At 73.5% G+C, this 54,674-nt stretch carries 59 protein-coding genes and 1 tRNA gene (1 of these 60 running past the window's edge); 35 read left to right on the top strand and 25 right to left on the bottom strand.

The features are described from left to right. Window positions 1–1,400, top strand: the 3' portion of a protein-coding gene (locus tag F9B16_RS16705) for a glycosyltransferase family 87 protein (RefSeq protein WP_225991681.1). The gene continues 43 nt to the left of window position 1, outside the view; 1,400 of the gene's 1,443 nt are visible here — the last part of the coding sequence; its start codon lies beyond the left edge, outside the window; the stop codon is at window positions 1,398–1,400. A 37-nt stretch (window positions 1,401–1,437) separates the two neighbouring features. Here the strand turns inward: F9B16_RS16705 and F9B16_RS16700 are convergent, their stop codons facing one another. Continuing rightward, window positions 1,438–2,364, bottom strand: coding sequence for a MerR family transcriptional regulator (locus F9B16_RS16700; protein WP_151540991.1), 927 nt, complete (start codon window positions 2,362–2,364; stop codon window positions 1,438–1,440). Between the two features lie 156 nt (window positions 2,365–2,520). After that, window positions 2,521–3,027: a hypothetical protein gene (locus F9B16_RS16695; protein WP_151540990.1), complete on the bottom strand. Its 507-nt coding sequence runs from the start codon at window positions 3,025–3,027 to the stop codon at window positions 2,521–2,523. Window positions 3,028–3,320: 293 nt separating this feature from the next. On the opposite strand from F9B16_RS16695, the gene F9B16_RS16690 reads away from it, so the two are divergent. Further along, entirely contained in the window at window positions 3,321–3,791 is a 471-nt protein-coding gene (locus tag F9B16_RS16690) for a barstar family protein (RefSeq protein ID WP_225991680.1), read from the top strand. 13 nt (window positions 3,792–3,804) lie between these two features. Here F9B16_RS16690 and F9B16_RS16685 read toward each other — a convergent pair whose 3' ends face one another. The 3 genes from F9B16_RS16685 to F9B16_RS16675 form a co-directional block, all read right to left on the bottom strand. Further along, the gene (locus tag F9B16_RS16685) at window positions 3,805–4,194 is read right to left on the bottom strand and encodes a DUF4190 domain-containing protein (protein ID WP_151540989.1); all 390 of its coding nucleotides are present in this window, start codon (window positions 4,192–4,194) and stop codon (window positions 3,805–3,807) included. 186 nt (window positions 4,195–4,380) lie between these two features. Continuing rightward, window positions 4,381–5,148 carry a deoxyribonuclease IV gene (locus F9B16_RS16680; RefSeq protein ID WP_151540988.1) on the bottom strand — a complete coding sequence of 256 codons (768 nt, stop codon included), beginning with the start codon at window positions 5,146–5,148 and terminating at the stop codon, window positions 4,381–4,383. Window positions 5,149–5,239: 91 nt separating this feature from the next. After that, window positions 5,240–5,548: a hypothetical protein gene (locus F9B16_RS16675; RefSeq protein ID WP_192808827.1), complete on the bottom strand. Its 309-nt coding sequence runs from the start codon at window positions 5,546–5,548 to the stop codon at window positions 5,240–5,242. 258 nt (window positions 5,549–5,806) lie between these two features. Between F9B16_RS16675 and F9B16_RS50905 the strand changes: the two genes are divergently transcribed. From F9B16_RS50905 to F9B16_RS16650, 6 genes are all read left to right on the top strand, one after another. Beyond that, complete coding sequence (locus F9B16_RS50905; protein WP_192808826.1) at window positions 5,807–5,971, top strand: hypothetical protein; 165 nt, start codon at window positions 5,807–5,809, stop codon at window positions 5,969–5,971. Window positions 5,972–6,263: 292 nt separating this feature from the next. Next, on the top strand, window positions 6,264–6,554 hold the full coding sequence (gene rpsF, locus F9B16_RS16670) for a 30S ribosomal protein S6 (protein WP_151540987.1): 291 nt from the start codon (window positions 6,264–6,266) through the stop codon (window positions 6,552–6,554). 37 nt (window positions 6,555–6,591) lie between these two features. Continuing rightward, window positions 6,592–7,167: a single-stranded DNA-binding protein gene (locus F9B16_RS16665; protein ID WP_151540986.1), complete on the top strand. Its 576-nt coding sequence runs from the start codon at window positions 6,592–6,594 to the stop codon at window positions 7,165–7,167. A gap of 72 nt (window positions 7,168–7,239) precedes the next feature. Next, on the top strand, window positions 7,240–7,476 hold the full coding sequence (gene rpsR / locus F9B16_RS16660) for a 30S ribosomal protein S18 (RefSeq protein WP_019631633.1): 237 nt from the start codon (window positions 7,240–7,242) through the stop codon (window positions 7,474–7,476). 17 nt (window positions 7,477–7,493) lie between these two features. Continuing rightward, window positions 7,494–7,940: a 50S ribosomal protein L9 gene (gene rplI / locus F9B16_RS16655; RefSeq protein ID WP_151540985.1), complete on the top strand. Its 447-nt coding sequence runs from the start codon at window positions 7,494–7,496 to the stop codon at window positions 7,938–7,940. 330 nt (window positions 7,941–8,270) lie between these two features. Continuing rightward, window positions 8,271–9,230, top strand: a complete 960-nt coding sequence (locus F9B16_RS16650; RefSeq protein ID WP_404800500.1) for a peptidoglycan recognition protein family protein — start codon at window positions 8,271–8,273, stop codon at window positions 9,228–9,230. Window positions 9,231–9,352: 122 nt separating this feature from the next. Here F9B16_RS16650 and F9B16_RS16645 read toward each other — a convergent pair whose 3' ends face one another. After that, on the bottom strand, window positions 9,353–9,541 hold the full coding sequence (locus F9B16_RS16645) for a hypothetical protein (protein ID WP_052357975.1): 189 nt from the start codon (window positions 9,539–9,541) through the stop codon (window positions 9,353–9,355). A 103-nt stretch (window positions 9,542–9,644) separates the two neighbouring features. Then, on the bottom strand, window positions 9,645–11,153 hold the full coding sequence (locus F9B16_RS16640; protein WP_151540984.1) for an FAD-dependent monooxygenase: 1,509 nt from the start codon (window positions 11,151–11,153) through the stop codon (window positions 9,645–9,647). Between the two features lie 88 nt (window positions 11,154–11,241). Between F9B16_RS16640 and F9B16_RS16635 the strand changes: the two genes are divergently transcribed. Then, the gene (locus tag F9B16_RS16635; protein ID WP_192808825.1) at window positions 11,242–11,916 is read left to right on the top strand and encodes a TetR/AcrR family transcriptional regulator C-terminal domain-containing protein; all 675 of its coding nucleotides are present in this window, start codon (window positions 11,242–11,244) and stop codon (window positions 11,914–11,916) included. Here the strand turns inward: F9B16_RS16635 and F9B16_RS16630 are convergent. Beyond that, the gene (locus F9B16_RS16630; RefSeq protein WP_151540982.1) at window positions 11,858–13,177 is read right to left on the bottom strand and encodes an MATE family efflux transporter; all 1,320 of its coding nucleotides are present in this window, start codon (window positions 13,175–13,177) and stop codon (window positions 11,858–11,860) included. The two genes, F9B16_RS16635 and F9B16_RS16630, sit on opposite strands and share 59 nt — an antisense overlap. A gap of 335 nt (window positions 13,178–13,512) precedes the next feature. Between F9B16_RS16630 and F9B16_RS16625 the strand changes: the two genes are divergently transcribed. Together F9B16_RS16625 and F9B16_RS16620 are read left to right on the top strand one after the other, a co-directional pair. Next, entirely contained in the window at window positions 13,513–17,562 is a 4,050-nt protein-coding gene (locus tag F9B16_RS16625) for a replicative DNA helicase (protein ID WP_151540981.1), read from the top strand. A 297-nt stretch (window positions 17,563–17,859) separates the two neighbouring features. Beyond that, window positions 17,860–18,402 carry a YunG family protein gene (locus F9B16_RS16620; protein ID WP_225991679.1) on the top strand — a complete coding sequence of 181 codons (543 nt, stop codon included), beginning with the start codon at window positions 17,860–17,862 and terminating at the stop codon, window positions 18,400–18,402. A gap of 39 nt (window positions 18,403–18,441) precedes the next feature. On the opposite strand, the gene F9B16_RS16615 is transcribed toward F9B16_RS16620, so the two are convergent. After that, window positions 18,442–18,711 carry a hypothetical protein gene (locus F9B16_RS16615; RefSeq protein ID WP_151540980.1) on the bottom strand — a complete coding sequence of 90 codons (270 nt, stop codon included), beginning with the start codon at window positions 18,709–18,711 and terminating at the stop codon, window positions 18,442–18,444. A gap of 63 nt (window positions 18,712–18,774) precedes the next feature. Between F9B16_RS16615 and F9B16_RS16610 the strand changes: the two genes are divergently transcribed. Beyond that, window positions 18,775–20,274: an alpha/beta hydrolase gene (locus F9B16_RS16610; protein ID WP_192808824.1), complete on the top strand. Its 1,500-nt coding sequence runs from the start codon at window positions 18,775–18,777 to the stop codon at window positions 20,272–20,274. Window positions 20,275–20,281: 7 nt separating this feature from the next. Here F9B16_RS16610 and F9B16_RS16605 read toward each other — a convergent pair whose 3' ends face one another. Beyond that, the gene (locus F9B16_RS16605; RefSeq protein ID WP_151540978.1) at window positions 20,282–20,740 is read right to left on the bottom strand and encodes a MarR family winged helix-turn-helix transcriptional regulator; all 459 of its coding nucleotides are present in this window, start codon (window positions 20,738–20,740) and stop codon (window positions 20,282–20,284) included. A gap of 88 nt (window positions 20,741–20,828) precedes the next feature. Between F9B16_RS16605 and F9B16_RS16600 the strand changes: the two genes are divergently transcribed. Further along, window positions 20,829–21,218 (top strand): nuclear transport factor 2 family protein, encoded by a 390-nt coding sequence (locus tag F9B16_RS16600; RefSeq protein WP_151540977.1) that lies wholly within the window; start codon window positions 20,829–20,831, stop codon window positions 21,216–21,218. Here the strand turns inward: F9B16_RS16600 and F9B16_RS16595 are convergent, their stop codons facing one another. Together F9B16_RS16595 and F9B16_RS16590 are read right to left on the bottom strand one after the other, a co-directional pair. Further along, complete coding sequence (locus F9B16_RS16595) at window positions 21,219–22,007, bottom strand: SDR family NAD(P)-dependent oxidoreductase (protein ID WP_151540976.1); 789 nt, start codon at window positions 22,005–22,007, stop codon at window positions 21,219–21,221. A 91-nt stretch (window positions 22,008–22,098) separates the two neighbouring features. Continuing rightward, the gene (locus F9B16_RS16590) at window positions 22,099–22,875 is read right to left on the bottom strand and encodes an alpha/beta fold hydrolase (RefSeq protein ID WP_151540975.1); all 777 of its coding nucleotides are present in this window, start codon (window positions 22,873–22,875) and stop codon (window positions 22,099–22,101) included. Between the two features lie 164 nt (window positions 22,876–23,039). Here F9B16_RS16590 and F9B16_RS16585 point away from each other — a divergent pair, with 164 nt between their 5' ends. Next, complete coding sequence (locus F9B16_RS16585) at window positions 23,040–23,894, top strand: helix-turn-helix transcriptional regulator (RefSeq protein WP_151540974.1); 855 nt, start codon at window positions 23,040–23,042, stop codon at window positions 23,892–23,894. Window positions 23,895–23,897: 3 nt separating this feature from the next. On the opposite strand, the gene F9B16_RS16580 is transcribed toward F9B16_RS16585, so the two are convergent. Further along, on the bottom strand, window positions 23,898–25,040 hold the full coding sequence (locus F9B16_RS16580; protein ID WP_151540973.1) for a methyltransferase: 1,143 nt from the start codon (window positions 25,038–25,040) through the stop codon (window positions 23,898–23,900). Between the two features lie 47 nt (window positions 25,041–25,087). On the opposite strand from F9B16_RS16580, the gene F9B16_RS16575 reads away from it, so the two are divergent. Further along, window positions 25,088–25,462 (top strand): YrdB family protein, encoded by a 375-nt coding sequence (locus F9B16_RS16575; protein ID WP_151540972.1) that lies wholly within the window; start codon window positions 25,088–25,090, stop codon window positions 25,460–25,462. A gap of 93 nt (window positions 25,463–25,555) precedes the next feature. Here the strand turns inward: F9B16_RS16575 and F9B16_RS53610 are convergent, their stop codons facing one another. Next, a complete protein-coding gene (locus F9B16_RS53610) occupies window positions 25,556–26,446 on the bottom strand; it encodes a helix-turn-helix domain-containing protein (RefSeq protein ID WP_151540971.1) in 891 nt (296 codons plus the stop codon). 92 nt (window positions 26,447–26,538) lie between these two features. Between F9B16_RS53610 and F9B16_RS16565 the strand changes: the two genes are divergently transcribed. Together F9B16_RS16565 and F9B16_RS16560 are read left to right on the top strand one after the other, a co-directional pair. Next, complete coding sequence (locus tag F9B16_RS16565; RefSeq protein ID WP_151540970.1) at window positions 26,539–27,927, top strand: MFS transporter; 1,389 nt, start codon at window positions 26,539–26,541, stop codon at window positions 27,925–27,927. Between the two features lie 22 nt (window positions 27,928–27,949). Further along, on the top strand, window positions 27,950–28,711 hold the full coding sequence (locus F9B16_RS16560; protein ID WP_151540969.1) for an SDR family NAD(P)-dependent oxidoreductase: 762 nt from the start codon (window positions 27,950–27,952) through the stop codon (window positions 28,709–28,711). Between the two features lie 68 nt (window positions 28,712–28,779). On the opposite strand, the gene F9B16_RS16555 is transcribed toward F9B16_RS16560, so the two are convergent. Next, window positions 28,780–29,142, bottom strand: coding sequence for a nuclear transport factor 2 family protein (locus F9B16_RS16555; RefSeq protein WP_151540968.1), 363 nt, complete (start codon window positions 29,140–29,142; stop codon window positions 28,780–28,782). A 217-nt stretch (window positions 29,143–29,359) separates the two neighbouring features. Here F9B16_RS16555 and F9B16_RS16550 point away from each other — a divergent pair, with 217 nt between their 5' ends. The 4 genes from F9B16_RS16550 to dnaN all read left to right on the top strand — a co-directional run bounded on the left by F9B16_RS16550 (window position 29,360) and on the right by dnaN (window position 33,642). Beyond that, window positions 29,360–30,331, top strand: a complete 972-nt coding sequence (locus tag F9B16_RS16550) for a DMT family transporter (RefSeq protein ID WP_225991678.1) — start codon at window positions 29,360–29,362, stop codon at window positions 30,329–30,331. Window positions 30,332–30,381: 50 nt separating this feature from the next. Further along, entirely contained in the window at window positions 30,382–31,854 is a 1,473-nt protein-coding gene (locus F9B16_RS16545) for a DNA-3-methyladenine glycosylase 2 family protein (protein ID WP_151540967.1), read from the top strand. A 15-nt stretch (window positions 31,855–31,869) separates the two neighbouring features. Then, window positions 31,870–32,379 carry a methylated-DNA--[protein]-cysteine S-methyltransferase gene (locus tag F9B16_RS16540; RefSeq protein WP_151540966.1) on the top strand — a complete coding sequence of 170 codons (510 nt, stop codon included), beginning with the start codon at window positions 31,870–31,872 and terminating at the stop codon, window positions 32,377–32,379. Window positions 32,380–32,490: 111 nt separating this feature from the next. Continuing rightward, complete coding sequence (gene dnaN, locus F9B16_RS16535) at window positions 32,491–33,642, top strand: DNA polymerase III subunit beta (RefSeq protein WP_151540997.1); 1,152 nt, start codon at window positions 32,491–32,493, stop codon at window positions 33,640–33,642. Window positions 33,643–33,735: 93 nt separating this feature from the next. Here the strand turns inward: dnaN and F9B16_RS16530 are convergent, their stop codons facing one another. Then, complete coding sequence (locus tag F9B16_RS16530) at window positions 33,736–34,320, bottom strand: helix-turn-helix domain-containing protein (RefSeq protein ID WP_151540965.1); 585 nt, start codon at window positions 34,318–34,320, stop codon at window positions 33,736–33,738. A gap of 125 nt (window positions 34,321–34,445) precedes the next feature. After that, complete coding sequence (locus F9B16_RS16525) at window positions 34,446–34,928, bottom strand: pyridoxamine 5'-phosphate oxidase family protein (RefSeq protein WP_151540964.1); 483 nt, start codon at window positions 34,926–34,928, stop codon at window positions 34,446–34,448. A gap of 127 nt (window positions 34,929–35,055) precedes the next feature. On the opposite strand from F9B16_RS16525, the gene F9B16_RS16520 reads away from it, so the two are divergent. Then, entirely contained in the window at window positions 35,056–37,848 is a 2,793-nt protein-coding gene (locus F9B16_RS16520) for an ATP-binding protein (protein ID WP_151540963.1), read from the top strand. A 92-nt stretch (window positions 37,849–37,940) separates the two neighbouring features. Here the strand turns inward: F9B16_RS16520 and F9B16_RS16515 are convergent, their stop codons facing one another. Continuing rightward, window positions 37,941–38,393 carry an iron chaperone gene (locus tag F9B16_RS16515; protein ID WP_151540962.1) on the bottom strand — a complete coding sequence of 151 codons (453 nt, stop codon included), beginning with the start codon at window positions 38,391–38,393 and terminating at the stop codon, window positions 37,941–37,943. Window positions 38,394–38,404: 11 nt separating this feature from the next. Continuing rightward, the gene (locus F9B16_RS16510; protein WP_151540961.1) at window positions 38,405–39,721 is read right to left on the bottom strand and encodes an alpha/beta hydrolase; all 1,317 of its coding nucleotides are present in this window, start codon (window positions 39,719–39,721) and stop codon (window positions 38,405–38,407) included. 87 nt (window positions 39,722–39,808) lie between these two features. Between F9B16_RS16510 and F9B16_RS16505 the strand changes: the two genes are divergently transcribed. The 4 genes from F9B16_RS16505 to F9B16_RS16490 all read left to right on the top strand — a co-directional run bounded on the left by F9B16_RS16505 (window position 39,809) and on the right by F9B16_RS16490 (window position 43,645). After that, window positions 39,809–40,246, top strand: a complete 438-nt coding sequence (locus F9B16_RS16505) for a MarR family winged helix-turn-helix transcriptional regulator (protein ID WP_151540960.1) — start codon at window positions 39,809–39,811, stop codon at window positions 40,244–40,246. A gap of 98 nt (window positions 40,247–40,344) precedes the next feature. Then, a complete protein-coding gene (locus F9B16_RS16500) occupies window positions 40,345–41,037 on the top strand; it encodes a B3/B4 domain-containing protein (protein ID WP_225991677.1) in 693 nt (230 codons plus the stop codon). After that, window positions 41,037–41,918: a DMT family transporter gene (locus F9B16_RS16495; RefSeq protein WP_151540995.1), complete on the top strand. Its 882-nt coding sequence runs from the start codon at window positions 41,037–41,039 to the stop codon at window positions 41,916–41,918. Before F9B16_RS16500 ends, F9B16_RS16495 begins: the two co-directional genes overlap by 1 nt. A 146-nt stretch (window positions 41,919–42,064) precedes the next feature. Continuing rightward, the gene (locus F9B16_RS16490) at window positions 42,065–43,645 is read left to right on the top strand and encodes a serine/threonine-protein kinase (protein ID WP_151540959.1); all 1,581 of its coding nucleotides are present in this window, start codon (window positions 42,065–42,067) and stop codon (window positions 43,643–43,645) included. A 78-nt stretch (window positions 43,646–43,723) separates the two neighbouring features. Here F9B16_RS16490 and F9B16_RS16485 read toward each other — a convergent pair. The 4 genes from F9B16_RS16485 to F9B16_RS16470 all read right to left on the bottom strand — a co-directional run bounded on the left by F9B16_RS16485 (window position 43,724) and on the right by F9B16_RS16470 (window position 46,025). Beyond that, window positions 43,724–43,811: transfer RNA gene (locus tag F9B16_RS16485), tRNA-Ser, on the bottom strand. Window positions 43,812–43,821: 10 nt separating this feature from the next. Continuing rightward, window positions 43,822–44,259 (bottom strand): tRNA adenosine(34) deaminase TadA, encoded by a 438-nt coding sequence (tadA, locus tag F9B16_RS16480; RefSeq protein ID WP_151540994.1) that lies wholly within the window; start codon window positions 44,257–44,259, stop codon window positions 43,822–43,824. Between the two features lie 37 nt (window positions 44,260–44,296). Next, window positions 44,297–44,734 (bottom strand): tRNA adenosine deaminase-associated protein, encoded by a 438-nt coding sequence (locus tag F9B16_RS16475; RefSeq protein WP_151540958.1) that lies wholly within the window; start codon window positions 44,732–44,734, stop codon window positions 44,297–44,299. Window positions 44,735–44,738: 4 nt separating this feature from the next. Further along, a complete protein-coding gene (locus F9B16_RS16470; protein ID WP_225991676.1) occupies window positions 44,739–46,025 on the bottom strand; it encodes an RNA-guided endonuclease InsQ/TnpB family protein in 1,287 nt (428 codons plus the stop codon). A gap of 17 nt (window positions 46,026–46,042) precedes the next feature. On the opposite strand from F9B16_RS16470, the gene F9B16_RS54135 reads away from it, so the two are divergent. Both F9B16_RS54135 and F9B16_RS16460 read left to right on the top strand, forming a co-directional pair. Beyond that, entirely contained in the window at window positions 46,043–46,249 is a 207-nt protein-coding gene (locus F9B16_RS54135) for an Arc family DNA-binding protein (protein WP_151540957.1), read from the top strand. Between the two features lie 178 nt (window positions 46,250–46,427). Then, a complete protein-coding gene (locus tag F9B16_RS16460; RefSeq protein ID WP_151540956.1) occupies window positions 46,428–47,726 on the top strand; it encodes an alkaline phosphatase family protein in 1,299 nt (432 codons plus the stop codon). Window positions 47,727–47,730: 4 nt separating this feature from the next. On the opposite strand, the gene F9B16_RS16455 is transcribed toward F9B16_RS16460, so the two are convergent. Then, entirely contained in the window at window positions 47,731–48,216 is a 486-nt protein-coding gene (locus F9B16_RS16455; RefSeq protein WP_151540955.1) for a tRNA adenosine deaminase-associated protein, read from the bottom strand. A 199-nt stretch (window positions 48,217–48,415) separates the two neighbouring features. Then, complete coding sequence (locus tag F9B16_RS52690; RefSeq protein ID WP_225991675.1) at window positions 48,416–48,787, bottom strand: hypothetical protein; 372 nt, start codon at window positions 48,785–48,787, stop codon at window positions 48,416–48,418. 84 nt (window positions 48,788–48,871) lie between these two features. Here F9B16_RS52690 and upp point away from each other — a divergent pair, with 84 nt between their 5' ends. The 7 genes from upp to F9B16_RS16415 form a co-directional block, all read left to right on the top strand. Continuing rightward, the gene (gene upp / locus F9B16_RS16445) at window positions 48,872–49,510 is read left to right on the top strand and encodes a uracil phosphoribosyltransferase (protein WP_151540954.1); all 639 of its coding nucleotides are present in this window, start codon (window positions 48,872–48,874) and stop codon (window positions 49,508–49,510) included. 330 nt (window positions 49,511–49,840) lie between these two features. Next, entirely contained in the window at window positions 49,841–50,101 is a 261-nt protein-coding gene (locus F9B16_RS16440) for a hypothetical protein (RefSeq protein WP_151540953.1), read from the top strand. 148 nt (window positions 50,102–50,249) lie between these two features. After that, complete coding sequence (locus F9B16_RS16435) at window positions 50,250–50,780, top strand: PH domain-containing protein (RefSeq protein WP_151540952.1); 531 nt, start codon at window positions 50,250–50,252, stop codon at window positions 50,778–50,780. Window positions 50,781–50,883: 103 nt separating this feature from the next. Next, a complete protein-coding gene (locus F9B16_RS16430) occupies window positions 50,884–51,408 on the top strand; it encodes an HAD domain-containing protein (protein WP_151540951.1) in 525 nt (174 codons plus the stop codon). 186 nt (window positions 51,409–51,594) lie between these two features. Continuing rightward, window positions 51,595–53,067, top strand: coding sequence for a helix-turn-helix transcriptional regulator (locus F9B16_RS16425; RefSeq protein ID WP_151540950.1), 1,473 nt, complete (start codon window positions 51,595–51,597; stop codon window positions 53,065–53,067). A 128-nt stretch (window positions 53,068–53,195) separates the two neighbouring features. Then, entirely contained in the window at window positions 53,196–53,933 is a 738-nt protein-coding gene (locus F9B16_RS16420; protein ID WP_151540949.1) for a FadR/GntR family transcriptional regulator, read from the top strand. A 130-nt stretch (window positions 53,934–54,063) separates the two neighbouring features. Continuing rightward, a partial coding sequence (locus F9B16_RS16415) for an MFS transporter (protein ID WP_151540948.1) occupies window positions 54,064–54,674 on the top strand: 611 nt, incomplete at its 3' end.

The raw sequence follows: 54,674 nt of genomic DNA, 5'->3' as shown, positions 1-54,674 counted from the left end.
CCGGGACGGGTCCCGCGCGGGAGCGCGGCCGGATGGCGCGGCTCGCGCCGGTCATGGCGGGCGTCGCGGCCGTGGTGTGCGCGCTGGGCTGGCTGCAGAAGCAGCCGTGCGCGTCGGCGAAGTTCGACTTCATCAAGACGACGAAGCACGCCTGCTACACCGACGTGTACCCGCTGTACTACGTGCGCGGGCTGAACGACGGGAAGATCCCGTACTTCGACTCGTTCACCGGCTCCGACATCCACCACGTCGAGTACCCGGTGCTGAGCGGCGGCTTCATGCAGCTGGTCGCGTGGCTGGTGAAGCCGTTCGGGGTGGACGAGCGCGGGATGGCGTTCTACAACGTCACGGCGCTGCTGCTGGCGGTGCTGGCGATCGTCGCGGTGCTCGCGACGGCGTACGTGGCGGGCCGCCGGTCGCTGCGGGCCGGGCTGATGGTGGCGCTGTCGCCGGCGCTGCTGCTCACCGCGTACATCAACTGGGACCTGCTGGCGGTGGCGCTGGCGGCGCTGGCGCTGGCGGCGTGGTCGGCGCGGCGGCCGGCGCTGGCGGGCGCGATGCTCGGGCTGGCGATCGCGGCGAAGTTCTATCCGCTGCTGTTCCTCGGCCCGCTGGTGCTGCTGTGCGTCCGCGCGGGGCAGTGGCGGGCGATGGGGCGGATGCTCGCGGGCACCGCGGGCGCGTGGCTGGCCGTGAACGTGCCGGTGATGGTGTTCGCGTGGGACGGGTGGGTGGAGTTCTACAGCTTCAGCCAGAAGCGCGGCATCGACTGGGGTTCGATCTTCTTCGTGCTGCAGGACCACGGGCTGTCCGGGCTCGCGTCCGACACCGACGAGCTGAACCTGGCGGGGACGGGAACGTTCCTGGTGCTCGCCGCGGGGATCGCGGTGCTCGCGCTGGCGGCGCCGCGCCGCCCGCGGCTGCCGCAGCTGATGTTCCTGGTGCTGGTCGCGTTCATGCTGCCGAACAAGGTCTGGTCGCCGCAGTACGTGCTGTGGCTGCTGCCGCTCGCGGTGCTGGCGCGCCCGAAGCTGCCGGCGTTCGTGCTCTGGCAGGCCGGGGAGGTCGTCTACTTCTTCGGCATCTGGTGGTACCTGATGTCGGTGTCGCTGCAGGTGCCGGGCGCGGACCTGTCCTCGACGCTGTCGGCGGCGGCGCACCTGGGCGCGCCGGACGGCGGGATCAGCCAGGACGTGTACACCCTCGCGCTGCTCGCCCGGTTCGTCACGGTGCTGGCGCTGGCGGTGCTGGTGGTGTGGGACGTCCTGCGCCCGTCCGGCGACATCGTGCGGACGGGCGGCGAGGACGATCCGGCGGGCGGGGTGCTCGACGGCGCGGACGACGTCGTGTCGCTCCGCCGGTGGCGCGGCGCCCGGCACCTCGCGGCCGACCCGGCCTGACGCCGACCCGGCCTGAGTGCCGGGACGCCGCGCGAGGTCAGCGGCGCAGGGCGGCGATGAACCACTCGAACACCGGGACCAGCGAGGGCGGCACGGGCCAGCCGTTGATCACGGCGAGGAGCTGCCAGTACCGCTCGGCGCGCCGGTCGCTGCCGACCTCGAGGCGGTGCAGCAGCCGGGCGCGGAACTCCGGGCCGTCCTGCTCGCCGAACGCGTCCGCGTACGCGGCGGCGAGGTCGTCGACGACGGGACGGGCGGCGTCCGACACCGGGTCGATGCCCGCGGCGATCGCCGCGCTCGCCTTCTCGACCGTGATCTCCGTGAGGCCGGGCCAGCCCTCCTGCGCGGCGCCGCGCGCGGACTCCTCGGCCTGGAACTCCGCCATCCGCCGGACCGAGGCCCGGAAACCGGGGTCGCCGACCAGCTCGGCGAGCTCCACCCACGCGTCGACCTGCTCGGGCGACGGGTCGTCGGGCAGCTCCGGCAGCGTCGCCCGCATCTTCGCGGCGAACGCGGGGTTCACCTCCAGCCCGGCGAACGTCTCGTCGATGAAGCCGGTGATGATCCGGTTGCGTTCCTCGTCGGACAGCTTGGCGAGCTTGTGCATCAGCTGGACCTCCTCTGGGGCGGAACCGCGCTTCGCCACCGCGCGCAGCACGGCCCGGCGCAGCCGGAGCGTGCGGATCTGCACGTCGAGCGCCTCGGCGTGCGCCGCCGCGACGTCCCCGACGGTGACCTCGCGGGTCAGCACCCGCCGCACGGTGTCGAGGTCGATGCCGAGGTCGCGCAGCGTGCGGACGAGGTCGAGGCGGGTGGCGGCCGCGATGTCGTAGAGCCGGTAGCCGGCCGGCGACCGGTCGGTCGGCGGCACCACGCCGGAGTCGGAGTAGAACCGGATGGTCCGGACCGGGAGGCCGGTCCGCCGGGCCAGTTCCCCGATCGTGTACAGGGTGTCGCCGTCCATGTCCTCCACCTTGCGGGCTCCAGTCGGTGGAGACTCAAGCCCGTCCGCGCCGCGTCCGCGAACCCGCCACGCCGGGACCCGGGAGAGCGTGAGGGGAGAGCATGCGCAGAGAGCGCGCGCGGGGGAGGCCGCGCGCGCTCTCTGCCGGTGGATCGGTCAGCCGGTGTGGGACGGGTCGGCGATGACCGGGGTGGTGCCCTCGCGGCGGGCGCGCCGGGCGTCCTGGACGAACTCCTTGGTGAAGAGCGCGGACAGGGTCGCGACGCCGCCGCGGTGCACGCGGATCTCGCCGTGCTTGATCTCGCCGGTGATGCGGATCCGGCGGCCGCCGCCGTTCTCGCCGGTCCAGTCCTTGACCCGGCCGCGGCCGGTGTAGCGCAGGTCCCAGTGGTCGATCTCGGCGTCCTGCGGGACGAGCAGCTTGACCATCGAGTGGTCGATGCCGACCTCGATCTCGATGTCGCCGTCGGGGATGTGCGGCGAGCGCAGGTCGAGGACGGCCGAGGCGCGGCGGGCGCGCACCTCGAAGCGGCGCGCGTCCGTCCAGTGGCCGAGCTTCTTGACGGCGCCGTAGTAGGCGTGGACGCGCTCGGCGTCGGTCCGGTCGGTGGCGGTCCGGTCGGCGGCGGTGTCGTCGGTCGTGGTGGTCGGCGTGGTGTTCATCTCAGGCTTCCTTCGCGGAATCGGGCAACTACCTCGCTCTGAGAGTTGCTCCCTAAAAGAGTCTCTCTACTTACGAGAGAATAGGGCAGAGGCCGGCGCGCGTCAACCATCGCGATGGCCGCATCCGCGCGGCCGGGCATCGCGCCAGGTCAGCCGGAGATGCGAGGGATCGCCGCGACGATTGCGGCGACTTGAGGATTTCGTAGGGGAATGCCGGGGATGATCGCGGCCGGTGGGGGCGAGCGGCCCCGGGACGTCCCGCGCGCGCGGGAGGATGGCTACCGGGAGACGACGTGAACGCGAATCGAGCACTGGACGAGCTGCTCGCCGGACGGCTGCGGCCGGGCGTCTACCAGTGGCGGACGCCCGCCGTCCCCGGCGCCGTCGGCGACACGTCCTGGATGGAACGGGCCGAGGAGGCGGGCTGGCACGCCGTCCACCTGGACGGCCGCCGCGCTCCCGGCAAGGACGCGTTCCTGCGGCTCTGCGCGGAGGCCTTTGAGTTCCCCGACTGGTTCGGCGGCAACTGGGACGCCTTGGAGGACTGCCTCTCCGACCTGTCCTGGACGCCTGCCAAGAGCGGCTACCTCGTCCTCTACGAGTCGTGGGCAGAGCTCGCCGACGCCGACCAGAGCGCCTTCCGGACGGTCCTGGACGTCCTCGGAGGCGCGGTCAAGGCGTGGCGGGACACCCCCACGCCCATGGTGGTGCTGCTGGCGAGCGTGGGCGTGGAGGTCGCGGGCGTCCCCCGGCTCGCGTTCTAGCCGGGGGCGCGCCCTAGTACGTCGTGCCGGTCGTCGCGGCGCTGCCGAACATGATCGCCCACAGCCAGACGTAGAAGATCCAGAAGATCACCCAGCCGGCGGTGACGATGTAGCCGAGGATGAGGCCGGCGACGGCCATCCCCGAGCCCTCCTCGCGCGTCCGCTTGATCTGGCTCTGCGCGACGTGGCCGAAGATGATCGCGAGGACGGACGTCAGGCCGCAGCTGACGAAGCCGACCAGGCCCAGCACCATCGACGCGGTCGCCATGCCGTTGGTGCCGCGGCCGGCCGGCGTGCCGCCGCTGTAGTAGTGGTGCTGGACGGGCGGCTGCGAGTACGGCTGGGGAGCGTAGGGGTCGTTCGACGACCCGTAGCCGTAGGGATCGTACGGGGGCTGGGCCATGGGGGGGCTCCCGATCGGTTCGCGCGCCCGCCGCCGAGAGGACGCGCGTGCGCTGATGGGCTGGGGTTCCGGATTATGCCAGTGTGACGTGCCATCGCGAGTTTGTCGCCATGCCGGTCGTCACTGGGTTGGATGCCGGGAGCGCCGTCCGGGTTCCATGGGTGGCCTGATCTTGCCAGCCGGGGGTCAGACCTTGTCGCGCAGCCAGGAGATGTCGCCGGCCTGCCCGGCCGCGGGCGTCTCCACCACGACCGGCGCGTCCGCGGCCCGCACCACGGCGAGGATCAGCTCGGGGTCGATGCTGCCGCTGCCGAGGTTGGCGTGCCGGTCGGCGCCGGAGCCGAACGCGTCCCGGCTGTCGTTGCAGTGGACGAGATCGATGCGGCCGGTTATGGCCTTGATCCGGTCGACGGCGTCGACGAGCTCCTCGCCGGCGGCGTGCGCGTGGCAGGTGTCGAGGCAGAAGCCGACCTTGCCGTCCAGCCCCGGGACGCCGGACAGCACCTCCCACAGGCGGGCGATCCGGTCGAACTTGCGGGCCATGGCGTTGCCGCCGCCCGCGGTGTTCTCGATGAGCACCGGGATCGGGCACTCGGTGCGCTCGAACACCTTGCGCCAGTTCTCGAAGCCGGTCTCGGGGTCGTCGTCCTTCAGCACGTGCCCGCCGTGCACGATCAGGCCCTTCGCGCCGATCGACGCGGCCGCCTCGAGCTGCTGCGCGAGGTTCTTGCGGCTCGGGATCCGGATCCGGTTGTTGGACGTCGCCACGTTGATCGTGTAAGGCGCGTGCACGTAGACGTCCACGCCGGAGCCCTCCAGCGCCTCGACGCCCTCCGGCAGGACGGGCTTCTTCCAGCCCTGCGGGTCGCCGAGGAAGAACTGGACGACGTCGGCCCCGACCGCGCGGGCGTTGTCGAGCGGGTTGGTCTGGTCGACGTGGGCTCCGATGCGCATGGCACCGAGGTTAGCCGCGCCCTCCGACGTTTCGCCCCGCAACGCGCTCCGCGGCCCGGGCCGGGCGGTGCGGTCAGGTCGGGCGGTGGGGTCAGATCGAGAAGCCGCCGTGGCTGATCGCGAAGCCGGCGCCGACGAACGATCCCACCATGCCGATGACGTTCAGCCACCGCTCGTTGGTCGTCGCCGAGATCATCTGCGAGACGAGCGCGAGCGGCAGGCCGATGACGCCGACCAGCAGGCCGACGAAGTGGGCCGCGGGAACGCCCCCGCCGAGGACGAGCGCGGCGATCCCGAGGGTGAACGCCAGCACGGCGAGGACGTCCTGGAGCCGGTGGCTCTCGGGCTCGGCCCGGCTCCCGGTGGTCGCGTGCCCAGTGCCGGCTACCTGCTCAGGCATCCGGACCTCCTCACTTCGTGGTGCCCCGCGCGGGACGCATGGTGAACGCGGGACCGGACGGACCATGTGCGTAAAGGAATGCCCAGCGGACGGGAAGATCAACCGGGGCGGGCGCTCGGAAATGTCGGTGCCACCCGGTACGGTCGAACATGGATTCGAGAACACCGGCCGGGATCCGGGGGGACGCCGGGTCCGGGAGGAGCACACCGTGAGGGAGAGCGTGCCGGCCCGCGCGGGCCGGGGAGCGGAGGCGAGGCGATGAACTCCAGCGAACTCGGGGTCATCGGCGACGCGGAGCTCGTCGAGGAGCTGTCCATGCTGACGACCCAGACGGCCCGGATGCGGGCCAGGATGGCCGACATCATGGCGGAGCTGGAGCGGCGGCGCCGCAGCAGCCCCGGCCATCCGGCCGCCCGGCGCTAGCCGCCGCACCGTTCCCCGGGTCCCGCGCGGTTTCCGGGTCTCGCACGGTCCCCCGGACCCCGCGCGGTCCCTGGGGCCGCACGGTTCCCGGGCCCGGCACGGTTCCCGGGCCCCTCGGGTCTCCCGGCCGACCCGGAACCGGCTCGTACGCTGCCGATCTGTTGGTAGCCTGTACCGGTCCCGCGGCAGGTGCGCCCGGCGAATCCGGGTCCGGCGCGGCCGCGGGGGACGCAAGAGCCCTCCTGTCACGGAGAGACCGTGACCGCCAGTCCAGAGGAGGTAGGGACACAGCATGCGTCGATACGAACTGATGGCGATCCTCGACCCCGGCATCGACGAGCGCACCGCGAACGCGGCGCTCGACCCGTTCCTGAAGGTCGTCAAGGACGGCGGCGGCAGCGTCGAGAAGGTCGACGTCTGGGGCCGGCGGCGCCTGGCGTACGACATCCAGAAGAAGTCCGAAGGCATCTACGCGGTGGTCGACCTGTCGGCTGAGCCTGCCACGGTCAAGGAGCTCGACCGGCAGCTCAACCTGAGCGAGTCGATCCTCCGTACCAAGGTCATCCGCCCCGAGGTCCACTGAGCCCGGCTCAGCCCTCACACCAGCCGGAGCGAGCCCCATGGCAGGCGACACCGTAATCACGATCGTCGGGAACCTCGTCGAGGACCCGAACCTGCGCTTCACCCCCAGCGGCCAGGCGGTCGCGTCCTTCCGCATCGCGTCGACGCCGCGGTTCTTCGACCGCCAGTCGAACGACTGGAAGGACGGCGAGGCGCTCTTCCTCACCTGCAACGTCTGGCGGCAGGCCGCCGAGAACTGCGCGGAGACCCTGCAGCGCGGCATGCGGGTGATCGTGCAGGGGCGGCTCAAGCAGCGCTCGTACGAGACCCGCGAGGGTGAGAAGCGCACCGTCTTCGAGATCGAGGTCGACGAGGTCGGCCCGTCGCTGCGCAACGCGACCGCCAAGGTCAACAAGACCCAGCGGCAGGGCGGTGGCGGCGGCTTCGGAGGCGGCGGCCAGGGCGGCGGCGGCTTCGGCGGCGGCGGTGGCCAGGGCGGCGGTTTCGGTGACGGCGGCCAGGGTGGCGGCGGCGGCTTCGGCGGCGGCGGCCAGCAGGGCGGCCAGGCCAACGACCCCTGGGCCACCGGCGGCGGCGGTGGGGGCGGCGGCTTCTCCGACGACCCGCCCTTCTAGCCGCACAGCAAGACCAACGACATTTCCACGTCCATTCCCGCGTGAGCGGGGCTCTCTCTAAGGAGCACCACGATGGCGAAGCCACCTCCCCGCAAGCCGAAGAAGAAGGTTTGCGTTTTCTGCCAGGAGAAGATCTCCTACGTCGACTACAAGGACACGGGCCTGCTGCGGAAGTTCATCTCCGACCGCGGCAAGATCCGTGCCCGGCGGGTGACCGGCAACTGCACCCAGCACCAGCGGGACGTCGCCACGGCGATCAAGAACGCCCGCGAGATGGCGCTGCTGCCGTACACCAGCACCGCGCGCTGAGGCCGGGGGTAACGATCATGAAGCTCATCCTGACCCAGCAGGTCTCCGGGCTCGGCGAGCCCGGCGACGTCATCGAGGTCCGCGACGGCTACGGCCGCAACTACCTCGTCCCGCGCGGGTTCGCCATCCAGTGGACCCGGGGCGCCGAGAAGCAGATCGACTCGATCAAGAAGGCGCGCGCGGCCCGCGAGATCGCGACCGTCGAGCACGCCAAGGAGGTCGCCGGCCAGCTGGCGGCGCTGCGGGTGACGCTGCGCACCCGCACCGGCAGCAACGGCCGCCTGTTCGGCGCCGTGACCGCCGCGGACATCGCCGAGGCGGTGCGCGCGGCCGACGGCCCCGAGCTGGACCGCCGCCGGATCGAGATCGGCAACCCGATCAAGACCGTCGGCACCCACCGCGTCAGCGTGCGGCTGCACAGCGACGTCAACGCCACGATCGACGTCAACGTCGTCGAGGCCTGAGGTCCGCCTGAGGTCTGAGGCCTCCGCTCGAGGGCGGAGGCCCGCGGCCTGAGGGGGCCCGCGCCGCTCCGGCGGCGCACGCGTTCAGGACGACCCTCGCGTACCGGGATCAACCCGGACGCGGGGGTCGTTCTGCGTTCGGCGCGGCCCCCGTTTCCGGTCCGAGTCGCCTCTTGTCCCCGCAATCTCTTGCACAAGAACAGGGCTGGCACGTCCCGGATCTCTCTGGGTTTCATGTGAAACGTCCCTGAACCGCCCGGTGTTTGGGTGATCGTCTGAGCGGCCATTACGTTCCGTGATCAGATCATCGCGGGGCGAAGGGGGACGGTGTTGATCGCGCAATCGGGGGACGGCGCGGCCGGCCGGGAACGCGACGGGACGGCCGTGACGCGGCGGTCGGTGATCGGCGGCGTGGTGGGCGCGGGACTGCTGGAGGTGCTGGCGTTCGGCTCGCCGTTCGGCGGCAGGGCGACGGCGGACGGCGTTCCGGCGGGCCCGGACCTGGACGGCGTGACGGGCACGGTGCCGCCCGACCCGGCGGCCGGCCGCCTGCTCGACGAGCAGGCGCCCCTGTTCACGGCGGACGCACCGCGCGTCTACTCGCGCGCGCAGTGGAAGGCGCGGGCCCCCAAGCGTCCGGCCAAGGTCCTGGACCGCGCGCCCGACCACATCGTCGTGCACCACACCGACACCGGGAACTCCACCGACTACTCGGTCGGGCACGCGTTCAGCCTGTCCCGCTACATCCAGAACTTCCACATGGACAAGCGCGGCTGGGACGACAGCGGCCAGCAGCTCACGATCAGCCGGGGCGGGGTCGTGATGGAGGGCCGCAACCGGAGCCTGGCGTCGATCCGGTCCGGTGACCTGGCGGTGGGCGCCCAGGTGCTGCACAACAACGAGCACACCCTCGGGATCGAGAACGAGGGCAACTACATGAGGACGGCGGTGCCGGGCCGCCTGTGGGCCTCCTTGATGGAGGTGTGCGTGTGGCTCTGCCGGGAGTACGACCTCGATCCGGGCGAGGCCATCGTCGGGCACCGCGACTACAACGAGACCTCCTGTCCGGGGGACGTGCTGTACTCGCGGCTGCCGGCGCTGCGCAGGGCGGTCGCGGACCGGCTGGAGGGGGCGTCGGCGGCGCCGAAGCCGAAGGGCAAGCCCAAGGGGAAGCCGAAGGGCAACCCCAAAGCTCCGCCGAAGCCGGACGGCGGGCAGGACTACGGGAACCCGAACCAGTACTACCAGGGCGACGGCGACTGGCCGGGGCTGCTGAACCTGAACTGGTGATCCGGCGGGGCCGCGCGCGCCCTGCCGATCACCCGGTCACAGTCTGGCCGCCGGTCACGTCTGGCTCGCCGGTCACGTCTCGCCGCCGGTCACGTCTGGTCGCGGTCATGCCTCGTCGGCGGTCACGTCTCGGGGGTGGTGTAGCGGGTGCGGCGGCGGGCGATCTCGGGGTCGATGCCCTCGACGAGCGACCAGATGCCGGCGACGCGTTCCACCAGCGTCTCGGGCGGCAGCCCGGCCAGGCCCTCCGCCGCCAGGTCGTCGATCGCCTGCGTGAGCCGGGCCATCCGCTCGCCGTGGGTGGAACACATGTTCGAATAGTAGCGAGTGGGGCGGGGGAGGCGCGTGGGCTTCCGGAAATCCCCGGCCCCCGTCCGCGCCCCCGCCCCCGCGTCGGCCTTTCCGGCTCCGGCCTCAGGCCACCGGGACCCGGGCGGCGCCGTACCAGCGGGTCAGCGCGTCCTCCAGCGGCGCCGGGTCGTCGGACGTCCACGCGACGAACCCGTCCGCCCGCACCAGGATCGACGCGCCGGGCGCCAGCTCGGACGTCCCGGCCACCACGTCGACGCGGCCCGCCCAGCCCTCCGCTACCGCGGCGTGCGCCTCGTCCGCGGCGATGACGAGCCCGCGCCCCGTCCGCTGCAGGTCGGCGAGCCGCACGTCGCCTTCGGGCGTCCGGACGGCCGTGTCCGGCGCGTAGCAGCGGCCGACGAGGTCCTGCGCCGAGCCGAGGTCGTACCGGACGTCCGATCCGGTGATGAGGCCGGTGAGGTACCGGTTCGCGCCGTCGTGGTCGAGCATCCGGGTGAAGATCTCGCGCAGCGCGTCCACGTGCGGGCCCGGCCGCATCAGCGCCACCTGCGCGCGCGTGTTGTCGAGCACCCGTGCCGCGACGGGCCGCCGCTCCTCGGTGTAGGTGTCGAGCAGCGCGTCCGGCGCGTCGCCGCGCGCCACCAGCGCCAGCTTCCAGCCGAGGTTCGCCGCGTCGCCGATGCCGAGCAGGAGACCTTGGCCGCCGAACGGCGAGTGTACGTGCGCGGCGTCCCCCACCAGCAGCACGCGGCCGTCGCGGTAGGTGTCGGCGAGCCGCGCGTTGTCGGTGAACCGCGTGAGGGACGCCGCCGACCTCAGCGTGACGTCCGTCCCGGTGATGCGCCGCGCGGCGGCCTGGACCTCGTCCAGGGTGACGGGCGCGTCGCGGTCGGCGGGCGGGCCGTCGAACTCCACCATGAGCAGCCGCCGGGGCACCGGGCCGTTGACCAGCAGGCCACCGGGGTAGCGGTTCCAGCCGCGCGGGGCGAAGTCCGGGTCGTCCGGCTCGCAGAGCGCCTGGTAGCTGGTGATGATCCCGTCCGTGCCGGGGAAGGCGAACCCGCCGAGCTTGCGGACGCGGCTGCGGCCGCCGTCGGCGCCCGCCAGGTGCCCGGCGCGCAGCTCGTACCGGCCGTCCGGGCCGTCGACGGTGAGCGTCACGCCCGTGCCGTCCTGCTCGTAGGCGACCAGTTCGTGGCGGCGGCGGATCTCGGCGCCCAGCCCGGCGGCGTGCTCGGCGAGCACCTCCTCCAGCCGGTCCTGCGGGATGAGCGTGAACCCGGCCGTCGCGTAGGGCGCCTCGCGCAGCGCCCAGATGCCCGCGAAGTGGCCTTGGGCGGCCGGGCCACCGCCCTTGCCGCCGCGAGGGGCGGGCTTCCCCAGCGCAGCCATGATCGAGTCCTGGACGCGCGCGATGGCGCCGCCGAGGCCGCGCCGGTCGAGCATCTCGGCGGCGCGCCCGTGGATCGCGCCGGCCTTCGCGCGCCGGTCCACCTCGGCGAGCCGTTCCAGGACGATCACCTCCACGCCGTGCGTCCGCAGCTCGACGGCCAGGGCGAGGCCGGCCGGTCCCGCGCCGGCGATGACGACCTCGGTGTGCTGCCGCTCCATCGCGACCTCCTTAACGCCGTTAAATTTAACAGCGTTAAGCATGGCTTTAACGCTGTTAAGCTGTCAACCCCGGAGCGAGAGGACCCCGATGAAGCTGGAGCGGGACGAGATCGTCCGCACCGCGATCCGCCTGCTGGACGAGGTCGGCCTGGACGGCCTGAGCCTGCGCCGGCTGGCCCGCGAACTGCACGTCCAAGCGCCCGCCCTCTACTGGCACTTCGCGAGCAAGCAGGAGCTCCTCGACCAGATGGTCACCGTCATGGCCGCCGAGGGCTACGGGCCGGACGCCCCCGCCCCCGGCCAGCCGTGGGACGACTGGCTCGCCGGCCGCGCCCGGGCGCTGCGCGACGGGTACCGCGCCCACCGCGACGCCGTCCGCCTCGCCGCCGGCAGCCGCCCCACCGCCGACCGGGCGCCCGCCGTCGAGGGCATGCTCCGCGCCCTGTGCGACGCCGGGTTCACGCCCGGCGAGGCGCTGCTCAACCTGCTCGTCGTCACCGACTACGTCGGCGGCGCCGTCCTCGAGGAGCAGGCCGGGCTCGGCCGCGACGACGACGGGCTCGAACGCCTCCAAGGCGCGCCGGCCGCCGACGGCCTGCTCGGCGAGGCCGCCGCCGAGCTCCAAGGACCGGACGACGCGTTCGAGTACGGGCTGGGCCTGCTCATCGACGGCATGCGCGCGCGCCTCGCCGCCCGAGGGACGGCTACCGGACGGCGCCCGTCACCATCCACCGGTCGCCCCGCGCCCGCAGACCCAGCGTGACCATCCGCGTCGCCATCCACAGCCCGATCGCCGCCCACAGCCCCACGATCCCCGCGTCCGCCCCGTACAGCAGCAGCGCCGCGGGAAGGAACACGACCGTCGCGACCAGCGTCGTCACCGCCAGGTAGGCGCCGTCGCCCGCCCCGATGAGGATCCCGTCGAGGACGAACACCACCCCCGCGACCGGCTGCAGCACCGCCACCAGCACCAGCGACACCAGCAGCAGATGCCGGACGTCGCCGTCGGAGGTGAACAGGTCCGGCAGCCACGGCCGCACCGCGAGCACGGCCAGCCCGAACACCACCCCGCACGCCACGCCCCACCCCACCATCCGGCGGGTCACGGCGCGGGTTCCGGACACGTCCGCGGCGCCGAGGTACCGTCCGGTGATCGCCTGGCCCGCGATGGCGATCGCGTCGAGCGCGAACGCGAGCAGCGTCCACACCTGGAAGCCGACCTGGTACGCGGCGATCTCCGCGTCGCCCATCCGGGCGGCGATCGACGTCCCGACGATCAGCACGATCCGCAGCGCCGCCGTCCGCAGCAGCAGCCCGAAACCGGCCGTCGCGGACGTCCGCAACCCGGCCCAGTCCGGGCGGACCGGCGCGCCCTCCCGCCGCGCCGCGCGCAGCACCACCGCCACGTACACCGCCGCGCTGCCGGTCTGCGCCAGCACCGTGCCCCACGCCGACCCCGCGATCCCCCATCCGAGGACCAGCACGAACACCGCGTTGAGCAGCAGGTTCAGCGTGAACCCGCCGATCGACACGGCCAGCGGCGTCCGGGTGTCCTGTAGGCCGCGCAGCACGCCGGTCCCGGCCAGGACCACCAGCATCGACGGGATCCCGAACAGGCTGATCCGCAGGTACGTCTCCGCGAACGGCGCCACCGCGGCGGACGCGCCGAACGCGTCCACGATCGGCGGGATCAGCGGCCAGCCCGCCGCGATCAGCACCGCGCCGATCGCGACCGCCAGCCACATCCCGTCGATGCCCTGCCGGACCGCCGCCCGCCGGTCCCCCGCGCCGATCTGCCGCGCGACGCCCGCCGTCGTGCCGTAGGCGAGGAAGACGCACAGGTAGACCAGCGTGTTCAGGGCCTGCCCGGCGACGCCGAGCCCGCCGAGCTGGGCCGTCCCGAGGTGCCCCACGATCGCCGAGTCGGACAGCAGGAACAGCGGTTCCGCCACGAGGGCGCCGAACGCCGGCACCGCCAGCCGCAGGATCTCGCGGTCATGCCGGCTCGTCCGGAACCTCACCATGCGCTCTCCGGCCTCTGTAACTCTTCAAAGAAGTTCACACCTTACAGCACCCGGATCGGCCGACTTTCTCTCCCCCACACCCGGTGGACGACGTTTTCGCAGCTCACGACGGTACCGGTAAAGCAGCGAACGAACTTTCCCCAGAGTTGTCCACAGGTCGTGCACAACGTGTCCCGCGTGTCTGCACAGGTATTCCACAGGTTCCTCCACAGGACGCTTTGCCCCCGCCCGCGTGGGCTCGCGAGAATGTCCGACGCCTGAGGTAGACGTGATGAGGAACGGCCGGCGATGGGCGGACGGGGCGCCCGGCGGCCGGGAGGAAGGGGGTGCGCCAGGTGAGCGTGACCGAGCTCGGACCGCACGAGCAGGAGTTCGAACGCACCCCACCGCACGACATCGCGGCCGAGCAGGGCGTCCTCGGCGGCATGCTGCTCTCCCAGGACGCCATCGCCGAGGTCGTCGAGGTGCTCCGCACCCAGGACTTCTACCGTCCCGCGCACCAGATCATCTACGACATCGTCCTCGACCTGTACGGCCGCGGCGACCCCGCCGACGCCGTCACCGTCGCCGGCGAGCTCACCAAGCGCGGCGAGATCGGCCGCATCGGCGGCGCCCCGTACCTGCACACGCTGATCTCCTCGGTGCCGACCGCCGCCAACGCCGGCTACTACGCCAAGATCGTCCACGAGCGCTCGGTGCTGCGCCGCCTCGTGGAGACCGGCACCCGCATCGTCCAGATGGGCTACGCCGCCGACGGCGCCGACGCCGACGAGGTCCTCGACCGCGCCCAGGCCGAGGTCTTCGCCATCGCCGAGAAGCGCGCCGGCGAGGACTACGTCCCGCTCAGCGAGATCATGCCCGGCGCCCTCGACGAGATCGAGGCGATCGGCAGCCGCGGCGGCCAGATGGTCGGCTGCCCCACCGGCTTCGCCGACCTCGACGCCCTCACCAACGGCCTGCACCCCGGCCAGATGATCGTCGTCGCCGCCCGCCCCGCCATGGGCAAGGCGCTCAAGACGGACACCCCCCTCCCCACCCCCGCGGGCTGGACGACGATGGGCGAGGTCCAGGTGGGCGACCAGCTGATCGGGGCGGACGGGCGACCGACCCGCGTCGTGGCCGCCACCGACGTCATGCACGGCCGCCCCTGCTTCGAGGTCGAGTTCTCCGACGGCGAAGTGATCGTCGCGGACGCCCAGCACCAGTGGCGCACCATCGCCGACGGCCACGGCGGCCCGCCCCGCCGCGACGACACCACCTCGGCCTGGGCGGACGCCCCCGCGGGCGGGCACGCAGCGGCGACGAGCGCCGAACGGCCCGCCACGGACGACACCCCGCACGACGGCCCCGGCACCGTCCAGGATCTCCACGCTCACCAGCGCGCCGCCGAGAGCACACGGCATCTGGTCGCCTGCGGCACCGGTGCGGGCAAGACCGAGGCGTACCTGACCGCCGTCCACCGCACTTCCGTGACCGGCCACGTCATAACGAAGCCGCACGGGACGGTCGGCGCCAGGCCCGCGGCCCCTCTACTGCCGGCAAGGCGACGGCCCCGCGCGGCCGCTAAGGCGGGCCCCCTCCGCACGGGCAGGCCGCCGCACCGCCGCTTGCTCGGACTCGGCGGCCTCGAACGGCAGGATCACCACGCCGGCTCGCATGCCGCCGACCGCGGGGGGCGGGGGCCGCTCGCCGGGCGGTCCCGGATCCGGACGACCGAGGAGATCTTCGCCTCGCTGCGCCGCGGCGGGCGTCCCGTCCACGCCGTGGAGGTCGCCGGCGCCTTCGACCTCCCCGATGCCGACCTGCCCGTCGACCCGTACGTCCTGGGCGTCTGGCTCGGCGCGGGGGAGGACGGCGATGCCGCCATCACCTGCCTCGACGGGGCGGTCATCGCCCAGCTCGAACTGGCCGGGCAGCCGGTCGCCCCCGAGCCGCTCCCAGGCTGCTACCGGCTGCCCGGGCTGCACGACCGGCTCGACGCCCTCGGCGTGCTGGACGGCAGGCACGTGCCGACCGCGTATCTGCGCGCGTCCATCGCCCAGCGCCGCGCGCTGCTGGCCGGCCTTCTCGACGTCTGCGGCAAGACCTCCCCGGACGGGCGCGTCGACGTCGCCCTTTCGCCCGCGCGTCTCGCCGAAGGGATCCGCGAACTCCTCCTCAGCCTCGGTCACCGCGCCGTCCTGACCCTCGACCCTGCGGGAGACTCCCTGGACGAGCCGATGCACCAGATCGGCTTCACTCCGCACGGCACGGTGTTCCGGTCGCCTCGCAAGGCCGAACGGCAGGGTGCGGCCGTCCACCGCGACGCCGGGGTGCGGTACATCGTGGACGTGCGGCCGGTCCCGAGCGTGCCGGTGCGGTGCGTCCAGGTCGACAACGCCGACCACATGTACCTCGCCGGGCGCTCCTGCATCCCGACGCACAACTCGACGCTCGCGCTCGACTTCGCCCGCGCCGCGTCCATCAAGCACGGCCTGACCTCGGCGTTCTTCAGCCTGGAGATGGGCCGCAACGAGATCACGATGCGGCTGCTGTCCGCCGAGGCGCGGGTGGCGCTGCACGCGATGCGGTCCGGCACCATGCAGGACGAGGACTGGACGCGCCTCGCCCGCCGGATGAGCGAGGTCGCCGAGGCGCCGCTGTTCATCGACGACTCGCCGAACATGTCGATGATGGAGATCCGGGCGAAGTGCCGGCGGCTCAAGCAGCAGCACGACCTCCGCCTCGTGATCATCGACTACCTGCAGCTGATGACGTCCGGCAAGCGGGTCGAGAGCCGCCAGGTCGAGGTGTCGGAGTTCTCCCGTTCGCTCAAGCTGCTCGCGAAGGAGCTGGGCGTCCCCGTCATCGCGCTGTCGCAGCTCAACCGTGGTCCGGAACAGCGAACCGACAAAAAGCCCATGGTCTCCGACCTACGCGAATCCGGGTGCGTCACCGCGTCGACGCGCATCATGCGGGCGGACACCAACGAAGAGATCACCATCGGGGAACTGCTCGCGAGCGGGGCACGCGACGTTCCGGTCTGGGCCCTGGACGAGCGACTGAAGTTCGTTCCTCGGACGATGACCCACGCGTTCCCGAGCGGACGCAAGGAGGTCTTCCGGGTGACGCTGGCCTCCGGCAAGCAGATCGAGGCCACCGCCAACCACCCCTTCCTCACCTATGGCGGCTGGACACCCTTGGGCGAGCTGGAGCCCGGGTCCCGTGTCGCCACGGCCAGGCATGTGCCGCCGCCGCTGAAGCCCGTCGCCTGGCCCGAGGCCGAGGTCGTTCTCCTGGCTCACCTCATCGGCGACGGTTCCTTCGTCAAGCGTCAGCCGATTCGCTACGCCAGCAAGGACGAGGCCTGCCTGCAGGCGGTGACAGAGGCGGCCGGACACTTCGGCATCACAGCGGTCAGGGACGAGTACGCGGCCGCCCGGGTGACGACACTGCGCCTTCCCGCGCCGTACCGGCTCACGCACGGCCGCCGGAATCCGATCGCCGCGTGGCTCGACGGATTGGGATTGTTCGGGCTGCGCTCGCACGAGAAATTCGTGCCCGCACCGGTGTTCGGCCTTCCCAAGGAGCAGATCGCGCTTTTCCTCAGGCACCTGTGGGCGACGGACGGCTGTGTCCACTGGGACGCCGATCGCGGCCGGTGCAGCGTCTACTACGCGTCGACGAGCCGGCGGCTGGTAGAGGATGTATCCAGGCTGCTGCTGCGCTTCGGCATCCATTCCCGGATGAAGACCGTCCGCAAGGGGAACCACCGCCCCGGCTACCAGCTCCACCTATACGGCGCCGAGAACCAGCTCGCGTTCTTCAACGCGGTCCGCGTGCACGGCGCGCGCGGAGTGGTGGCCGCCGAGGCGGCCGAGAGCCTCCGGGGCCTGCGACCGAACACCAACCGGGATACGGTGCCGCATGAGGTCTGGCAGGACGTCCGGCGCATTCTCGCCGAACGGAGAATGACGCACCGGGAGTTCTCCGCGGCGATCGGCACCGAATTCTGCGGCAGCAGTCTCTGGAAGCGTGCGCCGAGCCGCCAGCGCCTCAGCCGGGTGGCGACCGTGCTGGGCAGTGCCGAGCTGGAGATGCTGTGCACGAACGATGTCTTCTGGGATGAGATCGTGGAAGTGGAGAGCATCGGCGAGCAGGACGTGTACGACGCGACCGTGCTCGGACTCCACAATTTCGTCGCGAACGGCGTCTCCCTTCACAACAGCATCGAGCAGGATGCGGACATGGTCATCCTGCTGCACCGCGAGGATGCCTATGAGAAGGAGTCGCCCCGCGCCGGTGAGGCCGACCTGATCGTCGCGAAGCACCGCAACGGCCCGACCGCCACGGTGACGGTCGCCTTCCAGGGCCACTACAGCCGCTTCGTCGACATGGCCCAGTAGCTCTCCGGGGGCGCCGCCCGCCGCGGGCCATAATGCCGATCATGGGGCGCCCTCCGCAGATCCTGGCCTGCTCGGGCATCGTGAGTCCGCCCGCGAATCTGCCGCCCGAGCGGCGATCGGCCAGGCGCTGCGCCTGGCCGAAGTCGCGCGCCCGCGGGCGTGCTACATCGCGACGGCCGTCGGCGATCAGCGTCCCTACATCGACCGCTGGTACGAACGGGCCTCACGTTACGGGCCGGCCGACCTGACGCACCTGGAGCTGTTCGTCCGGCCCAACGTCCCCGACGTGGTCGGGCCGTGGCCGTGCTCCCTGACCGCCGCGCCTGGCGCGTCGAGCCCGACCAGGTCACAGCGGTGGAGCCGAAGCTGTGGCTTCCGCGAGCCACCACGAGGACTTCTGGCGTCAGTGGCGGCTGCGATGCTGCGGACGTGTCCCCAGGGAACCTGGAAGCCCTTGCCCAGGCGCTTCGAGCAAGTTGGGCCGCCGACACATGCTCGCCGGACGACCTCGCCCGCGCGGGCTGGAGCCCTGACAACCCTGCCTGGGGTCATTGCGACATCACGGCCCTGGTCGTACACGACGTCTTCGGCGGCGAGCTCATGGTCGGTGAGGTCCACCATGGTGAAGAGCGGCAGGGGTACCACTGGTGGAATCGGTTGCCGAGCGGGGTGGAGCTCGATCTGACGCGTGAGCAGTTCCGGGATGGCCAGATCGTCACCGCTGGACGGGGCGTCGAGCGTCCGCCGGGGCCACTGCCGCGGCGTCGCGAGGAGTACCTGCTGCTGAGCGGGCGCGTTGCCGCACATCTTGGACGGCCGCCGGAACCACCGGGAGCATGACGGCCGGCGGGGTGGACGGCGCGGTCTTAGTGCCGGGCTTCAGTAGGGGACGTTGATCCCGGCGGTGCGCAGTTCGGCCAGTGCCATGGAGAGGCACTGGTCGGGGGTGGCGCCGTCGGCGCGGATGCCGTGCGGCAGGGGGCCGCCGCTCGCGGCGAAGGTCCAGGCGGGGCGGTCTTCGGCGAGGCGGTCGGCGTCCACTCTGAGGGTGGCGTTGACGCCCTGTTCCGCGAGCCATTCCAGGATGTGCAGGGCGGCGTCCTCGATGCCGTCCTGCGTCTTCGGCCATCGGTGCTTGCGCGTCGCCACGCAACGACCCTAGTTCGCGGGAACTTGGGTGGGGGTGGGGGCGTCCATTTGGGGGTGCGGTGGGTGTGCGTGGTGGTGGCCGTGGTCGCGGCGGTGGTGGGCGGCGCCGGGCTGGGGACGGCGGACCGGGGGATCGAGCGGCGGTCGGCGGTGGTGTCCGGGGTGCCGGTCGAGGTGGTGCGGCCCGACGGGGCGGCAGGGCGGCTGCCGGGGGTGGTGGTCGCGCACGGGCTGTCGGCGAGCATGCAGCTCATGCGGGGTTTCGCGGACACGCTGGCGCGGCGGGGGTACGTGGTCGAGCTGGTGGACCTGGCGGGCGGCGGCGCGAGCAGGGAGCGGCTGCCGGACCTGGGGGACGGGCCGGCGGCGGACGCGCGGCTGGACCGGGACCTGGACGTCGCGGTGCGGCATCTGCGGGCCGTGCCGGGCGTGGACGGGATCGGGCTTCTCGGGCATTCGATGGGTGCGGCCGCCGTGGTGCGTTACGCGAGCGCGCATCCGGAGGTGGCGGCGACGGTGGCGATCTCGCAGGGGACGATGCCGTTCAGCGCGTCGGGCCCGCGGGACCTGCTGCTGGTCGCGGGCGGGTTGGAGTTCGCCGGCTACCGCGAGGGGGCGGTGCAGGGGGTGCGGGCGGCTTATCCACAGGGGCGAACGGGGGTCACGTACGGGGACGCGGCGGCGGGGACGGCGCGGCGGGCGGTCATCGTGGGCGGCGCCGAGCATGTGGGGGTTCTCTTCCAGCCGCGCACCCATCGTGAGGTCGCGGCCTGGTTCGATCGGGCGTTCGGGCGTGGGGGCCGGGTGTCCGGTGTTGGGGTTCGGCCTTTCCAGCGGGCGGGTTCGGCGATGCTGCTGCATCTGGCGGCGGTGTTGAGGTTCGCGGCGGTCGCGTCGGTGCTTCTGGGACGGCCCGGTGGTGAGCGCGGCGCGCGCGCGAAGGTTCCTTTGGTGCTTGCGCTGGGGGTTCCGGTGGCGGGCGTTCTGGCGGCGGTCGCGGTCGTCGGAGTGATCCCGCGAGGGGTGCTTCCGGTCGGGATAGCGGGACCGTTGGGCGGGTTCTTCGGCGTCGTCGGTCTGCTGTGCGGTGCGGTGTCGTGGCGGAGGGGCCAGGGCAGCGGACGGTCGTGGAAGCGGGCCCTTGCGTCGGCCGTCGTGCTGGTGGTCTTGACCGTCGTGTCGTTCGCCGTGCCCGCCCAGCTGGGTTGGGCGCACGCCGTTCCGGTGGGGCCGAGGGTGTGGGCGCTGCTGCCGGTCGCCGTGTGCGCGATGGTGTTCTTCGCCGGGATCGAGCTGCTGTGCGGCGGGTACAGCGCGCGCGCCGCCGCGCTTATCCACGCTTGGGCGGCGGCGGGCGCGCTGGCGGGGTTGGGGCTCGCCGCGGTCCTCGGGTTGGTGTCGTGGCTGGTGCTGCTGGTGGCGCCGCTGATCGCCGGGCTGCTGGTCTGGCAGGGCGTCCAGGCGGCGGCGCTGCGGGCGCTGCGGGCGCCGGTGTGGGTGACGGCGCTGGTCGGCGGTGTCCTGCTGGCCTGGCCGATCGCCGTGACGATGCCGATCGGCTGAGCCGGCGTCAGGCCCGGTTCCGCGCGTGGTGGTCGGTGACGCGGGTGAGCAGCTCGGTGAGCTGGGCGCGTTCGGCCGGGGACAGCGGCGCGAGCAGCTCGTCCTGGATTCCGGCGAGGACGCGGTCGAGTTCGTGCAGGTGGCGGCGGCCGGCGGGGGTGAGCGTGATGATGTTGCGGCGCCGGTCGGCGGGGTCGGGGGCGCGCTCGACGAGCTTCCTGCCGGCCATCTGGTTGAGCGCGGCGACGACGTCGCTGCGGTCGATGGCGGCGCGGCGGCCGAGGTCGGCCTGGCTGGCGGGGCCGTACTCCTCGAGGGTGGCGAGCAGGCGGTAGTGGTAGCCGCGGGCGCCGGCGGCGGCGAAGCCGTCGGCGACGAGCCGGTGGCTGTGCGCGGACGCCTGGTTGATCAGCCAGCTGGCGGCGTGCCGGAGCCGCTCGGGCTGCCGGGCGTCGTCGGTGATCATGCGGGCCAGTCTACTTGTTGGCGGCACCAATGAATAGGTGTAGCGTTGGCATAACCAACGTTGGCAGTGCCAACAAATAGGAGGAGTCATGGAACTGCGCGACCGCGACGAGCTGACCGACCTGGCCGCCCGGCTCGGCCGGTGGCTGGACGGCAAGCACTTCGACGACCCGCGCGCCGTCTTCACCGAGGACGCCGAGGTCACGACGCCCGGCGGGACGTCCAGGGGAGCCGACGCGCTCGCCGCGCAGGCCCGCCGGAACCACACCGTCCCGACCCAGCACTTCGTCACCAACCCGCTCATCGAGATCGACGGCGACCGGGCCGGCATCGGCGCCAATTTGCTGGTCGTCTTCGCGCACGAGGGCGGGCCCCGCGTGGTCGGCGAGCGCTACGACCTCCGGGCCGCGCGGACGCCGGACGGATGGCGCATCGCCGGCGTCCGCTCGACCGTGGTCTGGGAGCTGCCCGCCGCCTGATCAGGGCGAGGTGAGGCGCTCGGACAGCTCGCGGAGGCGGGCACGGGCCGCCGGGTCGTAGGCCTGGCCGTCCGCGCGGGCCTCGCGCAGCCCGTCGAAGAACCGGCCGGACACCTCGTCGAGGGCCGGGTCGGTGACGAGCCGGTGCGTCGCGCGGACGCCCTCCTCCAGCGTGCTGATCGGCGAGGCGACCATCTTCGTCGGCATGTAGGTGGCCGGGTGCAGCGCGTTCGCGGTGACGCCCGTCCCGGCCAGCTCGTCCGCGAGGTCGATGGTGAACAGGATCTGCGCGAGCTTGCTCTGGCAGTAGGCCCGCATCCCGCCGTAGCCGCGGGTGATCATCGGGTCGTCGAAGTCGATGGCGGTCTGGCCGAGACTGCTGACGTTGACGATCCGCGCCGGCGCGGAGGCGGTCAGCGTCGGCAGCAGCAGCCGGGTGAGCAGGTATCCGGACAGGTAATTGACCTGGAAGGTCAGCTCGTGGCCGTCGGCGGTCTCCTGCCGGGGCCCGGTGTTGGCGATGCCCGCGTTGTTGACCAGGACGTCCAGCCGGGGATGGTCGGCGCGGACCGCCTCGGCGAGCGCGCGCGTCTCGGCGAGCGAGGACAGGTCGGCCCGGTACCAGGACGCCGTGCCGCCGATCTCCTTGAGGGTGTCCTCGCCGCGCCGGTCGTCGCGGCCGTGTACCAGCACCGTCGCGCCCTCGGCGGCGAGCTCGCCGGCCAGGGCGCGGCCGAGGCCGTCGGTCGCGCCGGTGATCAGGATGGTCTGCTGGTCGATGGGACGCATGGTCCCATCGTGCTCGCCGGGCGGCGGCCGTAACCAGGGCACGCCCAGCCTGGTATCCGGGCCAACAGGCTGGGCGCCCCCGGGCGGCGGGTCACGGCCGGCCGAGGAAGTCCCGGACGAGCTTGGCGAACTCGTCGGGGCGCTCCGCCATCGCGACGTGGCCGGTGTCCAGCTCGGCGTACTCGCTGCCGGCGATGGCCGCGAACAGCTCCCGGTGGTTCTCGACCGGGATCGTCTGGTCGCGGGTCGCGCCGATCACCAGCGTCGGCGCGGTGATCCTCGGCAGCAGCTCGCGGATGTCGAGCCGCCGGACGAGGTCGATCTGGCGCAGCAGGCCCTCCGTCGGCCGCATGAACGTCCGCATCTCCTCGACGCCGCCGGGTCCGATCTGGTTGAGGAACGGGCGGCTGTACGCGGTGAGCGTCGCGAACCGGCCGAAACCGTCCGGGGTGCCGGCGAGCTCCAGCCAGGTGGTCATGTACTGCCTGACGTACTCGTCGCCCGCGTGGGTCAGGCCCGCGACGGGCACCAGCCGCCGGACGAGGTCGGGCCGCAGCGCCGCCGCGGCCGCGACGGTCGGCGCGCCGAGCGAGAACCCGACGACGTCCGCCGGGCCGCCCACGGCGTCCTCGATCACCGCGTTGACCTGCGCGCCGAGCGTCTCGATGGTCAGCGGGGCGCCGTCGTCCTCGGCCGGGTCGCTGCCGGACAGGTCGGGCAGGATCACGGTGCGGTCGCCGGTGAACCGGTCGAGGAGGCCGTCCCACATGACCGAGCCGGGGCCGGCGCCGTGCACCAGGACCAGCGCGGGGCCGGAGCCCTCGGTGCGGTAGGGCACGCGGGCGTTCCCGACGGTGAGCGTCGTCATTTTCGGCCGTCCTTTCGATGGTGGTCGTTCGCGTCCGGATCGGTTCCGGACGTTCTCGACGCTGCCACCGCCGGTCCGCGTTGAGGAGCGGACCGCTTTGGCTAGGACAACCGGTCCCAGCCTGGACCGTTCTGACCTGCCGCCGGGCGCGGAATCATGGGGGCATGGAGATGGACCGCCCGGAGCTCGCCGACTTCCTCCGCCGCTCGCGGGAGCGGCTGCGCCCGCAGGAGGTCGGCCTGCCCGCGGGGCCGCGCCGCCGCACGCCGGGCCTGCGCCGCGAGGAGGTGTCGCAGCTCGCGGGCATGTCCGCGGACTACTACATGCGGCTCGAGCAGGCCCGCAGCCCGCAGCCGTCGGCGCAGCTGCTCGGCGCCCTCGCCCGCGCGCTCCGCCTCACCCTGGACGAGCGGGACCACCTGTACCTCCTCGCCGGGCACCGGCCGCCCGCCGGGCCGTTCGCGGGCGAGTACGTCCGGCCGAGCCTGCTCTACCTGCTGGACCGGCTGCACGAGACGCCCGCGCAGATCATCGGCGATCTCGGCGACCTGCTCGCGCAGAACGCCCTCGCCGAGGCCCTTTTCGGCTGCGTGTGCACGGTCGAGGGGGCCGACCGGAACATCGTGTGGCGGTGGTTCACCGACCCGTTCGTCCGGTCGGCGTACCCGGAGGACGAGCACGAGCACTACGGCCGCCTGCACGTCGCGGGCCTGCGCGCCGCGGTGGCCCGCCGCGGCAACGATGCCGCCGCGTCCGCGCTGGTCGAACGGCTGCACGGCGCGAGCGACGAGTTCACCCGGCTGTGGGAGCGGCACGAGGTCGCCGTCCACCGGACCAGCCGCATGAAGGTCCTGCATCCCGAGGTCGGCGCCATCGAGTTCGACACCGAGGCGCTGCTCACCCCGGCCGAGGACCAGCGGGTCTTCGTGTTCACCCCGCCGCCCGGCTCCGGCAGCATCGAGGCCCTCGAACTCCTCCGCGTCATCGGCCCCGAGACCGCCCACCGCAGCCACGTGTGACCGTCAGCGGGCGGGCGTGAGGCGCCACAGGGACGTTGTTTCGGCTGAGCGGGCGGCGTGGAGCGGGTCGTCCGGATCCGCGGCGCGCGGGTGCGCGGGCCGGGTGTCGAGGCGTCCGGCGACGGCCAGGCCGGCGGCGCCGACCAGGTCCGTCAGGTCGTCGCGGGTGCGCAGGCCGAGGTGCTCGGCCAGGTCGGACAGGATCAGCCAGCCCTCGCCGCCCGGTTCGAGATGGTCCGCGAGGCCGGCCAGGAAGCCGCGCAGCATCCGGCCGTCCTGGTCGTACACGGCGTGTTCGAGCGGCGTGGTCGGCTTCCCGGGAACCCACGGCGGGTTGCACACGATGAGCGGGGCGCGTCCCTCCGGGAACAGGTCCGCCTCGACGAGCTCGACCTGCTTGGCCACGTCCAGCCGCTCGATGTTCTCTTGGGCGCACGCAAGCGCGCGCGGGTCCTGGTCCGTCGCGACGATGCGCTGCACTCCGCGGCGGGCCAGCACTGCGGCGAGCACACCGGTTCCCGTACCGATGTCGAACGCGACCGTGGTCGCGGGCAGCGGCGCCTGCGCGACCAAGTCGACGTACTCGCCACGCACAGGCGAGAACACCCCGTAGTGCGGGTGGATACGGTCGCCCCCCAGTGCGGGGATCGGAACGCCTTTCTCGCGCCATTCGTGCGCGCCGATGAGACCGAGAAGCTCCCGCAGGGACGTGACGTACGGCTCGTCATCAGGCCCGTACGCCTCCGTGCAGGCCTGCGCCACGTCCGGTGCACGCCGCAAGGGGATCGTGTGACCGGGCTCGAACGGGATGAGCAGCATGCCGAGCGTACGGGCGCGCTGCGCGCGCGCCTGCCGGTAGAGGTGGAACGCCTGCACCTGTGACGGTTCCGGTTTCCCCTTCTTCCGCTTGCGCGGCGTCCGGTCGATGCGCCGCGCCATCGCCGCGAGAAGCTGCCGCGCGTTCTGGAAGTCGCCGCGCCACAGCAGCGCCGTCCCCTCGCACGCCAGCCGGTACGCCTCGTCCGCGCGCGTCGTGTCGTCGGCGATCACCACGCGGCGGGGCGGGGCGGCGCCGCTCTCCGACCGCCACCGCGCCGAGCGGTCCCGGCCGTCCTCGCGCCAGCCGATCACGGTCCGCTCGTCCACACCGAGCAGGGTAGCGGCGGCGACGGGCCGGTGGGACGATCACTTCCATGCGTCTACCAGGTCCATTGCACGTGCTGAACGAGGGCCTGGCCTTCCTTCTGGAGCTCGCCGCGCTGGCCGCGCTGGCCTGGTGGGGCTTCACCGCGGGCGGGAACGTGATCGTCCACATCGTCCTCGGCCTCGGGACGCCGGTGGCGGCGATGGTGCTGTGGGGCATGTTCGCCGCTCCCCGCGCCCGCTTCAAGGTCGCGCTGCCGTTCGTCCTGCTGGTGAAGGCGGTCGTGTTCGGCGCCGGCGCGCTCGCGCTCTACGGCGTCGGCCACCCGGCCCTCGCCGTCGCGTTCGCGGTCGTGGCGCTCCTCAACACGGCCCTCGCCACCCTCGACCGCGACGCCGCCTTCCGCGCCACCGCCGCCCAGTGAGCCGGTACTTCCTGGACGGTGACGACGACCTGTGGAATCCGGCGACCCGCGTCGCGCGGCGGTTCACCGACACGGCGAACCCTTCGGCCGAGGTCAGTCGGCCGTACTCGGGGATTTGTCGCTAGCCGCCGCAAGGTCGGCGCTCGACAGATGCTGGGACGTCTCGGCGATTTTGCGGAGGCCGGCTTCCGACGGTGAGCCGGGTTCGGCGGCGTAGAGCATCAGGCGGCTGAGCTCGGGGTCGCCCGGCAGGTGCAGGGTCTCGAAGGGCAGGACGAGCCGTCCGACGTCGGGGTGGTCGATGCGGGCCTCGCCGTGCGTCAGGTCCGTGACGTGGTGCGCCGACCACAGCCGGACGAACTCCGGGCTGCGCGTGCGCAGGTCGTCGATGAGCGCGCGCAGGTGCGGGTCGTCGGGGTCCTGGCCGGAGCGGAACCGCAGGTAGGCGACGTTGCGTCGGGCGACGGTCGGCCAGTTGTCGCCGAGCCGGGCCTGGTAGTCGGCGTTGAGGTGGATCTGGTGCGACCAGGTGCGCTCGTCCGGCGGGACGCTCGCGAGGTCGACGAAGATCGCGGCGGTGAGCCGGTTCCACGCGACGACGTTGGTGTAGTGGCCGACGACGTACGCGGGCGCGTGGGTGATCGAGTCGAGCAGGTGCTGGAGCGGCGGGCGCAGCCGGGCGGGCGCGTGGGGGCGGGGCCGGCGCGGCGGGTGCGCGAGGCGGTGCAGGTGGGCGTGCTCGTCGGCGTCCAGCCGCAGGGCCCGGGAGATCGCGTCGAGGATCTCGGTGGACACGCCGTCCGCCGTGCCCTGCTCCAGCCGGATGTAGTAGGCGACGCTGACGCCGGCGAGCTGCGCCAATTCCTCGCGCCGCAGGCCGGGCACGCGGCGGCGCGTCCCGTAGGAGGCGACGCCGGCGTCCTCCGGCTGCAGCCGGGCCCGCCGCGACTTGAGGAAATCGCCGAGTTCGGTGTTGCGCGCCATGCCGGTGAGGCTATCCGCTGATCCTGCTACTGCCGGTGGTACGAACGGGCGGGGGCTGGGTGCGCGCGCGGGGCGGCGCGAGAGTCGCTGCCATGAGCGTTCTCACGAGCGCCGCGGTCACCGCCCCCGAGCGGATGTCGCCGCGGCACAAGCTGATCCTGACCCTGCTGCTCGGCGCGCAGTTCATGCTCGCCATCGACTTCTCCATCCTCAACGTGGCGCTGCCCGTGGTCGGCCGCGGCCTCGGCTTCGGCCTGGACCAGCTGCAGTGGATCGCGACCGCGTTCGCGCTGCCCGCCGCCGGTTTCACGCTGCTGTTCGGCCGCGTCGCCGACCTGGCGGGACGCCGCCGGATGCTGCTCGCGGGCATGGCGCTGCTGGCCGCCGGGTCGCTGGTCGGCGGGCTCGCCGCGTCGCCCGCGATGCTGCTGACCGGCCGCGTCCTGCAGGGCCTCGCGACCGCGATCGCGACGCCCGCGGCGCTGTCGCTGCTGACCACCTCGTTCCCGGAGGGGCCGCTGCGGACGCGGGCGCTCGGGCTGAGCGGCGCGCTGATGTCCGCCGGGTTCACCGTCGGCGCGGTGCTCGGCGGCGTGCTCACCGACCTGCTGAGCTGGCGCTGGGCGTTCCTGATCAACGTTCCGGTCGCGGTGCTGATCCTGGCGGTGACGCCGTCGCTGGTCGCCGAGAGCCGGGCGCGGGACGGCGCGCGGCTGGACGTCCCCGGCGCGGTCACCGTCACCGGCGGCCTCCTCGCGCTGGTCTACGGGATCACGACCGCCGGGCGGCACGGCTGGGGCGACCCGGTCGCGCTGGCCGCGCTGGCCGCCGCCGTCGTGCTGCTGGTCGCGTTCGTGCTGGTCGAGCGGCGTTCCCCGGCCCCGCTCGCGCCGCTGAACGTGCTGACCCGGCGCAGCGTGAGCTGGGGCAACGCGGGCGGGTTCGTGGCGTTCGCGACCGAGACGTCGCTGGTGTTCCTGATGACCCTCTACCTGCAGCAGGTGCTGGGCTTCTCGCCGCTGGCCACCGGCCTCGCGCTCGGCGTCCTCGGCGCCGGGACGTTCGCGGGCGGCGTCGCCGCGCCCCGGATCATGGGCCGGTTCGGCGGGCGGGCGACGCTCGTCGGCGGGCTCGTCCTGCAGGCCGCCGCGACGGCCGCGCTGCTCGGCCTCGGCGCGGACCGCTCGGCGCTGCCGCTGCTGCTCGCCGCGACCGCGATCGGCGGGTTCGGGAACCTCGTCGCGATCGTCGCGTTCATGGGGACCGCGACGTCCGGGCTGCCGGACGGCGAGCAGGGCCTCGCGACCGGCCTCGCCACCATGACGCAGCAGGTCGCGATCACCCTCGGCATCCCGGTGATGAGCGCGGTCGCCACCGCGCACGCCTCCGTGCTCGGCGGCGTGCACGCCGCGACGCTGGTCAACGCGCTGATCGCGGTCGCCGGCGGCGCCCTCGCCGGGCTGTTCCTCCGCCGCTCCTGACCGCGCTGAAAGGACGGATCCGATGGACCTCGAACTCGACGGCAAGGTGATCATCGTGACCGGCGCGTCCGCCGGGATCGGCGCGGCGACCGCACGGCTCCTCGCGGACGAGGGCGCGCACGTCGTCGGCGTCGCCCGCACCCCGCTCGGGAACGGCGTCGCCGCCGACCTCACCGCCCCGTCCGCCGCGCAGCGGATCGTGGACACCGCCCTCGACCGGCACGGCCGCCTGGACGGCCTGGTCAACAACGCCGGAGCGCTCGACTCGCGGATCGGCTTCCTGGACGTCACCGACGACCAGTGGCACGCCGCGTTCGAGCTGAACTTCCACGCCGCCGTCCGGATGGCCCGGGCCGCGCTCCCCGCGCTGATCGACCAGGGCGCGGGCAGCCTGGTGCACGTGTCCAGCGAGGCGGCACGGTTCCCGGACACGCCACTTGTGGACTACGCGGCGTCCAAGACGGCGCTGCTGTCGGTGTCGAAGACGCTGGCGGGGGAGTTCGGCCGGTGCGGCATCCGGTCCAACGTCGTCGCGCCGGGCCCCACCCGCACCCGCCTGTGGGACGAGCCCGGCGGGTTCGCCGAGCAGCTGTCCGCGCAGTACGGGCTGCCCGTGGAGCAGGCGATCGACCGGTTCGTCCGGGAGGAGCGCCGGCTCCCGGCCGGACGGCTCGGCGCACCGGAGGACGTGGCGCGCGTCATCGCCTTCCTGCTGTCACCGCTGTCCGCCCAGGTGACGGGCGCCGAATGGGCGGTCGACGGGGGAGCCCTCCGGCAGATCTGACCGGCGTGACGCGACGGGCCGGGCGCGATGCGCCCGGCCCGTTGCTGTGCGTCGGCCGTTGCCGGGCTTCAGCCCGGGACCTTGTCGAGGAAGCCGGTCACGCGGTCGAAGCGGCCGTCGTCGTCGAAGGTCGCCACGTCGAAGCCGACCGCGAGCGCCTCGCCGCCCTCGGGGCCGAGCTCCCAGGTGAACCGGGCCACGTTGTGGTGGGCGTCGACGTCGCCGGCGGCCCGGAACACCAGGCCGGGGAACTGGCCCTGCGCGGCGGCGATGAACGCGTCGATCGCGGCGCGGCCCTCGGCGACGCCGAGCGGGTCGACGTAGACGGGGTTCTCCGTCCACAGCGCGTCGATCGCGGCGCGGCGGGCGGCGGGGTCGGTCTCGTTCCAGGCGGCCAGGTACTGCTCGACCCGCTGCTGAACGTCGCTCATCTCGCTTCTCCTGTCGTTCGTCCGGGTTCGTCCGCCCCGGTGGTCTCTACGGTGCCGGGCCGGCGGCCGGAGATCGATTACCTGCGACGTCATGCGGGGGCCGACCGGATTCGCCCGCCTTGATGCCGGATAGTGTCCGACTGCGAACTCCCCCGGCGGCCACCCCTCGGCCATCCCCGCGGGGACGGACCCCGCACCGGGAAGGAACGTTCCAGCAGTGACCGCCGAGGCCCCCGCGCAGCCCCTGCACGCGACCGGCCGCGCGGGCGCGACCGCGTCCATCGGCCTGGGCGTGCTCGGCGCGCTGTTCTTCTCCGCCTCCTTCATCGCGAACCGGATGATGGCGGTCGGCGGCGGCGCCTGGGAATGGACCGGGGCGCTGCGGTTCCTCTTCTCGCTGCCGATCTTCTTCGCGATCGTGGGGGCGCGCGGCGGGGTGCGGCCCGTCCTGCGGGCACTGCGCGCCGACCCGCTGCCGTGGACGCTGTGGGGCACCGTCGGGTTCGGGTTCTTCTACGCGCCGCTGTGCCTGGCCGCCGACCTCGCGCCCGGCTGGACCGTCGCCGCGACCTGGCAGGTCACCATCGTCTGCGGGATGCTCCTCGCGCCGCTGCTCTACGACGACGAGCGCGGCCGGATCCCGGGCCGGGGCGCCGCGCTGTCGCTGCTGATCCTCGCCGGGGTGTTCCTCAGCCAGGTCGGCGGGCACGGCGGGACGTCCGCGGGCATGGCGGGCGGCGTCGCGGTCGTGCTGGTCGCGGCCGTCGCCTACCCGGTCGGGAACCGCCGGACGATGGAGCTCGCCGGGACCGGCCTGGACACCTTCCAGCGGCTGCTGGCCATGTCGATCGGCAGCCTGCCGTTCTGGATCGCCGTCGCGGCGGCCGGCGGGGTCCGGGCGGGGGCGCCGACGTCGGGGCAGCTCGTCGCGAGCCTGGTCGTCGCGGTCAGCTCCGGCGTGATCGCGACGTCGCTGTTCTTCGCCGCGACGCACCGCGTCCGCCGGCACCCGCTGAGGCTCGCCGCCGTCGAGGCGACGCAGGCCGCCGAGGTCGTGTTCGTCGCCCTGCTGGAACCGCTGTTCACCGCCACGGACCCGCCCGGCGCCGTAGCATGGACGGGCATCGCCGCGATCGCGCTCGGGGTCGTCCTCTACACCTTCGCGGGCCGCCCCGCCCCTGGGGGATGATGTCGTTTTTCCGCCAGTGAACATGCCTGACCATCGGTGATGCTGGAGGCATGCACGAGGACGTGGAAAGGTGCGTGCGGGCCGTCCAGTCGAAGGACGCCCGCTTCGACGGATGGTTCTTCACCGGGGTCGTGACCACCGGGATCTACTGCCGCCCGAGCTGCCCGGTCGTGCCGCCGAAGCCCGAGAACATGCGGTTCTACCCGAGCGCCGCCGCCGCGCAGCAGGCCGGGTTCCGCGCCTGCAAGCGCTGCCGGCCCGACACCAGCCCCGGCTCCCCCGAATGGAACCACCGCGCGGACGTCGTCGCCCGCGCGATGCGGCTGATCGCGGACGGCGTCGTCGACCGCGAGGGCGTCCCCGGCCTCGCCGGACGCCTCGGCTACAGCACCCGCCAGATCGAGCGGCAGCTCAACGCGGAACTCGGCGCGGGCCCGCTCGCGCTCGCGCGCGCGCAACGGGCCCAGACCGCGCGGCTGCTCATCGAGACCACGCCGCTGCCCATGGGCGACATCGCGTTCGCGGCGGGATTCGCCAGCATCCGCGCGTTCAACGACACCGTCCGGGAGGTGTTCGCGCTCACCCCGACGCAGCTGCGCGACCGTGTCGCCAAGGGGCATCCGCCCGCCGGCTCCGGGACGCTGTCGCTGCGGCTGCCGTTCCGCGCGCCGCTGTGCCCGGACAACCTGTTCGGGCACCTCACCGCCACCGCCGTCCCGGGTGTGGAGGAGTGGCGGGACGGCGCGTTCCGCCGCACCATGCGACTCCCCCACGGGCACGGCATCGCCGCCCTGAGCCCGCGTCCCGACCACGTCGCCTGCACGCTGACGCTGAGCGACCTGCGCGACCTCACCATCGCGATAAGCCGCTGCCGCTGGATGCTCGACCTCGACGCCGACCCCGTGGCCGTCGACGACCTGCTCCGGGCGGACCCCGTCATGGCGCCGCTTGTCGACAAAGCGCCGGGACGCCGTGTCCCGCGCTCTATGGACGCCCCGGAGTTCGCGGTGCGTGCCGTGCTCGGGCAGCAGGTCTCCGTGGCCGCCGCGCGCACACACGCGGCGCGCCTCGTCACCGCCTACGGCGACCCCATCACCGACCCGGGCGGCGGCCTCACCCACCTCTTCCCCACCGCCGCCGCCCTCGCCGAACTGGATCCCGAGGCGCTCGCCTTCCCCAAGACCCGCCGCACCACCCTCACCACCCTCGTGGACGCGCTCGCCAACGGCGAGATCGACCTCGGTGTGGGAAGCGACTGGGACGAGGCCCGGGCACGCCTCTCTACCCTCCCCGGCTTCGGCCCGTGGACCATCGAGACCATCGCCATGCGCGCGCTAGGAGACCCCGACGCGTTCATACCGGGCGACCTCGGCATCAAGGCCGCCGCCAAGGGACTGGGCCTCCCCACTACACCGGCCGCTCTCACCAAGCACGCCGCACAGTGGCGCCCCTGGCGCGCCTACGCCGTGCAGTACCTGTGGGCCACGAGCGACCACCCCATCAACCTTCTCCCCGCCAACTGACCAGGAGACGTACCCATGGAACCGACGCACGTCGTCGTCGACAGCCCCGTCGGGCCGCTCACCTTGGTGGCCATAGACGGCGCACTATGCGGCCTCTACATGGTGAACCAGCGGCACCGTCCACCCGAGGAATCCTTCGGCGCCCCCGGGGACCCCGACGCCGAGCCCTTCGCCGCCACAGCCGAGCAGCTCGCCGCCTACTTCGCCGGAGAGCTGACCGAGTTCGACCTGCCGCTCAACCTGCGCGGCACCCCGTTCCAAGGACGGGTCTGGGCCGCCCTCCAGGAGATCCCCTACGGCGAGACCACCACCTACGGGGAACTCGCCGTCGAACTCGGCAAGCCCAGCGCGTCCCGGGCCGTCGGCCTCGCCAACGGCAAGAACCCCGTCGGCGTCATCGTCCCGTGCCACCGCGTCGTCGGCTCCACCGGAAGCCTCACCGGCTACGGCGGCGGCCTCGACCGCAAGCGCTACCTCCTCGACTTCGAGCGCAAGACCCGCAGCGTCGAGGCGGCGCTCTTCTGAGCCGCCCCGCCGGGCGCGGCGGCGGGCCTTCGAACGGGGGAATCACCGTTCTGTCAGAGCCGCGAGTTACCGTGCACGGAGAGCACGCGGAACGTGGAAAGGCAGACCAAGGTGGAGTTCCGAGTCGACCGTCAGACCCTCGCCGAGGCCGTGGCGTGGGCGGCGCGGACGCTGCCCGCGCGGCCCGCGCTGCCCGTCCTCGCCGGCATGCTCGTCGAGGCGACCGCCGACGGCGGGCTCGCCTTCGCCGGCTTCGACTACGAGGCGTCCACCCGCGCCCGCGTGGACGCCGACGTCGCCGAGCCCGGCCGCGCCCTCGTCCCCGGCCGGCTCCTCGCCGAGATCGTCCGGAACCTGCCCGCGCAGCCCGTGGAGTTCACCACCAAGGGCGCCGAGGTCGTCGTCCGCTGCGGGCCCGCCGAGTTCGGCCTGCTCACCCTGCCCGTCGAGGACTACCCGACGCTCCCCGAGCCGCCCTCGCGCGCCGGCACCGTCCCCGGCGACCTGTTCGCCGCCGCCGTCGCGCAGGTCGTCCCCGCCGCCGGACGCGACGACACCCTCCCCATGCTCACCGGCGTCCGCCTCGACATCGACGGCGACACCATGTGGCTCGCCTGCACCGACCGGTACCGCATCGCCGCCCGCGAGCTGACCTGGTCGCCCGCCGAGCCCGGCTTCACCGCCGGCGTCGTCGTGCCCGCCCGCACCCTCGCCGACACCGCCAAGGCCATCCGCCCCGGCGCCGAGGTCGCCCTCGACCTCACCGGCGCCGCCGACACCCTGATCGGCGTGTCGGGCGGCGGCCGCAGCATGACCAGCCGCCTCCTCGACGACCAGTACATCAACTACCGGTCCCGGCTCACCGGCGACTGGACGTCGGTCGCGGAGATCCGCACCGCGCCGTTCGTCGAGGCGATCAAGCGGGCCGCGCTGGTCACCGAGCGCGGCACCCCGATCCGGCTCGCGTTCACCGCCGGGGAGGTCCGCATCCGCGCCGCGTCCGGCGACTCCGCCCGCGCCAACGAGAGCCTCGGCGTCGAGCTGTCCGGGGACGACATCGACATCGCGTTCGCGCCCCAGTACCTGCTGGACGGCCTCGCCGGCATCGACACCGAGTACGCCCGCCTCGAATGCGCCGGCCCCACCAAGGCCGCGCTGCTCACCGGCGTCCCCGACCGCGAGGACGGCGAGGAGCCGGGCCCAGACGCCCCGTCCGACACCGGTTTCCGCTACCTCGCCATGCCCGTCCGCCTCACGGCCTGAGCCGCCTCACGGCCTGACCCGCCTCACGGCATGACCTGCCTCACGGCATGACCGCGCGTCTCACGGCCTGGGCCGCGCGGCGGGCGGGCGGGGTCAGAGGTCGAGGACGGCGAGGACGAAGCGCAGGTCCTCGCGCGCGGCGTTGCCGTAGGAGTGCGGGCGGTCGCCGACGAACACGGCGGCCGTGCCCGCCTCGATGAGGTCGGTGCGCCCGTCCACGCCGAGCGTCAGCGTGCCCGCCTCCACGTAGACGATCTCCTTGGTGCCGGGGACGTGGGCGTCGCTCTCGCGGACCTCGCCGGGCCGCAGCTCCCACCGCCACAGCTCCAGCGACGGCCGCGGGTCGCTGCCCGCGAGCAGCGTGCCCGTCCCGCCGTTCTCGCCCTCCCACAGCACGACGTGCCGTTCCGGGCGGAACACCCGCACCGGCGGCTCCTCCTCGACCTGCACGAGCCGGGTCAGCGGCACGCCGAGCGCGTCGGAGATGCGGATGAGCGTGCCGAGGTTGGGGTTACCGCGGCCCTGCTCCAGGCCGACCAGCACGCCCTTGCTGACGCCGGAGCGCCCGGCCAGCTCGTCCAGGCTCCAGCCGTGCCCCGCCCGCAGAACCCGGACGGTCCGCGCGACGGCCTCGCCGATCGCCTCCTGCCCGCCCGTCCCGGTCTCCTGCCCGCTCAACCCGGCCTCCCGCTCAACCCGGCCTCCCGCCCGCACGGCCCATGATCCGACGTCCCCCACGATCCCACCATCACCGCCACCCGGCGCCCCGGCGGGCCGCGATCACCGTCCCGGGCCGCCGGAGGTCAGGGGAGCCAGCGGCCGTCGCGCATCAGGTCCCGGCCGGGCAGTTCGTTCGCCTCCCGCCACGCCTGGACGCGGCGCGGGGTGATGCGGAACCAGCGGTACGTCCCCGACGACGCGCGCGGGTCGAAGCCGGAGCGTTCGGCGAACCGGTCGGCCCGCTCGTCCGGCAGGGCGTCGAGCTCGAAGACCTCGACGTCGCCGTCGATGACGGTGACGTCGCGGGTGGGGCCGAGCCCGAGCCGGACGGTGCGGGAGGCGGCGAGGTTCCGGCCGGTCGGGGTGTCCGCCGGGGTGGCGACGAGCAGCGCCTCCCCGTCCCAGTCGAAGGACAGCGGCACCAGGTAGGGGAGCCCGTCCGGCGAGGCGGTGGCCACCCAGATGTCGGTGTCGTGGGCGAGGCGGTGCTCGGTGTCGCGGCGGCGCCGGTCCCGGGAGCGGGGCTCGGCCGCGGTCGGGGTCTCCTGCGCGGAAGGGCTGGTCATGGTCGCTCCGATGCTCGTGGATCGCGACCGGACCGCAGGGGCCGGCCGCCGTCGTCCACAGCCTCGCCCGGCCGGGGTGCGGGCCGCCTCCGTGCCGGTCACGGAAACGACCACGGATAATGAACCGGTGTCCGTTCCAGCGGTGTCGGCCCGGGAGGCCGAAGTCCTCGCGCTGCTCGGGGAGCACCTCAGCAACGCGGAGATCGCCGCGCGGCTGGTGATCTCCGTGCGCACCGTCGAGTCGCACGTCTCGTCGCTGCTGCGCAAGCTCGGGCTGCCGGACCGGCGGGCGCTCGCCCGGCACGCCGCGGAGGTCGCCCGCGCCGAGGAGGCGCACGCGGCGCCCGCGCTGCCGGCGCCGCTGACCGCGTTCGTCGGCCGGGTGCGCGAGCGCGGCGAGCTGGCCGACGCGGTGCGGGGACACCGGCTGGTGACCGTCGTCGGCCCGGGCGGGGTCGGCAAGACGCGGCTGGCGCTGGCGGTGGCGGCGGACGTGGCGGGCGAGTTCCCCGACGGCGTGTGGTTCGTCGACCTCGTCCCGGTCAGCGAACCGGGCCGGGTGGGCGCGGCGGTCGCGTCGGCCGTGGGCGTCGGCGAGCAGCCGGGCCGCGGCATCGACGACGCGGTGCCCGCCGCGCTGGCGGACCGCCGGGCGCTGCTGGTGCTGGACAACTGCGAGCACGTCCGCGACGGGGTCGCGCCGTTCGTGGAGCGGCTGCTGGCGGCGTGCCCGCGGCTGCGGGTCCTGGTGACGAGCCGGGCCCGGCTGATGGTGCCGTTCGAGCGGGTGGTGCCGGTCCCGCCGCTGTCGCGGGAGGGCGGCGACGAGTCGGACGCGGTGGCGCTGTTCATGGACCGGGCGGCGGCGGTCGGCTGGCCGCCGGGCCCGGCGGTGAGCGAGGGGGTCGTGGCCGTCTGCGAGCGGCTCGGCGGCATGGCGCTGGCGATCGAGCTGGCGGCGGCGCGGTGGGCGACGCTCGGGCTGGACGGCCTGACCGCCGGGCTCTCCGACCAGCTGCGGATCCTCACCGGCGGGTCCCGCGCGGACGACCGGCACCGGTCGGTGCGGGCGGTGCTGGACTGGAGCCACGACCTGCTGGATCCGCAGGACCGGGCGCTGCTGCGCCGGGTGTCGGTGTTCGTCGCGCCGTTCACCGCGGAGGCCGCCGCGGACGTCGCGGGGTTCGGGCCGCTGGAGCCGGCGGCGGTCGTCGACGGGCTCGGCCGGCTCGCCGAGCAGAGCCTGCTGTCCGTGGCGCCGTCGGAGACGGGCACCCGCTACCACGCGCTGGAGACGATCCGGCAGTACGGGGCGGAGCGGCTCGCCGGGGCGGGCGAGGCGGCGGACGTCCGGTCGCGGCATCTGGCGTGGTGCCTGGCCGCCGCGGACGCGCTGTCCGGCGCGGGCGGCGCGGACTGGCGGGTCCGGTTCGACGCCGTCGCCGAGGACCTGCGCGCCGCCCTCACCTGGGCCTCCGACCAGCCGGAACACCGGGCGGACGCGTGCCGGCTCGCCCGGTCGACGGCCGAGCTGGCGTTCGCGCGGACGCTGCTCGGCGAGGCGCAGCAGCGGTTCGAGCAGGCCGCTGGGCTCGCGGACGACGCCGAGGCCGCCGTCGTCTTGCGGCAGGCCGCGGCCGTCGCCGGGTGCCGGAGCGTCGACGGCGACATGTTCCGCCTCTACCGCGCCGCCGCGGAGGCCGCCCGCCGGGCCGGGGACGCCGCCGGGGCCGGCCGTGACCTGGCGACCGCCGCGACCGTCGCGTACCGCTTCTCCAGCTCGTTCGAGCACACCCCGCCTGTGGACGAGGTGGCCGCCATGCTCGCGGAGGCGCGCGCGCTGTCCGGTGACGATCCGGGCGCCGGGGCGGCCGTCGCGCTGGCCGGGGCCGCGGTGCTCGCCGACGCGTTCGGCTCCGTCCAGGGAGACCCGGAGAATCCCGCGCAGGAGACGGTCGGGGAGGCCGAACGGGCGGTCGAAGCGGCCCGGCTGGCGGGCGACCCGGTGGCGGAGTCCGCCGCCCTCGACGCGCTCTCCGGCGCCCTGAGCTGGGCGGGCGACTCCTTCGGCGCCGCCGCCGCGGCCCGGCGCCGGATCGACCTGCTGCCGTCCGAGCCGTCCGGCCCCGCCGAGACGCACGAGCTGATGGACGCCCTCGCGATGGCCGCCGGGACCGCCGTCGGCGTCGGCGGGCTGCCGGACGCGCGCCGGTTCGGCGGGCGGCTCGCCGGTCATCCGCTGCTGGCCGAGGCGGGCCACCACGCCACGTCGTGGCTGCTGGTCGCGGACGCGTTCGCCGGGAACGCCGCCGACGTCCTCGCGAGCAGCGTGCGGTTCCACGACGCGTGGGAGCAGAGCGGGCGGCTGCGGACGCGCTCGCTCGGCCCGGCCGCCGCGTCCGTCGCGATGGTCCACGGCCTGCGCGGCGACGGCGACGCCCGGAAGGCGTGGCTCGCGATCGTCGACGAGGCCGGGCCCGAGGCGGACCACCGCCTGGGCTACGGCGCCGTCTTCGACGCCATGGTCGCGCTCCACCACGGCGACGCCGCGGCGGCGCTCGAACGCGTCGCCCCCGCGCCGGACGACGTGTGGAAGTGGGTCTGCTGGGTGTGGCTGCACTGGTACGCGGCGCTGCGGGCGGAGACGGCGGTGCTCGCCGGGCACCCGGACGCCGCGGACCGGATCGCCGCCGCGCGGGCCCTGGTGGCCGGCAACCCGGTCGCGTCCGCCCAGGTGGACCGGGCGGAGGCGCTCCTCGACGGCGACGTGCCGCGCCAGCTCGCCGCCGCCGCGGCGTTCGGCGCGGCCGGCTGCCGCTACCAGGCGGCGCGCACGCTGGTGCTCGCTGGCGGCGAGCACACCGGCGCCGGGCAGGCCGCGCTCGCCGACCTCGGCCTCGCCCCCATGGCCGTCCGCTAGCCGCGGTCCGCTAGCCGCGGTCAGCTCACCACGGTCAGCCCACCACGGCTCACGACGGCTCATTGCGGTCGGCTCGCCACGGCTCACCGCGGTCAGCTCACCGCGCGCTTCACCAGGTCGGCGATGCGGGCCTCGACCTCGTCCGTCACCTCGGTCAGCGCGAAACCGGCCGCCCACATGGGGCCGTCGTCCAGGTTCGCCAGGTCGCTGAACCCGAGCGTCGCGTAGCGCGCCTTGAACTTCTCCGCGCTCTGGAAGAAGCAGACGACCTTGCCGTCCAGCGCGTAGGCGGGCATCCCGTACCAGGTCTTCGGCGCGAGCTCGGGGGCGGCGGCCTTCACGACGGCGTGGATCCGCTCGGCCATCACCCGGTCCGAGTCCTGCATCGCGGCGATCTTCTCGAGCACGTCCTGCTCCGCCTCCGCCGCCTTCTCCGCCGCCGAGGCGCGCTTCGCCGCCTTCTTCTGCTCCTTGGCGTGCTCCTTCATCGCGGCCCGCTCCTCGGCCGTGAAGCCTTCGTAACCGCTGTCCTTGGTGGCCGCCATGATCGCTCCTCTTAGTGGGTGTTTCCTGATCGCCGGTGCGTTCCGCCCGGTCGATCGCCGTGGTCCCAGCCTTCCCCAGCGGGAGTACGGGTCGCCTCCGTGGTCACCACTGAATGTTCGAGTGCGTGGACCCAGTCGAAGATCACCTCGTGCGCCTGCTGGAGGGCGCCGTTCTGGCAGTGCAGGTGCCCGCCGTCGGCCTCGGCGAAGGTGTGGACCCGGACGGAGCGGGCGCCGGTGAGCCGGGCGGCGAAGTCGCGGCCGAGCGCGGGGTCGTAGAAGTGCTCGCGCTCGGCCAGCAGGACGAGGGCGTCCGCGGTGATCTCGCCGGCCCAGTCGCGGTCGTCGAAGGGGCGCATCGCGTCGATCAGGGCGGGCAGCGATTCCGCGCCGAACGTCCAGAACGCGTTGCCGATCCCCCAGCGGGCCTGGGCGTCGAACCTGCCGTACAGGGGGACGGCGCGCCGCATCCACCAGGGCATGCGCTGGAACGCGCCGCGCACCAGCCGGGGCACGTTGTGCAGGAACGCGGTGAGCATGCCGGGGAAGTAGTCGTACAGGACGACGCCGTCGTAGCGCGGCTCGAACGCGGCGGCCCGGGCGAGGAGGTGGCCGCCGAAGCTGATGCCGGCGCCGACCAGCAGCCGGGGCTCGACGAGGCCGTCCAGCCAGTCGAGCACCGCCGCGGTGGGCCGCTCCCATTCGGCGGTGAACGGCATGCCGTGCTCGCGCAGCGACGATCCCTGGCCCGGGCCGGTGAACATGAGCACGCAGTGGCCGCGCCGGACGGCCGCGGCGCCGAGCATGAAGTACAGCTCTTCGAGCGTGGAGTCGAAGCCGCCCTGGACGACGAGGACCGTGCGCGAGTCCGGGCCCTCGGGGCGCATGGACTCGGCGGGGCGCGTGGACTCGGCGGGGCGCATGAACAGGGCCTCCAGGTCCGCGCCGTCGTAGGGGATGCGGGTGCGGGTGATGCCGGTGCCGAGGGCGTCCAGCCCGGCGTCGAACAGGTCCCGTCCGGACGCGGCGGTCGCGGCGCGGCGCGGGTCGGCCGGGTCCAGGAAGAACTCGGCCTGCCGCTGGTAGTTGGCGGCCCGGAGCAGCGCGGTACCGCGTGACACGGGCTCGTCGTAGGCGCGTCCCCGCGCCGCGACCCGGTCCGCCATCGCGGACCACTCCCGGTACCAGGATTCGAAGTCGCCCCTGCGGACCCGTGCCATGACGGCGGCGACCTCGCCGAACTCGCCGCCGTCGTAGGCCGCGGCCCACAGCCCGCGCAGCGCCTCGAAGTCGAACGCCGGCGTCCGGGAGAACCTGATCCTGCGCATCCGCGACCCCATTTCCATGTCATGACACATATCTTCCCGGCGCCGAGCATATGCATGTCATGACACATAAAGCAATAGACTCCCCCCGTGGAGCCCGTACTCGAACTGCTCATGGCCCTGAAGACCGCGCAACGCGAGGTCGAGCGGCGGTTCGGCCGCCTGCTGCGCCCGCTCGGCGTCACCGCCGTCCAGGCCGAGGCGCTGCTGATCATCGCCGACGGGCAGCCGGTCTCCATCGCCGACCTCGGCGCCCGGATGGCCGCCGACCCCGGCCACCCCAGCCGCCTCACCGACCGCCTCGCCGCCGCCGGGTGGGTCGACCGCAGCCCCTCGCCGCACGACGGGCGGCGGACCGACCTCACCCTCACCCCCGCCGGCCGGGACCTCGTCCAGCGCATCGTCGCCGCCCGGCGGCCGTTCTTCGACCAGGCCGCCGAAGCGCTCGCCGAGGCCGGCCTCGTCGATGTCCTGCCGGACGTCCGGCGCCTGCTCGACCTGGTCCGCGCGCTCCCCGATCCCGAGTGAGCCCGCCGGAGAACAACCGGCGGCGCCCGCGTGTTGCAGGAAACGGATTGCCCGGGACGCCCCGTCGGTCGGTATGATGCACTTTCGAGTTCACTCAAATGACCGTCCGGAAGGGGAGCAACGGGATGCTGGAGCGGATCACCGTGGACGAGGCCGTGCGGGAGCTCCGTCCCGACTTCGCCGTGCTCGTCATGACCGCCGAAGGCCTGCACAACGGCCCCAGCGACGCGGCGTCCGAGGCCTGGCTGCGCGCCGCCGGCGAGCAGGCCGACGCCGACGACCCGCACGTCGAGGCGTGGCGCGAGGCCTACCGGGCGTTCGGCGCCAAGCCGAAGCGGACCCGGCCCTCCGTGGACGCCCTGCTCCGCCGCGCCGAGACGCTTCCCGCCATCAACCGGGTCGTCGACGCCTACAACGCCGTCAGCGTCGCCCACGCCCTGCCCATCGGCGGCGAGGACCTCGACGCCTACCAGGGCCCCGCCCGGCTCGTCAGGGCCACCGGCGACGAGCCCTTCGACGTGATCGCCGCCGGCGAGCCCGCCGTGGAGCACCCGGACGCCGGCGAGGTCGTCTGGCGCGACGACGCCGGCGTCACCTGCCGGCGCTGGAACTGGCGGCAGTGCGTCCGCACCCGGCTCACCGAGACGACCAAGAACGGCCTGTTCCTGCTGGAGCGCCTCGCCCCGTACCCCCTGGACCGGCTGCACGCCGCCGGCGACGACCTCGCCGCCCGGCTGCGAGAGATCTCCCCGGACGTCCGGATCGAGAGCCGGCTGATCGGCGGGACGTGATGGTCACCGCCCTCGCCCTCGTCACCGCCGTCGCGTTCGGCGTCGCCGACTTCCTCGGCGGCGCCGTCTCGCGCCGGTCCACCGCGCTGAAGACCCTGGTGCTGTCCGCCCCGATGGGGCTGCTCGTCGCCGTCGCGGCCGCGCTGCTGGCCGGCGGCGCCCCCGCGCCCGGCCCGATCGCCTGGGGCTTCCTCGGCGGGCTCGCCGGCGGCGTCGGCCTCATCGCCTTCTACCGCGCGCTCGCCCGCGGGCCGATGAACGTCGTCGCGCCGGTGTCCGCGCTGGCCTCCGCGGTCCTGCCGGTCGGCGTCGGCGTGCTGCGCGGCGAGCGGCTGGACGAGACCGCCCTGCTCGGCGTCCTGCTGTGCCTGCTCGCGATAGGCCTGGTCAGCATGGAGAAGGGCGGGGAGGACGAGCCGTCCGCGACCGCCTCCCTCGTCCGCCGGCCCCTGGACAGCGGCCCGCTGATGGCGCTGGTGTCCGGGTCCTGCTTCGGCGTCTTCTTCATCATGCTGAAGGCGGCCGGGGACGGCGCCGGGCTCTGGCCGATCGCCACCGCCCGCATCGGCACGCTGACCATCGTGTTCACGGCGCTGCTGATCGCCCTGCGGACGCGCGGCGGCGACCGGGGCCCGTGGGTGAGCGGCCGGACGCTGATCGGCCTCGCGCTGCTGTCCGGCATCCTCGACTCCGGCGCCAACGCCCTGTACTACCTGGCCGTCCAGGACGGCCTGCTGAGCCTCGTCACCGTGCTGACGTCGCTCTACCCGGCCATCACGGTGCTGCTGGCGAGGATCGCCTACAGCGAGCGTCTCCGCGCGGTGCAGCGCGTCGGCATGGCGATCGCGGTGGCGGGCGTGGCCCTCGTCACCGTCGGCTGACGCCGCCGCGATCCGCGCCGCCCTTGCCGGTGGTTCCTCCCGCCGAACCGCCGGAGAGGCGCGGCCGTCTGATCGATCTCTGGAAAAGGGGGTGTCCCGCGGTGTATCCATGATCGGATGCCCGTGGACGGCCAGGGGGAGGAACAGTGCGTACCGGGCTGAGACTGGCGGACAGGTACCAGCTCGACTCCCTGCTGGGACGCGGCGGGATGGGCGAGGTCTGGCGCGGCCTGGACGAGCGGCTCGGCCGGTCGGTCGCGGTCAAGATCCTCACGGCGCCGGCGGGCGCGGACGCCCGGCTGACCAGCCGGTTCCGCCGCGAGGCGGAGATCATGGCCCGGCTCCGCCACCCGGGGATCGTCGTCGTCCATGACGCCGGCGAGGACGACCACCTGCTGTTCCTGGTGATGGAGCTCCTCGACGGGGAGGACCTGTCCGCGGTGCTGAAACGCCACCCGCAGGGCCTGCCGGTCGACCGGGCGAGGCGGCTGACGGCGGGGATCGCCGACGCGCTGCACGCGGCCCACCAGCAGGGCGTGGTACACCGCGACGTCAAGCCCGCCAACGTGATGGCCCGCCCCGGCGACCTGGTGACCGTCATGGACTTCGGCATCGCCCGGTACGCCGACCAGGTCACGCAGCTGACCGGCAGCGCGATCCTCGGGACGCCCGCGTACATGGCCCCCGAGCAGTTCGAGAAGGCGCACGAGCCGACGCCGCGGACGGACCTGTACGCGCTGGGCGGGGTGCTGTTCGCCCTGCTCACCGGCCGGACGCCGTTCAACGGGGACAGCCTGCACGCGCTGATCCGCGAGATCGTTCTCACCGATCCGCCGAGGCCGCGTGAGGTGCGTCCGGACGTCCCCGGAGACCTCGACGAGCTCGTGCACGCGCTGCTGGCCAAGGATCCGCGGGACCGGCCGCCGGACGCCCGCGCCGTCGCCGAGCGGCTCCGAGCCGTTCCCGCGCCCCGCCCAGACGCGGTGCCGCCGGTTCCGCAACAGGCTCCCCCGCCCGTGCAGGCTCCCCCGCCGGTGCAGGTTTCGCCTCAGGGAGCGGGCCCCGGGGCGGCGCTGCCCCCGCCGTCGCCCCCGCCCTCGGACCTCAAGACGAGACCGGTCACGGAGGCCATGACGGCGCCGGCGCCCCCGACGGTCGCCGTGGACCAGGACTCGGCGATCTCGCTGAAGGCGTGGCTCCTGGCGACGGCCGGGATCCTCGCCGTGGTCGCGGGCGGCTGGTTCCTGCTGGAGAACCCCATGGGGCGCTCGGTGGACGACGGGCGGTTCTCCGCGCCGCCCGCCTGCGCCCGTCTCCCGACGCCCAGCATCCAGGACGCGGAGGTCTCTCCGACGAAGAGCCCGCCGGGCACGAGGGATTCGGTGCAGTGCACCTGGTCGGTCCTGCCCAAGGACTTCGCCGACCGGGGGAGCATCACTCTCGAAATCAAGCGGTACGGCAAGAAGAACGGGGAGTCGGGAGCCGACAACGCGCATGCGGCCGTGATGAGCGCGGGTGCCGGGGATCCCCTCTCCGGAATAGGGGACGAGGGGCACTACATCGACGCCTCCGACCCCTTCGGTGCGCCGCAGCTGATGTTCCGCGTCGACAACCTCACGGCTGACATCGGCATCATCGACGGCGAAGTGCCGGAGACCGCGGCCAAGAGCGAAGCGGCTTACGCCCGCCGGCTCGCGGCGGCACTACAGCAGCGGTCCGCGGGCTGACCGGGCGAGCGGCGAACGAGAAAACGCTCGGGGCGGGACCGCAGGCCCCGCCCCGAGCGTCGGCCAGGTCATGGCCGGTGGCGGTGGTGGTGGGATTCGAACCCACGGAAGCTTGCACTTCACACGCTTTCGAGGCGTGCGCCCTCGTCCACTAGGCGACACCACCGCGGGGAAGCCTACCGGACTCTGCGGTGTACGAAGAACTCGGAGAGCAGCGCGCCGCACTCGGCGGCGAGCACGCCCGCGAGCACCTCGGGCCGGTGGTTGAGGCGGCGGTCCCGGACGACGTCCCACAGCGACCCGACCGCGCCCGCCTTCGGGTCGACCGCCCCGTACACGACCCGGTCCACCCGCGCCTGGACGGACGCGCCCGCGCACATCGTGCACGGCTCCAGCGTCACCACGAGCGTGCAGCCGGAAAGCCGCCACTCGCCGCGCGCCCTGGCGGCGGCCCGCATCGCGACGATCTCCGCGTGCCCGGTCGGGTCGGCGCTGCGCTCCCGGTCGTTGCGGCCCGTCCCGATCACGGTGCCGGAGCCGTCCAGAACGACGGCGCCGACCGGGATCTCGCCGTCGGCGGCGGCGGCGCGCGCCTCGTCCAGCGCCCGGCGCATCGCCGCGCCGAACTCCTCGTCCGGTGCGGTCACGGAGTCAGTCACGGAGGCGGTCGAACTCCTCGCCGAACCCGGCGCGCTCGGCGACGGCGAGCAGCGCGTCGCCCGGCAGGGCGCGCTCGCCCAGGTCGCTGAGCTGGTCCGGATCGATCCCGAGGTCCTCCAGCAGCGCCGGGTCGCCGCCGGCGTCGCCGTCCGGGACCTCCCCGACGAGCTGGTGGAACAGCGCGGCGAGCCCGTCCTCGCGGACGGTCGACACGTACGCGCGGGGCTCGTCGTCGCCGTCGAGCCGGACGACCGCGAACCAGTCGTCGTCCTGCTCGACCAGCAGGACGACCGGGTCCCCGTAGGACTCGACGGCGGCCTCCCGCATCAGGTCGGCGACGTCGTCGACGTGCTCGGCCTCGGCGAGCACGGCCTCGGTCCCGACCCAGCCCTGCGGGCTCTGCGCGAAGACGGCGGCGAAGTACGGCACCTGCTCATTTTGACTGCTCCCCTCCCCGAAGGGAAAGGATTGTCGAACTCCCCCTCCTTCGTGGGACGTGCCGGGGATTCACGGCTCCGGCCGCCTCCCGCCCCTGCGGGGCGGAAGGTCTTGTGCGATCAGCGCCGTCCGGGGCCAGACCCGCCCGGACCAGCATCACCCGGGCGGAGTTCTTGTCCCTGGGACGGGAGGTTCCGCACGCGACGCAGGTGTAAGTGCGTTCGGACAGCGGCAGGCGGTGCTTGGCTCTCGCCCCGCATTCACCGCAGTCCATGGTGGTGTGCGCCGGGTTCACCAGCCGGACGTCCCGGGCGTGTTTGCGGCCCATCTCGATCAGGGCCTTCTTGGTCTCGCCGATCGCGGCGTCGGCGGCCTTGCGGGCCATGCTCGACTTGGCGAGGAACCGGGGCCGGAAGTCCTCGACCGCGACGGCGTCATGGTCGCGGAGGACCTTCTTGGCCCATTTGCGGGCGTCATCCCGCCGCTGCCGCGCGGCCTTCTTGCAGGCCTTGGCGGCCTGCCGCTGCGCTTCGCGGTATCCCTTGGACCGGGCCTTGCCCTTGGGCGCGCGGCGCCGGGCCATCTGCCGCTGATAGCGCGCCAGCCGCGCGGCGGCCTTGCGGCCGTGTCCGGTGTGCGGCAGATCGTAAGCATCGCTGGTGGTCGTGGCGGTCTCTGTCACGCCCCAGTCGATCCCGAGGACGCGGCCGGTGGCCGGCAGCGGCTCCGTCCGGGCCGGGACGACGAACGAGGCGTACCAATGGCCGAGGCAGTCGCGGTGGATCCGCACCGAGGACGGACCGGCGGGCAGGGGGCGCGACCACACCACCGTCAACGCGATCCCGCCTGCCAGGTGCAGGCGCCCGTCCCGCACCCGAAATCCTCGGCGGGTGTAGTTCAAGCTCGGCGCGGCCAGAGCCCGCTTCTTGAAACGAGGCATCCCCGCCCGCCGGCCGGGCGGCACCCGGTTCTTGATGTCGGCGAGGGCCTTGGCGCGGGATCTGGCGAAGTCCCGGACAGTCTGCTGCTGCGCCACCGAGGCGCCCGCACGCAGCCAGGGCCGCTCGGCGCGCCACCCCGTCAGCATCTTGTCCAGCCGCGCGGGGCCGCACGCCTCCCCGGCCCGATGCGCGGCTCTGGACCGGGCGACGCACTCGTTCCACACCCACCGGCACCGGTCCCACTCGACCAGCAGGTTCCGCTCGGCGGTCGACGACAGCCGCAGCCGGTAGGCGTACCGGGCGGTCCCGATTCCTTCCCGGGCTTCCGCCGGCGTCATCATGATGCCACCGTAGTGCCATGGTCCGACTATCGCTGCGACTTCCCGAAACGCTCCACGCTCGGCTCGTCGAGCAGGCGTCCGCCGACCGGCGCTCCCTCAACTCCGAGATCCTCCACCTGCTCGAGAACGCCCTGGGACCTGCCGAGGGCGTTGCCGGTCCGCCCGGTCGCCGGCCTGCATCTCCGGGGGCGCTCGGCGGGCGTCCGGAGTCATCCTCGGCCTGAGCCCGAAGGGATGCACCGGCGAACAGGGTGACCCACGGGTCGCTGCGGTCACAGTCCTTGGGCGCTTTCGGTCGTGAGGATATTTCGGGTTTTGTCCCATGGTGGACCGCTGCGGTTCTTCCCCTGGTGCCCCAATGATCGTGATACTTCTCACCGCCAGGCGGGCGGGAGGAGAACCATGGGCAAGGACGAACTGACGCGGCGCGGGTTCCTCGCGGGGACGGCCGGTGCCGCCGCGCTCATCGCGGCCGGCGGGACGGGCGGGACGGCGGCCGACGCCGCCGCGACCGTCCGGGCGCCCGTCTCGGCGCTCCCCGACCCCGGCGACTCGGGGATCGACCACATCGTCGTCGTCATGATGGAGAACCGGTCGTTCGACCACTACATGGGCTGGGTCCCCGGCGCCGACGGCGTGCAGGCCGGGCTCACCTTCACCGACGCGCAGGGCGACGCCCACGACACCCACCACCTGAAGGTCCCCTACGGGTGCGGGTTCAACGACCCCGACCACTCCTACGAGGGCGGACGCACCGAGTACAACGGCGGCGCCTGCGACGGGTGGCTGCGCGCCGGCGAGAACGACGTCTTCTCCATCGGCTACTTCAAGGGCCCCGACCTCGGCTTCCACGGCCACGCCGCCCTCGACTGGACGCTCTGCGACCGCTACTTCGCCGCCGTGATGTCGTCCACGTTCCCGAACCGGATCTTCCAGCACGCCGGGCAGACCGATCGGATCTCCAACACCTTCACCTTCTCCGAGCTCACCACCGTCTGGGACCGGCTGAAGGAGAAGAAGATCCCCGCGTACTACTACTTCAGCGACGTGCCGTTCACCGCGCTGTGGGGCCTGAAGCACCTCGACATCAGCCGCCACATCAACTACTTCTACGACGACGCGAAGCACGGCAGGCTGCCCGCCGTCAGCTTCGTCGAGCCCGGCTTCGTCGGCGAGGCGCTGCCCGGCCTGTCCGAGGACGAGCACCCGCTCGCCGACATCCGGTTCGGCCAGAGCTTCCTCAACCAGGTCTACACGGCGGTCATCGACTCGCCGAACTGGGAGCGCACCCTGCTGGTGATCAACTACGACGAGTGGGGCGGGTTCTTCGACCACGTCCCGCCGCCCACCGGGCCGGACCCGCGTCCCGACCTCGGCACCGGCCTGCGCGGCTTCCGCGTCCCGTGCCTGCTGATCTCACCGCGCGCCCGGCGCGGCGCCATCGCCCACGAGGTGTACGACCACACGTCCGTCCTCAAGGCGATCGAATGGCGCTGGGGCCTCGAACCGCTGTCGGTGCGGGACGCGGCGGCCCGCAACATCGCCGAGGTCCTCGACTTCGAGAGCGCCCCGAAGCTGACCGCGCCGCACTACGACGTCCCGCGCCCGCTCACCCTCGGCTGCCTCGACCCGCAGCACTCCCACACCGGCGACGACTGGGCCCAGCTCAACGCCTACGCCCTCACCCACGGCTTCAAGTAGCGCGCTACCCGACGGCGTCGAGGGCGCGTTCGAAGGCGGGGGCGAAACCGACCCGGCCGGCGATGCTGAGCAGCATCTCGTCCGGGTAGAGCTCCAGGTCGCCGGAGATCGCGCCGAGCTCCATCTCGTCCAGCCCCAGGTCCGCGAAGATCGACATGTCGCCGACCGGCAGCACCTGGTCGAGCTCCTCGTCCTCCGGGATCGGGATGTCCAGGTAGTCCAGGACCTGGCCGGCGAGGGGCCAGTCCACCGACGCCGTGACGTCCGACAGGAACACCATCACCTCGTCGCCGAGCAGCCGGATCGCCACGAAGAAGTCGTCGCCCACCGACACGAGCCCGACCGTCCCGCCCAGGCTCGGCTGCTGCCGCAGGGCATGGATCAGCCCGGCGAGATCCTCGGTCAGCGCCACCGGGAGGATCTCGGCCTCCCAGCGGTCGTCCTCGCGGTACACCACGACGGCGAAGTCCGTCGCGTCCACATCCGTCATTTCCACCCCACCGGCGCCGTTCCTGCCTGGGCATGGTCGCAGATGCGGCGCGCGCTCGCGTGCCCCACCGCCAAACTCGGCGCCGCACCGCCGCGTGAAGCGGGGAGTCAGCTCCGCTTTCCGGTACCCAAGGGCACGAACCTACTCGATCCCCGCCGGCGCGCCGCGAACCGGGGCGCGCCCGCCGGTGCCCGTCCGGTCAGTTGATGCGGAACGTGCGGCGCCGCAGCGCCGCGTGGATCCGGGCACGCCGTGACCTGTGCGGCGTCACGCGGCGCCGCAGCTCCCGCGCCTCCGCCAGCTCCCTGAGGAAGATCGCGCGGCGGCGCAGCCGCTCGCGGACCTGCTCGGGCGAGACGTCGCCCGCGCCGGCCGGCTCGGGGCCCGCTGTGACATCGCTCACCGCCTCGTCGACGTCGGAGGCGTCGACGGGGAACGGCACCGGTTCGGGCGGGGGGACCAGGGAGTCGGGAGCCGGCGGCGCGCTCTCCGCGGGACCGGATCCCGGCCCCGGCGGGTCGGGCGCGGGCTCGCCCGCCCGCGCCGGCCGCCGATCGCTGTCGCTGCTCATATCGCCATAGTGCCCAGCTCAGTGGCGTCTACCCAAGATTGCGGGCCCCGCCGCGGCGCGCGGACGGTGGGCTACGGTGTGCGCATGCAGACCCTCGCCGTCGACCATCCGCTCGTCGCGCACAAGCTCACCACGCTGCGGGACGTCCGCACCGACTCCCCCACGTTCCGCCGTCTCGCGGACGAGCTCGTCACCCTGCTGGCCTACGAGGCCACCCGTGACGTCAGGGTCACCCCGGTCACCGTGCCCACCCCGCTCGTGGAGACCGGCGGCGTCCAGCTGGCCAGCCCCAAGCCGCTCGTGGTGCCGATCCTGCGCGCCGGGCTCGGGATGCTGGACGGGATGACCCGGCTGCTGCCGACCGCCGAGGTGGGGTTTCTCGGCATGATCCGGGACGAGGGCACACTGCAGGCCCAGACGTACGCCACCCGGCTGCCCGACGACCTGTCTGGCCGGCAGTGCTACGTGCTGGACCCGATGCTCGCCACCGGCGGCACCCTCGCCGCCGCGATCAAGCTGCTGTTCGACCGCGGCGCCGACGACGTCACGGCGATCTGCCTGCTCGCCGCGCCCGAGGGCCTGAAGTACCTGGAGGAGGCGTTCGCCGGGACGGCCGCGCCGATCCGGGTCGTCACCGCGGCGATCGACTCGCACCTGAACGAGCAGGGCTTCATCATGCCGGGCCTCGGCGACGCCGGCGACCGCCTCTACGGCGTCGTCTGACCGACGCGCCCGTCCGACCGACGCGGTCCCGGCTGACCGAGGCGGCCGTCCGACCGAGGCGGCCCCGGCTGACCGAGGCGGCCGTCCGACCGACGCGGCCCCGGCTGACCGACGCGGCCTCGGCTGACCGAGGCGGCCGGCCGGCGGGGCCGCGGACGGGGCGCCGGGGCCGGGGGAGCGTGATCCGGGCGTGCGGCGCGTTCCGGATGTTCGTTCCTGGTGGCAAGGGGTACGAACGCGCTACGGAACGTCAGTGCGCGTTCCCCTCCGCCGCCCCGGCACAGGGGACCGTTACGGACCGGGCGGCGCGAGCGAGGCCTAGGAGTCGCGATGACTCACCAAGGGGATGGCGACCTGCCGCGCTACGCCGCGATCGGCGAGCGGCTCACCGAGGAGTTCGAAGGAGTCCACCAGTCCGACACCGTGGACCGGTGCGTGTCCGCCGCGCGGCACGGCGCGGACGAGGTGTGCGGGGGAGCGACCCCGGACCTCGTGGAGCGGATCGCGCGCCGGCACCTGGAGGTGCTCGCCACGGTGGCGGCCGAGAAGCGCCGCCGGGCGCGCCGGTCGTCTCTCGACAACGCGCCATAGCCCTTGCTTTGCCGGGGGTTGCGGCTGTGCGAAACTGAACCGGGGTCCGTGGGTCGACGCTCCGGGAGGCAGCCGTGCCCGCAAGCAAGCACATGACGTGGGCCGCGGCGGCCCCGCCCGATGGGCGCCGCTCCGGCCCGAGGCCGCGATGAGGCTGGTGACCCCGGGGGACTCGGCCCCGGCCTCGGTGAACAAGTACCTCCTCCCGCACGAGAACCAGGTGATCACGGTGCGCCGGCATCCGGCCGTGCTGATGGTCCCGGTGGGGCTCGTCCTCGGCGGGCTGATCGTCGCGGGCGTGCTGAGCAACACCGTCGCCAGCCAGGCCGGGACGGTGATCAGCTGGATCTGGTGGGCGTGGCTGATCCTGCTCGCCTGGTTCGTCTGGCGGGTCGCCGAATGGTCGGTCGACTACTTCGTGATCACGAACCAGCGGATGCTGCTGACCACCGGCCTGATCACCCGCAAGGTCGCGATGATGCCGCTGGCGAAGGTCACCGACATGAGCTTCAAGCGGACGATCGCGGGCCGCATGCTCGGCTACGGCGAGTTCGTGCTGGAGTCGGCGGGCCAGGAGCAGGCGCTGTCGAACGTCCCGTACCTGCCGTACCCGGAGCAGCTCTACCTCGAGGTCTGCGAAATGATCTTCCCGAACAAGAACGCCACCGCCGACGACTGACCCCGCGGCCCCCGCGCTTACCGCGCCCACCGCGGCACCCGCGGCACCCGCGGACCTCTCGGCACCCGCGGCCCCGCCGGATTCCGGCCGCTACGGTTCGGTCGTGGCAGGTTCCGTTCCGCTGCTGTTCCTCGACGTCGACGGTCCCCTCATTCCGTTCGGGTCCCCGCACCCGTACCCGACATATGAGACGGGCCGTCTAAAACACGCGGGAAGCGCATCCCATCCCCTCCTCCCCCGCCTGAACCCCGCCCACGGCCCGCGCCTGACGGCCCTCCCGTGCGAACTGGTCTGGGCGACGTCCTGGACGACGGACGCGAATGACCGCATCGCTCCGCGGCTCGGTTTGCCGGAACTGCCGGTGGTCGCCTGGCCGGACCCGTCGGACGCTGACGAGCGGGACGCCCGGAACGGCCTGCACTGGAAGACGCGGACGCTCGTCGCGTGGGCGGCCGGACGGCCCTTCGCCTGGGTCGACGACGAGATCTCCGACGCTGATCGCGCCTGGGTGGCCGCGCATCATCGGGGGCGGGGGTTGTTGCATCGGGTTGATGCGCGGGTGGGGCTGGGGGAGGGGGATTACCGGGTTCTGGAGGAGTGGTTGCGAGAGGTTCGCGGGGCGGTGTAGAGGCGGGGGCCAGAGCAATCTCGGCGGAATCGGCGATCTTGCGGGGATCGTCGGATAACGTCGAAGGCGACAGGTGCCGCGACCGTCCGGGGGGTCCCGCTTCATTACTCTCGATGTGCGTTAACCCGCAATGTGCAATCATGTCGGCACCCCAGCCGCCTGATTACTTCCGCTAAGTGAGTCCACATGCCGGGTCCAGGCAATGTCGGCGAACGTGTCCGCAACCTGCGGCTCACCAGACGCCTGTCGCAGGCACAGCTCGCCGGTCACGACCTTTCCGACAGCTACATCTCTTTGATCGAGTCCGGTAAGCGGACTCCGACGCCGACCGTCCTGCGCATGCTGGCCGAACGGCTCGGCTGCACGCCCGAGTACCTCGCCGAGGGCGTCGAGCCGGAGCAGCGCGCGCACCTGGAGGTGCGGGAGCGCCACGCGCACCTCGCGCTGCTGGGCGGCGACCCGGGCACCGCCGAGTCCGGCTTCGACGAGGTGATCGCGCGCAGCGACGATCCCGACCTGACGTCCCGCGCCCGGTGGGGCCGCGCCCGCGCCCTGGAGGAGCTGGGCCGCGCCGACCAGGCGATCGCGCTGTTCGAGGAGCTGCGCGAGCAGGCCGAACGCGACCCGGGGCGGGCGAGCTGGCTGCCGCCGGTGATCGCATTGGCGCGCTGCTACCACACGGTCGGCGACCTCGGGCAGGCGATCGCGCTCGGCGAGCGCGCCATGGACCGGCTCGGCAAGCTCGGGCTCACCGCGGGGCAGGAGTACACCGAGGCGGGCCGGATCCTGCTGCTGGCCTATGTAGACCGCTCCGATCCGGCGCGCGCGCACGAACTCGGCAGGCGGCTCCTTCATCCGGAGGGTTCTGGGGACGACGAGTCGACGAGCGTCCACTACCAGCGGGCCAGCATGCGCGCGCTGGAGGAGGGGACGATCGGCGACTCCCTGTACTTCGCCGACCGGGCGCTGGCAGCCCGGTCCGACGCGACGCCCGTGCAGGCGCGGGCGCGCCTCGACCTCGCCGCCGCGAAGGCGCTGCTGAGGGGCGTCATGCCGTTCTCCGAGCCGGCGCCCTCCGCGGTGGCGGAGGTGGTGTCGCCGGGCGAGGGCGTGCCGGGCATCGAGAAGCCGCGCGCCGAGGGGTCCCGCGAGGCCGCGCGGGAGGCTCTGGAACTCCTGCGGGGGACGGGCGCGCTCGAAGGGGCCGAGGCCACCGAGAGCACCATCGCCAAGGCGCGCGCGCTGGTCCTCGTGGGGGAGCTGGACGAGGCCATCGCCGAGCTGGAGCAGTTCCTCGACACCGGGATGGCCCTCGTGGCGCCTCCCCCGGCGCGGACGCACACCATCACGCCGCACCCCGGCAATGATCTCGCCGCGCGCACACAGAAGACCGTGCTGGCCCGGCTCGTCCTCGCCCGCGCCCGGGTGGCGCAGGGGGACGCCCAGGCGGCCCAGGTCGTGCTGCGCGCCGCGTCCGAGCAGCTGAGGACGCTGCCGGCCGGGCGGCCCGCCGCGCACCTGCTGCGCGAGCTGGGCGAGCTGTTCGAGCTCGTCCAGGACACCGAGTCCGCCGCCGCGGCGTACCGGCAGGCGCTGGAGGCCGCGGGCCTGCACGCCGCGCCGTCCCAGGAGGCGAACCACGACCTCGGACGCGTCTGACCTGCGGCGCGTGTGATCGTACGGGCGCCCCGGAATAAACGCGGCGGCGCGCCTGTCGTATCCTGGTGACGGAAACATGGGATGACTGGCTGACCGGATGTCGGCGCCCCCGGCTCGAGGAGGGACACGTGACGCTGCGCACCGCCCGCCGCTCGTCGCTCGTCGACCAGGTGATCGAGCAGCTCAGGGCCGAGATCACCGGCGGTTCCTGGCCGGTCGGCGGGAAGATCCCGCCGGAGCCGGTGCTGTCGGAGACCCTCGGCGTCGGCCGCAACACCGTCCGCGAGGCCGTCCGGGCCCTCACCCACGCGGGGCTGCTCGACAGCCGCCAGGGCGACGGCACCTACGTGCGGGCCACCAGCGAGCTGTCCAGCGCCGTCCGGCGGCGCCTGGAGACCGCCGAGCTCGTCGAGATCCTGGAGGTGCGGCGCGGCCTGGAGGTGGAGGCCGCCCGGCTCGCCGCCGCGCGCCGCACCGACGCCGACGTCGCCGCGATCACCGACGCGCTCGGCCGCCGGGACGCGGCCTGGGCCGCGGGCGAGCACGCCGCGTTCGTCGAGGCCGACCTGGCGTTCCACACCGCGGTCGTGGAGGCCACCCACAACCAGGTCCTCACCGACCTGTACCGCGACTTCAGCACCGCGCTGCGGGCCAGCATCGGCGCGGCGGGCACCCTCCTCGAGCACGCGGACGTCCCGCACGGCCCCATCGCCGCGGCGGTGGAGGAGGGCGACGCGGCGGCCGCCGCCGCGGCCACCCACGCCTGCCTCGACCAGATCCTCGCCTCCACGGGCCCCTGGAAAGCGGCCCCCGGCGCCCCGGCGGCTAAGGATGCCCCGGCGGCCCCGGAGGAGCGCGAGCCCTAGCGGCGGCGCGCGTCCGGCATCACGCGGTTCCCCGCGCTCCCATCAACGATCACCGGCGTGACCTGGCATCGGGCCGGCACGCCGCCCCCCATCCGGTTCGACGCGCCCGCGGGCGCATGACGAAGGCGACATGAACACCTCGGCAACGACCCCCGTCCCCCGTGCCCTGACCGCCTGGTCGCTCGCCGGCCTGGTGCTGCTGACGATCAACCTGCGGGCCGCCATCACCGGGATCTCCCCGGTGCTCGGCGACCTGCGGGACGCGTTCGGCCTGTCCGGGGTCGAGGCCGGCGTCCTCACCACGCTGCCCGTCCTCTGCCTGGGCGTCTTCGCGTCCCTGGCGCCGGTCGCCGCGCGCCGCCTCGGCACCGAGACCGCGATCGCCGGCTCCCTGCTGCTGATCACGGCGGGAATCCTGCTGCGGGTCGTCGCGGCGCCGCTGCCGCTGTTCGTTGGAACGGTCCTGGCAGGCGCGGGGATCGCGATGGGGAACGTCCTCATGCCCGCGGTCATCAAGCGCGCGTTCCCGCGCCGCGTCGGGTCCCTGACCGGCCTCGCGATGATGCTGATGGCGGCCAGCGGCGCCATGGCCGCCGGCCTCGCCGTCCCGCTGAGCGACGCGGGCGGCTGGCGCCTCGCCCTCGCCGTCTGGGCCGTCCCGTCGCTGGTCGCGGCGCTCGCCTGGGGGCCGCTCGCGCTCCGCGGCCGCCGCTCCCCCGAGCCCGCGGTCCCGGCCGCGGT

The sequence above is a fragment of the Actinomadura montaniterrae genome (assembly GCF_008923365.1).
Taxonomy (GTDB): Bacteria; Actinomycetota; Actinomycetes; order Streptosporangiales; family Streptosporangiaceae; genus Spirillospora; species Spirillospora montaniterrae.
Note: the sequence above shows the minus strand (reverse complement) of the source record. Positions and strands in the feature narration are given on the sequence as shown.

Coding starts and splice junctions, on each gene's coding strand:
- F9B16_RS16700 (WP_151540991.1), bottom strand. CDS start 2,364: ATGGACGGCGACACCCTGTACACGATCGGGGAACTGGCCCGGCGGACC.
- F9B16_RS16695 (WP_151540990.1), bottom strand. CDS start 3,027: ATGAACACCACGCCGACCACCACGACCGACGACACCGCCGCCGACCGG.
- F9B16_RS16685 (WP_151540989.1), bottom strand. CDS start 4,194: ATGGCCCAGCCCCCGTACGATCCCTACGGCTACGGGTCGTCGAACGAC.
- F9B16_RS16680 (WP_151540988.1), bottom strand. CDS start 5,148: ATGCGCATCGGAGCCCACGTCGACCAGACCAACCCGCTCGACAACGCC.
- F9B16_RS16675 (WP_192808827.1), bottom strand. CDS start 5,548: ATGCCTGAGCAGGTAGCCGGCACTGGGCACGCGACCACCGGGAGCCGG.
- F9B16_RS50905 (WP_192808826.1), top strand. CDS start 5,807: ATGAACTCCAGCGAACTCGGGGTCATCGGCGACGCGGAGCTCGTCGAG.
- rpsF (WP_151540987.1), top strand. CDS start 6,264: ATGCGTCGATACGAACTGATGGCGATCCTCGACCCCGGCATCGACGAG.
- F9B16_RS16665 (WP_151540986.1), top strand. CDS start 6,592: ATGGCAGGCGACACCGTAATCACGATCGTCGGGAACCTCGTCGAGGAC.
- rpsR (WP_019631633.1), top strand. CDS start 7,240: ATGGCGAAGCCACCTCCCCGCAAGCCGAAGAAGAAGGTTTGCGTTTTC.
- rplI (WP_151540985.1), top strand. CDS start 7,494: ATGAAGCTCATCCTGACCCAGCAGGTCTCCGGGCTCGGCGAGCCCGGC.
- F9B16_RS16645 (WP_052357975.1), bottom strand. CDS start 9,541: ATGTGTTCCACCCACGGCGAGCGGATGGCCCGGCTCACGCAGGCGATC.
- F9B16_RS16640 (WP_151540984.1), bottom strand. CDS start 11,153: ATGGAGCGGCAGCACACCGAGGTCGTCATCGCCGGCGCGGGACCGGCC.
- F9B16_RS16635 (WP_192808825.1), top strand. CDS start 11,242: ATGAAGCTGGAGCGGGACGAGATCGTCCGCACCGCGATCCGCCTGCTG.
- F9B16_RS16630 (WP_151540982.1), bottom strand. CDS start 13,177: ATGGTGAGGTTCCGGACGAGCCGGCATGACCGCGAGATCCTGCGGCTG.
- F9B16_RS16605 (WP_151540978.1), bottom strand. CDS start 20,740: ATGATCACCGACGACGCCCGGCAGCCCGAGCGGCTCCGGCACGCCGCC.
- F9B16_RS16600 (WP_151540977.1), top strand. CDS start 20,829: ATGGAACTGCGCGACCGCGACGAGCTGACCGACCTGGCCGCCCGGCTC.
- F9B16_RS16595 (WP_151540976.1), bottom strand. CDS start 22,007: ATGCGTCCCATCGACCAGCAGACCATCCTGATCACCGGCGCGACCGAC.
- F9B16_RS16590 (WP_151540975.1), bottom strand. CDS start 22,875: ATGACGACGCTCACCGTCGGGAACGCCCGCGTGCCCTACCGCACCGAG.
- F9B16_RS16585 (WP_151540974.1), top strand. CDS start 23,040: ATGGAGATGGACCGCCCGGAGCTCGCCGACTTCCTCCGCCGCTCGCGG.
- F9B16_RS16575 (WP_151540972.1), top strand. CDS start 25,088: ATGCGTCTACCAGGTCCATTGCACGTGCTGAACGAGGGCCTGGCCTTC.
- F9B16_RS53610 (WP_151540971.1), bottom strand. CDS start 26,446: ATGGCGCGCAACACCGAACTCGGCGATTTCCTCAAGTCGCGGCGGGCC.
- F9B16_RS16565 (WP_151540970.1), top strand. CDS start 26,539: ATGAGCGTTCTCACGAGCGCCGCGGTCACCGCCCCCGAGCGGATGTCG.
- F9B16_RS16560 (WP_151540969.1), top strand. CDS start 27,950: ATGGACCTCGAACTCGACGGCAAGGTGATCATCGTGACCGGCGCGTCC.
- F9B16_RS16555 (WP_151540968.1), bottom strand. CDS start 29,142: ATGAGCGACGTTCAGCAGCGGGTCGAGCAGTACCTGGCCGCCTGGAAC.
- F9B16_RS16545 (WP_151540967.1), top strand. CDS start 30,382: ATGCACGAGGACGTGGAAAGGTGCGTGCGGGCCGTCCAGTCGAAGGAC.
- F9B16_RS16540 (WP_151540966.1), top strand. CDS start 31,870: ATGGAACCGACGCACGTCGTCGTCGACAGCCCCGTCGGGCCGCTCACC.
- F9B16_RS16525 (WP_151540964.1), bottom strand. CDS start 34,928: ATGACCAGCCCTTCCGCGCAGGAGACCCCGACCGCGGCCGAGCCCCGC.
- F9B16_RS16515 (WP_151540962.1), bottom strand. CDS start 38,393: ATGGCGGCCACCAAGGACAGCGGTTACGAAGGCTTCACGGCCGAGGAG.
- F9B16_RS16510 (WP_151540961.1), bottom strand. CDS start 39,721: ATGCGCAGGATCAGGTTCTCCCGGACGCCGGCGTTCGACTTCGAGGCG.
- F9B16_RS16500 (WP_225991677.1), top strand. CDS start 40,345: ATGACCGTCCGGAAGGGGAGCAACGGGATGCTGGAGCGGATCACCGTG.
- F9B16_RS16495 (WP_151540995.1), top strand. CDS start 41,037: ATGGTCACCGCCCTCGCCCTCGTCACCGCCGTCGCGTTCGGCGTCGCC.
- tadA (WP_151540994.1), bottom strand. CDS start 44,259: ATGCGCCGGGCGCTGGACGAGGCGCGCGCCGCCGCCGCCGACGGCGAG.
- F9B16_RS16470 (WP_225991676.1), bottom strand. CDS start 46,025: ATGATGACGCCGGCGGAAGCCCGGGAAGGAATCGGGACCGCCCGGTAC.
- F9B16_RS54135 (WP_151540957.1), top strand. CDS start 46,043: ATGGTCCGACTATCGCTGCGACTTCCCGAAACGCTCCACGCTCGGCTC.
- F9B16_RS16460 (WP_151540956.1), top strand. CDS start 46,428: ATGGGCAAGGACGAACTGACGCGGCGCGGGTTCCTCGCGGGGACGGCC.
- F9B16_RS16455 (WP_151540955.1), bottom strand. CDS start 48,216: ATGACGGATGTGGACGCGACGGACTTCGCCGTCGTGGTGTACCGCGAG.
- F9B16_RS52690 (WP_225991675.1), bottom strand. CDS start 48,787: ATGAGCAGCGACAGCGATCGGCGGCCGGCGCGGGCGGGCGAGCCCGCG.
- upp (WP_151540954.1), top strand. CDS start 48,872: ATGCAGACCCTCGCCGTCGACCATCCGCTCGTCGCGCACAAGCTCACC.
- F9B16_RS16440 (WP_151540953.1), top strand. CDS start 49,841: ATGACTCACCAAGGGGATGGCGACCTGCCGCGCTACGCCGCGATCGGC.
- F9B16_RS16435 (WP_151540952.1), top strand. CDS start 50,250: ATGAGGCTGGTGACCCCGGGGGACTCGGCCCCGGCCTCGGTGAACAAG.
- F9B16_RS16425 (WP_151540950.1), top strand. CDS start 51,595: ATGCCGGGTCCAGGCAATGTCGGCGAACGTGTCCGCAACCTGCGGCTC.